The 57671-nt window shown below is 62.9% G+C and carries 52 protein-coding genes (2 of these 52 cut by a window edge); 19 read left to right on the top strand and 33 right to left on the bottom strand.

What is annotated here, in order from left to right:
* Both QCE58_RS15165 and sauS read right to left on the bottom strand, forming a co-directional pair.
* A protein-coding gene (locus tag QCE58_RS15165; RefSeq protein WP_250441596.1) for an AMP-binding protein crosses the window boundary here: on the bottom strand, nt 1-1144 show its 5' portion. It extends 470 nt beyond the left edge of the window; the window shows 1144 of its 1614 coding nt (coding positions 1-1144); it begins with the start codon at nt 1142-1144; its stop codon lies off the left edge, out of view.
* Nucleotides 1141-2604 carry an acylating sulfoacetaldehyde dehydrogenase gene (gene sauS, locus QCE58_RS15160; RefSeq protein WP_250507850.1) on the bottom strand — a complete coding sequence of 488 codons (1464 nt, stop codon included), beginning with the start codon at nt 2602-2604 and terminating at the stop codon, nt 1141-1143. Before sauS ends, QCE58_RS15165 begins: the two co-directional genes overlap by 4 nt.
* A 189-nt stretch (nt 2605-2793) precedes the next feature.
* Here sauS and QCE58_RS15155 point away from each other — a divergent pair, with 189 nt between their 5' ends.
* Nucleotides 2794-3573 (top strand): IclR family transcriptional regulator, encoded by a 780-nt coding sequence (locus QCE58_RS15155; RefSeq protein ID WP_175980328.1) that lies wholly within the window; start codon nt 2794-2796, stop codon nt 3571-3573.
* Between the two features lie 42 nt (nt 3574-3615).
* Here QCE58_RS15155 and QCE58_RS15150 read toward each other — a convergent pair whose 3' ends face one another.
* The 5 genes from QCE58_RS15150 to QCE58_RS15130 form a co-directional block, all read right to left on the bottom strand.
* Nucleotides 3616-5055 carry an amino acid permease gene (locus QCE58_RS15150; protein ID WP_008346042.1) on the bottom strand — a complete coding sequence of 480 codons (1440 nt, stop codon included), beginning with the start codon at nt 5053-5055 and terminating at the stop codon, nt 3616-3618.
* 84 nt (nt 5056-5139) lie between these two features.
* Nucleotides 5140-5529, bottom strand: a complete 390-nt coding sequence (locus QCE58_RS15145; RefSeq protein WP_250507851.1) for a nuclear transport factor 2 family protein — start codon at nt 5527-5529, stop codon at nt 5140-5142.
* Between the two features lie 43 nt (nt 5530-5572).
* Nucleotides 5573-7006, bottom strand: a complete 1434-nt coding sequence (locus QCE58_RS15140) for an FAD-binding oxidoreductase (RefSeq protein ID WP_175980327.1) — start codon at nt 7004-7006, stop codon at nt 5573-5575.
* A gap of 483 nt (nt 7007-7489) precedes the next feature.
* Nucleotides 7490-9220, bottom strand: a complete 1731-nt coding sequence (locus tag QCE58_RS15135) for a cobaltochelatase CobT-related protein (RefSeq protein WP_250522385.1) — start codon at nt 9218-9220, stop codon at nt 7490-7492.
* The gene (locus QCE58_RS15130; protein ID WP_008346051.1) at nt 9217-10203 is read right to left on the bottom strand and encodes an AAA family ATPase; all 987 of its coding nucleotides are present in this window, start codon (nt 10201-10203) and stop codon (nt 9217-9219) included. The genes QCE58_RS15135 and QCE58_RS15130 overlap by 4 nt, the downstream gene beginning before the upstream one ends.
* A gap of 152 nt (nt 10204-10355) precedes the next feature.
* Between QCE58_RS15130 and QCE58_RS15125 the strand changes: the two genes are divergently transcribed.
* The 7 genes from QCE58_RS15125 to QCE58_RS15095 all read left to right on the top strand — a co-directional run bounded on the left by QCE58_RS15125 (nt 10356) and on the right by QCE58_RS15095 (nt 19313).
* Nucleotides 10356-11108 (top strand): IclR family transcriptional regulator, encoded by a 753-nt coding sequence (locus tag QCE58_RS15125; protein WP_008346053.1) that lies wholly within the window; start codon nt 10356-10358, stop codon nt 11106-11108.
* 122 nt (nt 11109-11230) lie between these two features.
* Nucleotides 11231-12079, top strand: coding sequence for an IclR family transcriptional regulator (locus QCE58_RS15120; protein ID WP_008346055.1), 849 nt, complete (start codon nt 11231-11233; stop codon nt 12077-12079).
* Nucleotides 12080-12385: 306 nt separating this feature from the next.
* Complete coding sequence (gene xsc / locus QCE58_RS15115; RefSeq protein WP_051078970.1) at nt 12386-14152, top strand: sulfoacetaldehyde acetyltransferase; 1767 nt, start codon at nt 12386-12388, stop codon at nt 14150-14152.
* A gap of 65 nt (nt 14153-14217) precedes the next feature.
* Entirely contained in the window at nt 14218-15231 is a 1014-nt protein-coding gene (gene pta / locus QCE58_RS15110) for a phosphate acetyltransferase (protein ID WP_175980325.1), read from the top strand.
* Nucleotides 15232-15240: 9 nt separating this feature from the next.
* Nucleotides 15241-16065, top strand: coding sequence for an IclR family transcriptional regulator (locus QCE58_RS15105; RefSeq protein ID WP_250503791.1), 825 nt, complete (start codon nt 15241-15243; stop codon nt 16063-16065).
* A 218-nt stretch (nt 16066-16283) separates the two neighbouring features.
* Entirely contained in the window at nt 16284-17957 is a 1674-nt protein-coding gene (locus QCE58_RS15100) for a GMC family oxidoreductase (protein ID WP_250522386.1), read from the top strand.
* 42 nt (nt 17958-17999) lie between these two features.
* Nucleotides 18000-19313 carry an MFS transporter gene (locus QCE58_RS15095; RefSeq protein ID WP_409014130.1) on the top strand — a complete coding sequence of 438 codons (1314 nt, stop codon included), beginning with the start codon at nt 18000-18002 and terminating at the stop codon, nt 19311-19313.
* 8 nt (nt 19314-19321) lie between these two features.
* Here the strand turns inward: QCE58_RS15095 and QCE58_RS15090 are convergent, their stop codons facing one another.
* The 4 genes from QCE58_RS15090 to QCE58_RS15075 form a co-directional block, all read right to left on the bottom strand.
* A complete protein-coding gene (locus tag QCE58_RS15090; RefSeq protein WP_250522388.1) occupies nt 19322-19627 on the bottom strand; it encodes a hypothetical protein in 306 nt (101 codons plus the stop codon).
* A 90-nt stretch (nt 19628-19717) separates the two neighbouring features.
* Entirely contained in the window at nt 19718-20344 is a 627-nt protein-coding gene (locus QCE58_RS15085; RefSeq protein WP_250437514.1) for a dual specificity protein phosphatase family protein, read from the bottom strand.
* Nucleotides 20337-20840, bottom strand: a complete 504-nt coding sequence (locus tag QCE58_RS15080) for a hypothetical protein (RefSeq protein ID WP_250522389.1) — start codon at nt 20838-20840, stop codon at nt 20337-20339. Before QCE58_RS15080 ends, QCE58_RS15085 begins: the two co-directional genes overlap by 8 nt.
* Nucleotides 20837-21985, bottom strand: a complete 1149-nt coding sequence (locus QCE58_RS15075) for an MGDG synthase family glycosyltransferase (protein WP_008346069.1) — start codon at nt 21983-21985, stop codon at nt 20837-20839. The genes QCE58_RS15080 and QCE58_RS15075 overlap by 4 nt, the downstream gene beginning before the upstream one ends.
* A gap of 299 nt (nt 21986-22284) precedes the next feature.
* Between QCE58_RS15075 and QCE58_RS15070 the strand changes: the two genes are divergently transcribed.
* Nucleotides 22285-23802, top strand: a complete 1518-nt coding sequence (locus tag QCE58_RS15070; RefSeq protein WP_250441608.1) for a PLP-dependent aminotransferase family protein — start codon at nt 22285-22287, stop codon at nt 23800-23802.
* A gap of 10 nt (nt 23803-23812) precedes the next feature.
* Here the strand turns inward: QCE58_RS15070 and QCE58_RS15065 are convergent, their stop codons facing one another.
* The 8 genes from QCE58_RS15065 to QCE58_RS15030 all read right to left on the bottom strand — a co-directional run bounded on the left by QCE58_RS15065 (nt 23813) and on the right by QCE58_RS15030 (nt 31515).
* Nucleotides 23813-24346, bottom strand: coding sequence for a cytochrome b (locus QCE58_RS15065; RefSeq protein WP_008346072.1), 534 nt, complete (start codon nt 24344-24346; stop codon nt 23813-23815).
* A complete protein-coding gene (locus QCE58_RS15060; RefSeq protein ID WP_250522390.1) occupies nt 24343-25404 on the bottom strand; it encodes a catalase family peroxidase in 1062 nt (353 codons plus the stop codon). Before QCE58_RS15060 ends, QCE58_RS15065 begins: the two co-directional genes overlap by 4 nt.
* Before the next feature lie 165 nt (nt 25405-25569).
* Nucleotides 25570-26607 (bottom strand): hypothetical protein, encoded by a 1038-nt coding sequence (locus QCE58_RS15055; RefSeq protein ID WP_008346076.1) that lies wholly within the window; start codon nt 26605-26607, stop codon nt 25570-25572.
* Nucleotides 26608-26609: 2 nt separating this feature from the next.
* Entirely contained in the window at nt 26610-28166 is a 1557-nt protein-coding gene (locus tag QCE58_RS15050; protein WP_250522391.1) for an MBOAT family protein, read from the bottom strand.
* Nucleotides 28167-28361: 195 nt separating this feature from the next.
* Complete coding sequence (locus tag QCE58_RS15045) at nt 28362-28691, bottom strand: ribbon-helix-helix domain-containing protein (protein WP_033536923.1); 330 nt, start codon at nt 28689-28691, stop codon at nt 28362-28364.
* Nucleotides 28692-28781: 90 nt separating this feature from the next.
* Nucleotides 28782-30365 (bottom strand): GMC family oxidoreductase, encoded by a 1584-nt coding sequence (locus QCE58_RS15040; RefSeq protein ID WP_008346081.1) that lies wholly within the window; start codon nt 30363-30365, stop codon nt 28782-28784.
* 36 nt (nt 30366-30401) lie between these two features.
* Nucleotides 30402-31043, bottom strand: coding sequence for a twin-arginine translocation signal domain-containing protein (locus QCE58_RS15035; protein ID WP_008346083.1), 642 nt, complete (start codon nt 31041-31043; stop codon nt 30402-30404).
* Between the two features lie 73 nt (nt 31044-31116).
* Nucleotides 31117-31515, bottom strand: coding sequence for a VOC family protein (locus tag QCE58_RS15030; protein ID WP_008346085.1), 399 nt, complete (start codon nt 31513-31515; stop codon nt 31117-31119).
* A 303-nt stretch (nt 31516-31818) separates the two neighbouring features.
* Here QCE58_RS15030 and QCE58_RS15025 point away from each other — a divergent pair, with 303 nt between their 5' ends.
* The 3 genes from QCE58_RS15025 to QCE58_RS15015 are packed head-to-tail and all read left to right on the top strand — an operon-like array spanning nt 31819 to nt 36766.
* On the top strand, nt 31819-33105 hold the full coding sequence (locus tag QCE58_RS15025) for an MFS transporter (protein WP_008346087.1): 1287 nt from the start codon (nt 31819-31821) through the stop codon (nt 33103-33105).
* Between the two features lie 24 nt (nt 33106-33129).
* Nucleotides 33130-35544 carry a glycoside hydrolase family 31 protein gene (locus tag QCE58_RS15020; protein ID WP_250522392.1) on the top strand — a complete coding sequence of 805 codons (2415 nt, stop codon included), beginning with the start codon at nt 33130-33132 and terminating at the stop codon, nt 35542-35544.
* Nucleotides 35545-35575: 31 nt separating this feature from the next.
* Nucleotides 35576-36766, top strand: a complete 1191-nt coding sequence (locus QCE58_RS15015) for a porin (RefSeq protein ID WP_250520197.1) — start codon at nt 35576-35578, stop codon at nt 36764-36766.
* Nucleotides 36767-36777: 11 nt separating this feature from the next.
* Here QCE58_RS15015 and QCE58_RS15010 read toward each other — a convergent pair whose 3' ends face one another.
* Nucleotides 36778-38340: an FAD-dependent oxidoreductase gene (locus QCE58_RS15010; protein ID WP_409014123.1), complete on the bottom strand. Its 1563-nt coding sequence runs from the start codon at nt 38338-38340 to the stop codon at nt 36778-36780.
* A 1-nt stretch (nt 38341) separates the two neighbouring features.
* Nucleotides 38342-39865, bottom strand: coding sequence for a glycerol kinase GlpK (glpK, locus tag QCE58_RS15005; protein WP_175980313.1), 1524 nt, complete (start codon nt 39863-39865; stop codon nt 38342-38344).
* A gap of 224 nt (nt 39866-40089) precedes the next feature.
* Here glpK and QCE58_RS15000 point away from each other — a divergent pair, with 224 nt between their 5' ends.
* Together QCE58_RS15000 and QCE58_RS14995 are read left to right on the top strand one after the other, a co-directional pair.
* On the top strand, nt 40090-40857 hold the full coding sequence (locus QCE58_RS15000; RefSeq protein ID WP_008346095.1) for a DeoR/GlpR family DNA-binding transcription regulator: 768 nt from the start codon (nt 40090-40092) through the stop codon (nt 40855-40857).
* 99 nt (nt 40858-40956) lie between these two features.
* Nucleotides 40957-41880 carry a DMT family transporter gene (locus QCE58_RS14995; protein WP_250522393.1) on the top strand — a complete coding sequence of 308 codons (924 nt, stop codon included), beginning with the start codon at nt 40957-40959 and terminating at the stop codon, nt 41878-41880.
* A gap of 3 nt (nt 41881-41883) precedes the next feature.
* On the opposite strand, the gene QCE58_RS14990 is transcribed toward QCE58_RS14995, so the two are convergent.
* Nucleotides 41884-43626 (bottom strand): IlvD/Edd family dehydratase, encoded by a 1743-nt coding sequence (locus tag QCE58_RS14990; RefSeq protein WP_008346097.1) that lies wholly within the window; start codon nt 43624-43626, stop codon nt 41884-41886.
* A gap of 325 nt (nt 43627-43951) precedes the next feature.
* On the opposite strand from QCE58_RS14990, the gene QCE58_RS14985 reads away from it, so the two are divergent.
* From QCE58_RS14985 to QCE58_RS14970, 4 genes are read left to right on the top strand one after another with little or no spacing between them, the layout of a single operon-like run.
* Nucleotides 43952-45058, top strand: a complete 1107-nt coding sequence (locus QCE58_RS14985) for a sugar ABC transporter substrate-binding protein (RefSeq protein WP_008346098.1) — start codon at nt 43952-43954, stop codon at nt 45056-45058.
* Complete coding sequence (locus tag QCE58_RS14980) at nt 45058-46068, top strand: ABC transporter permease (protein WP_250522394.1); 1011 nt, start codon at nt 45058-45060, stop codon at nt 46066-46068. The genes QCE58_RS14985 and QCE58_RS14980 overlap by 1 nt, the downstream gene beginning before the upstream one ends.
* Nucleotides 46068-46859 (top strand): ATP-binding cassette domain-containing protein, encoded by a 792-nt coding sequence (locus tag QCE58_RS14975; protein WP_250522395.1) that lies wholly within the window; start codon nt 46068-46070, stop codon nt 46857-46859. Before QCE58_RS14980 ends, QCE58_RS14975 begins: the two co-directional genes overlap by 1 nt.
* 19 nt (nt 46860-46878) lie before the next feature.
* Nucleotides 46879-47622 carry a FadR/GntR family transcriptional regulator gene (locus QCE58_RS14970; RefSeq protein ID WP_008346102.1) on the top strand — a complete coding sequence of 248 codons (744 nt, stop codon included), beginning with the start codon at nt 46879-46881 and terminating at the stop codon, nt 47620-47622.
* A 254-nt stretch (nt 47623-47876) separates the two neighbouring features.
* On the opposite strand, the gene QCE58_RS14965 is transcribed toward QCE58_RS14970, so the two are convergent.
* Nucleotides 47877-48290 carry a hypothetical protein gene (locus QCE58_RS14965; protein ID WP_309779798.1) on the bottom strand — a complete coding sequence of 138 codons (414 nt, stop codon included), beginning with the start codon at nt 48288-48290 and terminating at the stop codon, nt 47877-47879.
* Nucleotides 48291-48330: 40 nt separating this feature from the next.
* On the opposite strand from QCE58_RS14965, the gene QCE58_RS14960 reads away from it, so the two are divergent.
* On the top strand, nt 48331-49239 hold the full coding sequence (locus QCE58_RS14960; protein ID WP_175980308.1) for a lipopolysaccharide biosynthesis protein: 909 nt from the start codon (nt 48331-48333) through the stop codon (nt 49237-49239).
* Here the strand turns inward: QCE58_RS14960 and QCE58_RS14955 are convergent.
* The 10 genes from QCE58_RS14955 to QCE58_RS14910 all read right to left on the bottom strand — a co-directional run.
* The gene (locus QCE58_RS14955) at nt 49232-49552 is read right to left on the bottom strand and encodes a Rieske 2Fe-2S domain-containing protein (protein ID WP_008346109.1); all 321 of its coding nucleotides are present in this window, start codon (nt 49550-49552) and stop codon (nt 49232-49234) included. The two genes, QCE58_RS14960 and QCE58_RS14955, sit on opposite strands and share 8 nt — an antisense overlap.
* A complete protein-coding gene (locus QCE58_RS14950) occupies nt 49549-50367 on the bottom strand; it encodes an intradiol ring-cleavage dioxygenase (RefSeq protein ID WP_250522397.1) in 819 nt (272 codons plus the stop codon). The genes QCE58_RS14955 and QCE58_RS14950 overlap by 4 nt, the downstream gene beginning before the upstream one ends.
* Nucleotides 50364-51419, bottom strand: a complete 1056-nt coding sequence (locus tag QCE58_RS14945; protein WP_250522398.1) for a maleylacetate reductase — start codon at nt 51417-51419, stop codon at nt 50364-50366. Before QCE58_RS14945 ends, QCE58_RS14950 begins: the two co-directional genes overlap by 4 nt.
* 14 nt (nt 51420-51433) lie before the next feature.
* Complete coding sequence (locus QCE58_RS14940) at nt 51434-52897, bottom strand: aldehyde dehydrogenase family protein (RefSeq protein ID WP_250522399.1); 1464 nt, start codon at nt 52895-52897, stop codon at nt 51434-51436.
* 90 nt (nt 52898-52987) lie between these two features.
* Nucleotides 52988-53983: a hydroxyquinol 1,2-dioxygenase gene (locus QCE58_RS14935; RefSeq protein ID WP_250503808.1), complete on the bottom strand. Its 996-nt coding sequence runs from the start codon at nt 53981-53983 to the stop codon at nt 52988-52990.
* Between the two features lie 38 nt (nt 53984-54021).
* Nucleotides 54022-54513 (bottom strand): hydroxyquinol 1,2-dioxygenase, encoded by a 492-nt coding sequence (locus tag QCE58_RS14930; RefSeq protein WP_250522400.1) that lies wholly within the window; start codon nt 54511-54513, stop codon nt 54022-54024.
* 137 nt (nt 54514-54650) lie between these two features.
* Nucleotides 54651-55097 carry a nuclear transport factor 2 family protein gene (locus QCE58_RS14925; RefSeq protein WP_250522401.1) on the bottom strand — a complete coding sequence of 149 codons (447 nt, stop codon included), beginning with the start codon at nt 55095-55097 and terminating at the stop codon, nt 54651-54653.
* A gap of 23 nt (nt 55098-55120) precedes the next feature.
* The gene (locus tag QCE58_RS14920; RefSeq protein ID WP_250522402.1) at nt 55121-55498 is read right to left on the bottom strand and encodes a cytochrome c family protein; all 378 of its coding nucleotides are present in this window, start codon (nt 55496-55498) and stop codon (nt 55121-55123) included.
* Entirely contained in the window at nt 55495-57219 is a 1725-nt protein-coding gene (locus QCE58_RS14915) for an FAD-dependent oxidoreductase (RefSeq protein ID WP_250437528.1), read from the bottom strand. Before QCE58_RS14915 ends, QCE58_RS14920 begins: the two co-directional genes overlap by 4 nt.
* A gap of 25 nt (nt 57220-57244) precedes the next feature.
* On the bottom strand, nt 57245-57671 hold the 3' portion of the coding sequence (locus QCE58_RS14910) for a transporter (RefSeq protein ID WP_033536889.1). It continues 446 nt past the right edge of the window; only the last 427 of its 873 coding nucleotides appear in the window; the start codon falls outside the window, past its right edge; it ends in the stop codon at nt 57245-57247.

Raw genomic sequence — 57671 nt, 5'->3', positions numbered from 1 at the left:
CACGTCCATCGATGTCGACGATCTTCGCTTCGCCGCCGGAAGGCAAGCCGATACTGCCGATTCGCCTTAACGTTTCGTCGTACGGATTACTGAATATCGGCGCGGCGGTCTCCGTCATGCCCATCGTTTCAATGACGCCGATGCGAAAGCGCTTCTCGAACGCCCGATGATGATCGGCCGGTAACGCTGCCGACGCGCTGCGGCAAAATTTCAGCGCCGACAGATCGCAGCCCTCAGCGCCCTCGCCGTTCAGCAGATAAGCGACGATGGTCGGCACCACGTTGATCCATGTGCATCCGAACTGCGATGCCTCGTTCCAGAACGTGCGCGCCGAGAAACGCGGCGTCATCACGGCCGATCCGCCGTGCCACAGTGGCGACAGCAGCGCGACGACGAGACCGTTGATGTGATAGAGCGGCAACGATACGAGCACGCGATCATCATCGGATAGCCGATGTTCGTCGCTGATGTTGCGCATGTTGGCGAGCAGGCTGCGATGACTCAGCAGCACGCCTTTGGGCGCGCCCGTCGTGCCCGACGTGTACATGAGCAGCGCCGTATCGCCGGGATTCATCGCGCCCGCATCGCTCGCGACGATATGCGTGCCGGGCGTTTCGTCGCGCACGAGTCCGATCGTGCGTGACGGAAGCGTCGGGATATCGGGTAAAGCGTTCGCATCGGGCGACGTACGCACCACAGCGACGTCACGGTCCATGCCTTCGCGACGCAACACGTCGATCGCTTCGACGATGGTGTCGTGCGTGTCATCGGCGACGAAGATCGCGCGCGTCTCCGAATGCTCGACGATATAGCGCACCTGCGAAGGCTGACACAAGAGATTCAGCGGATTCGCCACCAGGCCGCTATACATCGCCGCCAGCAGCAGCCGCGCGGTCTGAATGCCGTTGCCCATGAAGACGGACACGACATCGCCCGCACGCAGGCCCGCAGCATGAAAACGCTCTTCCAGCGCGAGACATGCTTCGCGCAACGCGCCGAAGGTCAGCATGTCGTCCCCGACCGCGGAGAGCAGGAAGGGTTTGTCCGGCGCGCGTCCGGCGCGAGCGTCGATCAATGCGCGCAACGTGGATGCAACGACCGGCGCACGATCGGAAGGAACGATTCGATCCGCTAGCGCGCTCATCGCCCGATCCTCCTGAAGTAATCGCCGAGCAACGCGTCGACTTCCGGCACGCGCTCCGCAATCCGATACGCGATGCGCGTCACGTTCAGGTATTGCCGATAGCCGAGATTCGCCGAGAAGTTGTTGCCGCCCCAGGTGCCGCATCCCATCGACAGCGAGAACGGCAGGCCGTTGTCGAAGTTGCCGCCGGTCGCGAGGCAGTGCGCCTGATCGACGATCACGCGCGCCACCGGCAATTCAGTGCCGAGCCGGACGGCGAGGGCATCGTCCGCGCCGTGCACGCCGACCGAATGTCCCGCGCCCATGTATTCGTAGATGCCGCGCACGATGCCGATTGCGGCGTCGATGTCGCGCGCGCGATAGACCGTCAGCACGGGCGAGAGCTTTTCGCCGGAGAACGGATACTCGGCGCCGTAGCCGCTCTCCTCGACCATCAAGAACTTCGGCTCGCGCGCCGCGATATCGTCGAGGCCCGCTTCGCGCGCAATGGCCGTCGCCGAGCGCGCGGTGCAGCGCGCCGAGAGCTTGCCGTCGTGCCACATCGCCGCCTGCAACCGCGCCTTCTGCGCACCGTCGAGCAGCACGCCGCCCTGCTTCGTCAACGCATCGAGCATGCGTGCATGGATCGCGTCTTCGATCACGACACTGTTCTCCGATGAACAACTCGTCGCGTTGTCGAACGTCTTGGACGCGGCAATCTTGCGCGCTGCATCATCGGGAATCGCGCTCGCCGCGACGATCGATGCGACGTTGCCCGCGCCCACGCCGAACGCGGGCGTGCCGCTCGTATAGGCCATGCGGACGTTCGCCTGCGAGCCCGTCGCGACGACGAGATCCGCGAGCTTCATCAACGCGGCGGTCGCGGCCTTGCCGATCGGATGCGGCAACATCTGCACGAGATCGCGATCGAGACCGGCCTTCGCGAACTCCGCATGAATGAACTCGATGAGCAACGCGCACGACGAATAGCCCTTCGGTGAGGGCGCGACGATGACCGCGTTGCCGCACTTGAGCGCGTTGATGATCTTGTTGGCGGGCGTCGCGGCCGGATTCGTCGATGGCGTGATCGCCGCCACGACGCCGACCGCGCGCGCAATTTCGACGATGCCGTGTTCCTCGTCGCGGGCGATCACGCCCGTCGTCGCGACGCCGTGAAGATCGCGCAGCAGGCCGAGCGTCTTGCGATGGTTCTTGCGGAATTTGTCGTCGGCGTTGCCGAGGCCCGTATCGCGCACGGCCAGGTCCGCGAGTTGCCGGTTGCGCTGCGGCTCCATGATGGCCCACGCTGCGGCCGATGCAGCTAAGTCGAGCGTCTCCTGGCCCGCTTGTTCGAAGCGTCGTTGCGCGGCGCGCGCTCGCGTCACGAGCGCGGCAACGATGCGCTCCACATCGGGTTCTGGTTGATTCGGCGCATCGTCGTGAGGACGTGCGAGCGTCGCGCCGCTTGCCATGTGATTCATGCGATAAACCTCGGCTGTTGGAAGATTGAAGGTGCTCTCCAATCTAGTCAGCCGCGTCCGTCGCGCGGTCCCGTTTTCTGGACTAACGCGTGCAGCGATAGCGCGAGCATCGGAAATTCAGCTTTTCGGGACTTTTTAGAGTCCCGAAAACCGGTGTTTTCGACGCACAATGAAATAAAACCGAAAAGTATGCGAACGGAGACAAGCGTGACTTCGAATCAATCGAATGCCGCCGCCGTGCGCGCGTTTCGCGTGCTCGAAACGCTCGCCGAGGCGAATCGCCCGCTTTCCATGACCGAGCTCGTCGATGCATTGGGTCTGCCCAAACAGACCGTGCATCGCATCCTGGTGCAGTTGATGGACGCATGGCTCGTCACGCGCGGCGCAAGCGACAAGCTTTATGAATGCTCGGCGCGCGTGCGTACGCTCGCCATCAACGTGCTGATGCACGCGGGTCCCGCTGCGGCGCGTCATGCGCTATTGGAACAGCTCGTCATGCGCGTCGGCGAAACATGCAATCTGACGATGCTCGCGGGCAACGACGTCGTCTATGTGGATCGCGTCGAAACGGGATGGCCGCTGCGCATGCATCTGCAGCCAGGTTCGCATGTGCCGTTGCATTGCTCCGCAAGCGGCAAGCTGCTGCTGAGCTTTTTGCCGAAGGATCGGCGCGAACGCATGATCGAACGCTTGCCGTTGCGTTCGTATTCGGAGCGCACGATCACCGATCGCGACGCACTGCGCAAGGAGCTCGCATTGACACGCCGCCGCATGCTCGCCATCAACAATCAGGAGCATTTGCAGGGACTCGTTGCGATCGCGGTGCCGGTGATGCTCGATCGCAATCGCGCGTGTGCGGCGATTGCGATTCAGGCGCCGGTGGGGCGCGTGGCGCTCGATCAGTTGCTTGCGTTCGAACCCGATCTGCGCCGTGCTGCGGAAGAAACCGCGAAGACGTTCAAGGATTGAAGGCCGGTTTTCGATTCGGCAAACCGGCCTTTGCTTCAGTGCTTATCGTTCGCTGGTCTGGAGATGCCGCGTCGAGTGATGTTCGTCTTCGACCTCGACTTCCTTGCGGCCGCGCTTGAACACGACATACGCGACGATCAGAATGCCGAGACTCGCGACGCCCAGCCACAGCGGCTTGCGTTGATCGGGAATGAAGGCCATCGCGACGAGAATCGCCATCATCCCGAAGATCGCGAGCCACGTGAGATAGGGAAATCCCCACATGCGTACGCGCAGGTCGCTTACTTCGAAGCTCGTCATACGGCCGCGCAAGCGCAGTTGCGAAAACGCGATCAGCAGATACACGAAGATCGCCACCGTGCCATACGAATTCACGAGGAACGCGAACACCGTATCCGGCGATACATACGACATCACCACCGACACATACCCGAACACCGTGCCGAGCAGAATGGCGCGCGTCGGCACGCCGCGCTTGTTGACCTTCGCGAGTCCGAGCGGCGCATCGCCGTGACGCGTCAACGCGAACAGCATGCGCGATGCCGCATAGAGGCCCGAGTTCAGCGCGGACAGCACGGCGGTGAGGACGATCGCGTTCATCACGTTGGCTGCGGCGGGCATGCCCATTACTTCGAGCGCGCTGACATAAGGCGTCGCCATCTGGTGCGAATTCCACGGCACCAGCGCGACGACGAGCGCCACCGATCCGACATAGAACACGAGCACTCGCGTGATGACGGAATTAGTTGCCTTCGCAACTGCCTTCGCAGGCTCCTTCGCTTCGGCCGCCGCGATCGTGACGATTTCCGCTCCGAAGTAGAAGCCGGTCGCCGCGACCGCGCCTGTCATCACGGGCCCGATGCCCTTCGGCATGAAGCCGCCATGGCCGAGGAACGTCGCGGCGACATCGGTCGTGTGCATCGATGCGGGCCAGAAGCCGCAGACGTACAGGCCGCCGAGAAACAGGAACACGATGATCGCGCCGACCTTGATCGACGAAAACCAGAACTCGAATTCGCCATAACTGCCGACCGAAATGAGATTGGTCAGCGTGAGCACGACGAGCAACACGAGGCTGATCATCCATGCAGGCACATCCGGTATCCAGAACTGCACGAGCTTCGCGCCCGCGACTGCTTCGAGCGCGATCACGATGACCCAGAAGTACCAGTACATCCAGCCCGTCAGGAACCCGGCGAGACGGCCCGGCCCGCGCTGCGTCTTGAACGCGAGCCGCGCATATTCGTAGAACGAGCCGACGGCGGGCATCGCGCAGGCCATCTCGCCGAGCATACGCATGACGAGAACCACGAGGCCGCCCGTGATGAGAAACGAGAGAATCGCCGCGGGTCCGGCCTGCTGGATCACCACGCCGCTCCCGACGAATAGTCCGGCGCCTATGACGCCGCCCAATGCGATCATCGTCATGTGGCGCTGCTTGAGGCCACACTTGAGATCGCTCTGCTCCGTACTCGATTGCATGTCGTCTCCTGATTTGCTTGTACCGATTCGGCGCTCGCCCGCGGGTTCGTTGCCGGCGGGTCGAGGCGTTCGTTCAATGACGCTTCAAAGCGCCGGACGATCCTTTCGATAGGCGTTCTTCACCGCGATCCTGCCATTGCTGAACGTGAAGACGTCCACCATGCGCGCCTCGATGCGCGAGCCGTCCGCCTTCGTGCCGCGAAACGTCGATTCCGATACGCCGCGATTGCCGCTCACGAAGTGCTCGCCGTCATTCCACGATGCATCGGGAAAGGTTTCCCACGCAAGCGTGAAGCCCTTGCGCACTTCGTCCCGGCCCTTGAACGTGCGGCCCAGCGCATCGGGTCCGGCCACGCCGTGAAAAACGCATTCGTCCGCCATGCAGTTCATCAGCGCGTCGATGTCGTGGCGGTTCCAGGCATCGTTGAACGTCTGCAAGAGGCGAATGTAATCCTGATTCGTTTGTGTGCTCATGTGTCGATGTTTTCAGTGCGTTGCGAAAGAGACCAAAATGCGTTCAGCGCTTCTCGTCCTGCGCCAGATACTTGTGATACAGAAACCGTTGGCCGACGCGGCGGAACGGCGCGAAGCCTTTCCACTTCACCATGCCCATCACGTTCGGATATTCGAGCGCGGAGTCGTAGATCGGCAGATCGTCGCGGCTGTGCTGCCACTTTCCCGCGACGCGCTCGGCCATGCGCCGCCCCGCATGCGCGGAGAACGACACGCCGTTTCCGCCATAACCGACTGCATAAAAAATGCTCTGCTGCGGATCGGGTTGCGCGACGCGCGGCATCATGTCGTGACTCACATCGACCCAGCCCCACCACGAGTAATCGATGCGAATGCCTTTGAGCGATGGAAACTTGCGATGCAAGCCCTCGATGAGCACGTCCATATGGCGAGGGTTTGCCGCATCGGCGCCGGTGATCGCGCTGCGGCTGCCGATCTGCACGCGGTTATCCGGCAACAGCCGATAGTAGAAGCGCAGCGTGCGCGTATCGGTAATGACCTGGCGCGAGAGGAAATTGGTCGATGCGAGTTCTTCCTGCGTAAGCGGCCGCGTAACGAGCGAGTTTGAGAGTATCGGCATGATCTTCGCGGATAGCGCGCGATGCATGTCGTTGCGCGTATAGCCGCCGGTCGCGAACGCGATCGCCTTCGCGCGAATCACGCCGCGCGGCGTGCGGACATGATGCACGCCGCGAATCGTCTCGACGTTGAGGACCGGCGTGCCCGGATGCACCTTCACGCCGAGCGAGCGCGCCATACGCATATAGCCGAACGCGAGCTTCAACGGATGCACGCCGATGCCATCGGGCTCCAGCAGCGCGCCGCAATTCTCGCGATCGTCGACATACGATTGCGCGACTTCCTTCGCGCTCAGCATGCGCGCGTCGTAGCCGAATACGTCGCGCATCACTTTGCATTCGTTCGCGAGAAAGTCCATCTTGCGCGCGCGATGCGCGATGTACAGATGCCCGCCCGGCTGCGGATCGCATGTGAACTCGCCGATCAATTGCTTGAAGGTGTCGAAACCTTCGCGGATCTCGGCATCGAGCCTGAGCGCCGTCTGCTTGCCCCAGCGTTCGATCCATTGCGAGCGATAGAGGCGTCCGCTCGCGTTCTGCCCTTGCCCGCCGTTGCGGCTCGTGCAGCCCCATGCCGTGCGATTCGCATCGACGATGGTCGCGCGGATGCCATGTTCGCGCGCCAGAAAGAGCGCCGTCGAAAGGCCGGTGAATCCCGCGCCGACGATCAGCACGTCGACGTCGGCATCGCCGGGCAAGGGGCCGTCGTCTTCGGGCGGCTCGCCTGCGGTCGCGACCCAGTAGGTGGGCGCGTAATCCATCGGCTGACGGCCGATGGGCGAAACGAGCGGGTCGTAGAGCGGATCGTATGGGGCGCACGCGCCACGAAAGGCCGGCGCAACGTAGTCGAGAGTAGCCACCGATGACTCCTTGGAAAGTACCCTCATACTGCACCGAACTCGACGTACCGCTTAGAGCCACGCCGAAACCATCGTTAGTGCCAGGATGCCGCCGCCGCTGGCCCCAGCGATTGGTCGCGTCTGGCACTACGACGCGCGCTTTTTGTCTGGTCATACTGGGCCGAATCCCTTCTCTCTCGCACCGAATGTCTCGGGAGGCCAATGATCATGCGGAGTGACCCATGCCGAAGCGCTTTCAGGCATCGAAGGGCAAGCATTCATGCCTTCGAGTCATCTTCCCGCCGATCTGCGCAGCGTTGCCTTTCGCTCCGATGAGCGTTTCGATCGCCTCTTGCGCGCGAAGAGCATCGCGCGGCTCGTGATGGAACGTGTGCCGAGATCCACGTCGTCGGCAAGCGCTGGCAAGTCATGCCATGCCGCGATGTCGACGAAACCGCCATCGTCTTCATCGGCCTGTTCGAAACCGACGACATACATCGCGCGTTAAGTCGTGCCTCTGCGCCGCGCACCGAGCCATGCGGCGAGCTTCGCGAATAGCGTCATGTCCGGCGCAACGCTCAGATCCACTGCGAAGTGATGCCGATAGTACGTGCTCAAATCGAGGCCGACGCCAAGGCCGAGCACTTCCACAGCGCGCGATGCTTCGTGCTTCTCGACGACCTCTCTCAAGTGCTGATCGAGATAGTTCGGATCGTTGGCTTGCGCGGTCGCGCTGTCCATCGGGCTTCCATCGGAGATGACAACGAGGATGCGGCGCGCTTCGTCACGCGCGATGAGCCGCGAGCATGCCCAATCCACCGCTTCGCCGTCGATACCTTCGCGGAACAGATCGGCCTTGAATAGCGCCGCGATATCGCGTCGCCCGGCACGCCAGCCTGCATCCCCTTCCTTGAAAATCATGTTGCAGGCTTCGTTGAGCCGGCCCGGATACTTCGGCCGGCCCTTCGCGAGCCAGTCGAGCTTCGCGCGCCCGCCATTCCATGCGCCGGTCGTGAAGCCGAGCACTTCCGTCGTGACGCCCGCCATGCCAAGCGCTCGCACGAGCACGTCGATCATCACCGTGACCGGCTCGATGCTCGCCTTCATCGAGCCCGAGCAGTCGATGAGAAAGCCCACCGCACAGTCCGCGTGCGGACGTTCGCGCTCGCGTCTGAATACGCGCCGCTCATCCGGCGATGCCACCACTTGCGCGAGCCGCCGGCCGTCGATGCGCCCGTCTTCCTCGCCGAACGACCAGCCATCGCGACGCGGCACGGTGATCGATGCCTGCAACATGCGCGCGAGACGCGGCACGTTGATATGCCGCGCGGCAATCAGAGCGTCCAGCCGCTCGCGATATTCGCGCAACAACGCGGCCCGGATCAGCGTCGATGGGCGAACGGTCTTGTCGTAACGCGTGGTGAAGATGCGATACGCCTCGCCCGTCGCCTCGCGCGCGCTGCTGTCGCCACTCGCAGCGAGCGCCAGCCGTTCGAGTTCGCCATGTTCGTCGTCGGTATCGAACCAGGTGCCGAGCATGGTGCGCGCGGCATCTTCTTCTTCGTCGTCGGATGAATCGCTCTCGACGAACGTGTGCCGCACTTCCTGCACCATTTCGCCTATCGTTCGCGCGATTTCCAGCGCATGGACCGCATACGCGCGCTGGTCGTGACGATGGCGGCGCATGCCCGCAAGCGCATTGCCGAGCGATGGCGCGAGCGCCGCACGGGTCGCTTCGATGAGCCCTTCGGTTTCTTCGAGCACGGCGCGGCCCGAAAGACGCGACTGCGCCATTTGCGCGGCCGTGTAAATCAACAAGCCGATTTCGCTGTCGAGCAAGCCCGATTCGTAGCACGCGAGCGACCACGCATCGAAGCGATGCCGCACATTGCGCTTCACGCCTTCCATGCCGGAAGGCACGCGCGTTTCGCAGCGCAACTGTTCGAGCATGTCGAAGACCATGCGCGCGACGGGTTCACCGGGAGCGAGTTCGCGATGCAGCGCGGCATCCGAATGCGCGATGCGCAACGCGGACGCATCGGCCGCGCCGCGCGTCGAATCGGCGTCATCTTCCTCTCTGTGCTCGCCGCGCAAATGTGGCGCACGCAACGGCACCGGCCGCAGATGCCGATACAACTTGCCACCGCGGTAATGCAATGCGTCGTCGCCGGTCAGGGCTCGCACGGTGGCCGCGCACAGCGCATCGCGTCGCGCGCGTTCGCGCGAGTCGTTCATCGCGCCGACTCGTCGTGCCACTGCGATGGCGTATCGAGTTCCTCGCCGAACGCGCGCTGAAAATATTCCGCGACGATCGGCCGTTCCGCTTCATCGCATTTGTTCAGGAAAGTGAGACGCAGCGCGAGCTTCGTATCGCGGAAAACTTCGCGGTTTTCCGCCCAGCTAATGACGGTGCGCGGCGACATCAGCGTCGACAAATCGCCCGCCGCGAAGCCGCGCCGCGTGAGGCCCGCCATGCTCACCATCGAATCGACGAGCGCGCGGCCCGCGTCGTCATCGAGCTGCGGCACGCGCGCGAGCACGATGCGGGCCTCTTCCTCGCGCGACAGATAGTTGAGCGTCGCGACGACGTTCCAGCGATCGATCTGCGCGTGATTCAACATCTGCGTGCCGTGATACATACCGTTCAGGTTTCCGAGGCCGATCGTGTTGGTCGTCGCGAACAGCCGAAAAAAACGATGCGGCTGGATCACGCGGTTCTGGTCGAGCAGCGTAAAACTGCCGTCGCGTTCCAGAATTCGTTGAATCACGAACATCACGTCGGGACGGCCGGCGTCGTATTCGTCGAACACGAGCGCAACCGGCCGTTGCAGCGCCCAAGGCACGATGCCTTCCTGAAACTCGGTGATCTGCACGTCGTCGCGCACGACGATCGCGTCCTTGCCGACGAGATCGAGGCGGCTCACGTGGCCATCGAGATTGACGCGCATGCAAGGCCAGTTGAGCCGTGCCGCCACCTGTTCGATGTGAGTCGACTTGCCGGTGCCGTGCAGCCCCTGCACCATCACGCGCCGGTTGAATGCGAAGCCGGCGAGAATCGCCAGCGTGACCTCGGGATTGAAGCGGTACGCCTCGTCGATTTCCGGAACGTGCGGATCGCGCGTGCTGAACGCAGGAACGTCCAGATCGGTGTCGATTCCGAAAAGCGAGCGCACGGACACCTTCCGATCCGGCTCGTCCATCCATGTGTCGCGCATCATGAGGCTTCGTCTCCCGTAGCAGAGACTTCAGCATAGCAACTATTCTTTTTCGGAACAATTCATTTCGTTTATTTTTATCCAAACGGCGTATGAGGCGGCGATCGGCACCTCATTTAAAATAATGTCGACAAATTGATATGGAAATCATGCCGATGGACAAGCCCGACACGCCCACGCTGCGCGCCTTCGCGCTGCTGGAATATCTGGTCCAGGCGGGCAACCCCGTGTCGCTGACGGACATGGCCGACGACATGGGTATGCCGAAGCCTTCGCTGCATCGCATGCTCGCGTCGCTCGAAGCGGGCGGACTCGTGATTCGCGAGCCCGGCGACCGAAACGCGTATGTCGTCGGCCCGCGTCTCGCGCAACTCGGTCTCAACGTGATGACGCACGCGGGCGCACGGCGTTTGCGTCATGCGATCCTCACCCGGCTCGTCTCCGATCTCGGCGAGACCTGCAATCTGACGATGCTGCATGAAAACGAAGTGCTGTATCTGGATCGCGTGGAAGCGCCGTGGCCGCTCAGGCTCGACCTCAAGCCCGGCTCGCATGTACCCGTCTGGTGCAGCGCGAGCGGCAAGCTGCTACTCGCGCTGCAACCGCGCGAGGAACGCAATGCGCTCGTGCGCGCGATGAAACTCGAGCGCTACACCGCAAACACGATCACCGACACGGAAATGCTGGAAGCGGAATTGGACCGCATCGCGAAGAAGGGCGTGGCGATCGACAACGAGGAGTTCGTGCAGGGCATCGTGTGCGCGGCCGCGCCCATCGCCGACGCGCACGGCACATGTATCGCGGCGATCGCCGTTCACGCGCCTGTGTCGCGCACGCCGCTCTCGCGCGCGCTGGAAATGGTGCCGCGTCTGAAGGAAGCCGCGGTGGAGTTGGGCAAGACATTCTGAAGGCCCGTTCCGGATCAGCCGTATAAAAAAACGCAACCGAGCGTTCTGAAAATCGTGGCGTCGCCGCCGCTTCCCGGCGTAAAGTAGTCGTAATCCGAAACCAACCGTTCCGTTTCCGATTCATGCGCGACGTCACACATCTCGATCCTTCCGAACACGCCGGCGATGAAGCACGGACGCTTCGCCCGCTTGCCGTGCTCGAACAACTGGCGGCCGCCGGCCACGCCTACACGCTGTCGCAACTGGCGGCGCGCGTACGCATTCCCAAGGCGACATTGCTCCGGCTGATCGATTCGCTCGAAGCGCAGGGCTATGTCACGCACATGCCCGACTCGCGCGGCACCGATCGCGGCATCGCGCTCGGGCCGCGCGCCGCCCAGCTTGCACTCGCCACGCTCGCCAACAATTCGTTCACGCGCGCATGCCGGTCGATCCTGCGCTCGCTCGTCGACGTGATCGGCGAAAGCTGCAATCTCACCGCGCTCGACGGCGATACCGTCCTTTACATCGAGCGCGTCGAAACGGCCGAGCCGCTGCGCTTGCACATGCAGGCCGGCATGCGCGTGCCGCTGCATTGCACGGCGAGCGGCAAGCTGTTTCTTTCGCAGATGCCGCTGGCCGAGCGCCGCCAGATTCTCGGACGCCTCACGCTCACCAAGAAGACGCATCGCACGCTGACTGACCGGTCGTTGCTCGAAGCCGAGCTCGACCGGCTCGCGGCGCGCGGGATCGGCATCGATAACGAGGAGTTCGTGCTCGGCATGGTCGCGGTCGCGGTGCCCATCACCGACGCCTCCACCGGGCGCGCGCTCGCGTGCCTCGCCGCGCATGCGCCGACCGCGCGCGCGAATCTCAACGATCTGCTGCAGGCGGTTCCGCAGTTGCGCGAAACCGCCGTGAAACTCGCAACGCTCATCGATACGTCCGACGGACTGACGCTCATGACGCGTCAACGCCCCGCCGCACGCTGACTCCGCATTTCGCCGAACTTCCCGCCGAACTTCCCGCCGAAGCCCGCCGCACGGGCATCGGCGGCGATTCGCCCTTCTTTTGAACGACTTCGTTCCGATTTTTTTTAGAGACGAATCATTCCATTTATTCGAAAAACAGGTTGACCGCGGAATCGGCGTGTCATACGATGTCTTCACGATACGAATTCCGGAACCGAACGTTCCGTTTTATTTCACCCGGAGACATTCATGAGCGAGCACGACCAAGCACGTCCGTCCAAGACCACCCTCGCCGCCACCGGCGCGGCGCCCAGCGGTCCGCAGGCGATGACCCCGTCCGAAGCATTCGTCGAAACGCTCGCCGCCAATGGCGTGACCGAGATGTTCGGCATCATGGGTTCGGCATTCATGGACGCGATGGACATCTTCGCGCCCGCCGGCATCCGTCTCATTCCGGTCGTGCACGAGCAGGGCGCGGGTCATATGGCCGACGGCTATTCGCGCGTGTCCGGTCGTCACGGCGTCGTCATTGGTCAGAATGGTCCGGGCATCAGCAATGCGGTGACGGCCATCGCTGCGGCGTACTGGGCGCACAGCCCGGTCGTGATCGTCACGCCGGAAGCCGGCACGATGGGCATCGGCCTCGGCGGTTTCCAGGAAGCGAAGCAACTGCCGATGTTCCAGGAATTCACGAAGTATCAGGGCCACGTCACGCATCCGGCGCGGATGGCCGAATTCACCGCGCGCTGCTTCGATCGCGCGATGTCCGAAATGGGACCGACGCAGCTCAATATTCCGCGCGACTATTTTTACGGCCAGGTGAAGGTCGAGATTCCGAAGCCGCAGCGTCTCGATCGCGGCCCCGGTGGCGACCAGAGCCTGAACGAAGCGGCCGATCTGCTCGCGCAAGCGAAATTTCCCGTCATCATCTCGGGCGGCGGCGTGGTGATGTCCGATGCCATCGAAGAGTGCAAGGCGCTCGCGGAACGTCTGGGCGCGCCGGTCGTCAACAGCTATCTGCATAACGACTCGTTCCCGGCGAATCATCCGTTGTGGTGCGGCCCGCTCGGTTATCAAGGCTCGAAGGCGGCGATGAAGCTGCTCAGTCAGGCCGATGTCGTCATCGCGCTCGGTTCGCGCCTCGGACCGTTCGGCACGCTGCCGCAGCACGGTCTCGACTACTGGCCGAAGGAAGCGAAGGTCATCCAGATCGATGCGGATCACAAGATGCTCGGCCTCGTGAAGAAGATTTCCGTCGGCATTTGCGGCGATGCGAAGGCGACTGCCATCGCGCTCACGCAACGTCTCGCGGACCGCAAGCTCGATTGCGATGCGACGAAGGATGCCCGCGCGAAAACCATCGCTTCTGAAAAAGCCGCGTGGGAGAAGGAGCTCGACGAGTGGACGCACGAGCGCGATCCGTACAGCCTCGACATGATCGAAGAGCAGAAGGGCGAGAAGCCCTTCAGCGGCGGCCAATATCTGCATCCGCGTCAGGTGTTGCGCGAACTCGAAAAGGCGATGCCGGAAGACGTGATGGTCTCGACGGACATCGGCAACATCAACTCGGTCGCGAACAGCTATCTGCGCTTCAACAAACCGCGCAGCTTCTTCGCGGCGATGAGCTGGGGTAATTGCGGCTATGCGTTCCCGACGATCATCGGCGCGAAGGTCGCGGCGCCGCATCGTCCGGCCGTGTCGTATGCGGGCGATGGCGCCTGGGGCATGAGCCTGATGGAGACCATGACATGCGTGCGCCACAACATTCCGGTGACGGCCGTGGTCTTCCATAACCGTCAATGGGGCGCGGAGAAGAAGAATCAGGTGGACTTCTATAACCGCCGCTTCGTCGCGGGCGAGCTCGACAATCAAAGCTTCGCCGAGATCGCGAAGGCGATGGGCGCGGAAGGCATCGTCGTCGACAAGCTGGAGGATGTGGGCCCGGCGCTGAAGAAGGCCATCGATCTGCAGATGAATCATGGCAAGACGACGATCATCGAAATCATGTGCACGCGTGAGCTCGGCGATCCGTTCCGCCGCGATGCGCTCTCGAAGCCGGTACGCATGCTGGACAAGTACAAGGACTACGTCTAAGTCCTGCCTCACGCCGCTGGGCGCCCGCGCAGCGGCGCTTTCCGACCGACCATCGAGAGCCCGCCATGAAAGCCATGCATCGCATCATCGATCAGGCTCGCGACCTGCCGATGCGCGTCGTCCTCTCCGAAGCCGAAGACACGCGCGTCCTTCAGGCGGCGCAACGCGCGCACAGGGAAGGTATCGCGCGCATCGTGCTCGCGGGTGCGAAAGCGCGCGCGTATCAGGTCGCGGATGGCGCGGGCATCGATCTCGAAGGCATCGAGGTGATCGATCCTTCTCAATCATCGCTTGGCGAACGCTTTGCGGAAGAGCTTTTCGCGTTGCGCGAGAAAAAGGGCATGACGCCCGATCAGGCGCGCGCCGCCGTGCGCGATCCGCTGTGCTTCGCGAACCTCATGGTGCGTATGGGCGAGGCCGACGGATCGGTCTCCGGCGCGGTCAACACGACGGCGGATGTCGTGCGTAACGCGATTCAGATCATCGGCGTTCGGCCTTCATTCAAGCTCGTTTCCAGCTTCTTTCTGATGATGCTCTGCGAGCCCTTTCATACGATGAAAGGCGGCCTCGTCTTTTCCGATTGCGCGCTCGTCGTCGAGCCGAATGCGGAGCAACTCGCCGAAATCGCGATGGCCGCGGCCGACAGCGCACGCAGTCTTCTGATGGAAGACCCGCGCGTCGCGATGCTGTCGTTTTCGACGAGCGGCAGCGCGCATCATGCGGCCGTCGACAAGGTCATCGAAGCGACGCGGCGCGTGAAGGAAGCGCGCCCCGGCCTCGCCATCGATGGCGACGTGCAGCTCGACGCCGCGATCGTCGCCGAAATCGCGATGCGCAAGGTGCATCACTCGCAGATCGAAGGACACGCCAACACGCTGATCTTCCCGAGTCTGGAAGCGGGCAACATCGGCTACAAGCTCGCGGAGCGCATCGGCGGTGCGAAGGCTATCGGCCCGTTGTTGCAAGGGCTGGCGAAGCCCGCCAACGATCTGTCGCGCGGCTGCAGCGCGGACGATATCTTTCACGTAATCGCCGTGACTTGCGTGCAGGCGCAGGCAGCGCGGCATCACCCGGCGTGAGCGCGCAACATGGACACGCGAGCCGATACGGAAGCCTTCGCTCACCCTGGATCGACGGACAGCGCGCCGCTCGCCGAAAGCGCCGCGCGCAACGAAACGCCTACGCTGCGCGCATTCAGCGTGCTCGAACATCTGGTCGCGGCGAAGGGCGCGCTGTCGCTCGCGGAGCTGGCGAACATCATCGAGCAACCGAAGGCATCGCTGCATCGCATGTTGCAATCGCTCGAAGCGGGCGGCTTCGTCGCGCGAGAACCGGGCCAGAAGAACGCTTACGTGATCGGCCCGCGCCTCGAACGGCTCGGCGTCGACGTGATGATGCACAGCGGCGCGCGGCGCCAGCGTCATGCGATTCTGGAGCGTCTCGTCGCCGATCTCGGCGAAACGTGCAACCTGAGCACGCTGCACGACACGCAAGTGCTTTATCTCGACCGCTGCGAATCGCCGTGGGCGCTGCGACTGGAGCTCAAGCCCGGATCGCATGTTCCCGCGCATTGCAGCGCGAGCGGCAAGCTGCTTCTTTCGATGATGCCGCGCGACGAACGCAGCGCGCTCGTTCGCGCGATGCGGCTCGAACGCTTCACGCCCAACACGCTCGACGATCCGAACCTGCTCGAAGCGGAACTGGATCGCATCGCGAACAAGGGCATCGCCGTCGATAACGAAGAGTTCGTGTTGGGCATCGCCTGCGTCGCCGTGCCGGTTTTCGACTCGCGCGGCAAGTGCATCGCGGCTATCGCCGTGCATGGGCCGGTCTCGCGCATGGCGCTGTCCCGTGCGCTGACGTTCGTGCCGCGCCTGCAGGAAGCCGCCGCCGAGCTCACGGGCACTTTCTGACGCGCCGCAGCATCGTTACTTCGGATGGCGAATCAATAAATCGCGGCTCAGGGACAACCCCAATCCCCCTTCCGCTTCTGAATCGGAATTCGCACTTTCCGTTTCACTTTCGCGAGCTTCCGCGCTTTTCTCTTGGCTTCCTTGCCCGCTTCTTCCACATTGAACGAAACGCAAGCGAAACGATTCGTTCCAAAAGAAGACCTCAGGAGACAGGTGTCATGCAGCAGGAAGTCGATTACGTCATCGTCGGTGCGGGCTCGGCAGGTTGCGTGCTCGCCAACCGTCTGAGCGCCGATCCGTCCAACACCGTGCTGCTGCTCGAAGCGGGCGGGCCCGATGCGAGCCCGTGGATTCATATCCCCGTCGGCTACTTCAAGACCATGCACGATCCCGAGCTCGACTGGTGCTATCGCACGGAACCGGACGATGCCGTCGCAGGACGCAGCATCGACTGGCCGCGCGGCAAGGTGCTGGGCGGCTGCAGTTCGCTCAACGGGCTGCTCTATGTGCGCGGTCAGCGCGAGGACTACGATCGCTGGGCCGAACTCGGCAACGCGGGATGGAGTTACAAGGACGTGCTGCCCTACTTCAGGAAATCGGAAGATCAGGAGCACGGCGCGAGCGAATATCACGGCGCCGGCGGGCCGTTGAAAGTATCGGATTTGCGCTTGCGCCGTCCGATCGCCGATCACTTCATCGCGGCGGCGCAGGAAATCGGCATCCCGTTCAACGAGGATTACAACGGCGCGACGCAAGAAGGCGTCGGCTATTTTCAGCAGACGGCCTACAAGGGCTTTCGCTGGAGCACCGCGAAGGGCTTTCTCAAGCCGGTGCGCGACCGGCGCAATCTTATCGTCGAGACGCGGGCGCAAACGCGCAGGGTGCTGTTCAACGGCAAGGAAGCGGTCGGCATCGAGTACATGCATGAAGGCGTCGTGAAGAAAGTACGCGCGCGTGTCGAAGTGATTCTCGCGGCTGGCGCGATCGGGTCGCCGCAGATTCTGCAGAACTCGGGCGTCGGGCCTTCGAGCGTGTTGAACGGCGCAGGCGTGCAAGTGAGGCACGACCTGCCGGGCGTGGGCCGGAATCTGCAGGATCATCTGCAAGTGCGGCTTGTGTTCAAGACGCGCGAGCGGACGTTGAACGACGAGGTCAACAATCCGCTGAAGAAAGCGCTCATCGGCTTGCAATACGTTATCTCGCGCACCGGGCCGCTGACGCTCGCGGCGAGCCAGGTTGCGATCTTCACGCGTTCGTCGCCGGATGTCGCGCGTCCCGACATCCAGTTTCACATGCAACCACTTTCCGCCGACAAGCCCGGACAAGGCGCGCATCCGTTCTCGGCGTTCACGTCTTCGGTGTGTCAGTTGCGGCCGTACAGCCGCGGCAGCGTCGAGATTCGCTCGAACGATCCGCTGCAATATCCCGCGATTCATGCGAATTATCTTTCCGACGAACGCGATCATCCCGTCGTGATCGGCGGCATCAAGGTGGCGCGACGCATCGCGGCGGCGCCTTCGCTCGCGAAGCACATCGTGTCGGAGTTCATTCCTGGTTCGGAGTATCGAACCGATGCCGATCTGCTCGACGTCGCGCGCAAGTTCAGTCAGTCGATCTATCACCCGGCGGGCACCTGCAAGATGGGCAACGATGCATCCGCGGTCGTCGATGAGCGCCTGAAGGTGCGCGGCATCGGACGACTGCGTGTGGTCGATGCGTCGATCATGCCGGAGCTCGTATCGGGCAACACGAATGCGCCTGTCATCATGATCGCGGAGAAGGCGGCCGACATGATTCTCGAAGACCAGCGCTATCAGCACGTCACGCATGTGGAAGACGTAACCCCGGTCGTTGCGGAAAAGCCCATGGCCCATGCAGGCCAAAGAGACTGAGCACAAGTCTCGAACCCATCACGGAGACAAACCATGAACGCACTGCCCCGAACCGATGGCAAACAGATGAGAAAGGTCGTCGTCGCAAGTCTGATCGGCGCGACGATCGAGTGGTACGACTTCTTTCTATACGGCGTGGTCGCCGGCATCGTCTTCAACAAGCTCTATTTTCCAGGCAGCGATCCGCTCATCTCGACGATGCTCGCTTACGGCACCTTCGCCGTCGGCTTTCTCAGCCGGCCGCTGGGCGGCGTGATCTTCGGGCACTTTGGCGACCGCGTCGGCAGAAAGAGCATGCTCGTGATGACGCTGACGATCATGGGCGTCGCGACGGTGTTGATCGGCATGGTGCCGACGTATGCGCAGATCGGCATATGGGCGCCATCGCTGCTGCTGTTTCTGCGCGTGCTGCAAGGCATCGGTCTCGGCGGCGAATGGGGCGGCGCCGTGCTGATGGCGTTCGAATACGCACCCGAGAACAAGCGCGGCTTCTATGCGAGCATTCCGCAGATCGGCCTCGCGCTCGGCTTGTGTCTGTCGTCGGGCGTCGTCGCGGGGCTCTCGCTCATGCTGACCGACGCGCAGTTCCTCGCATGGGGCTGGCGTATCGCGTTCTTCCTGTCGTTCGCGCTTGTGCTCATCGGCATGTATATCCGCCTGAACGTGATGGAAACGCCGGAGTTCGCGCGCATCCAGAAGACGGGCAGCGAAGCGCGCATGCCGATCGTCGATGTCATCACGAAGTATCCCGGCAATACGCTTGCGGGCATGGGCGCACGCTTCATCGATGGCGTGTTCTTCAACGTGTTCGGCGTGTTTTCGATTTCTTATCTCACCGGCACGCTGCATCTGCAACGCACGGACGCGCTGCTCGGCGTAATGATCGCCGCGTTCGTGATGATCTTCACGATTCCGTTCTTCGGACGGCTGTCGGATCGCGTTGGGCGTGCGCGCATTTACTTCTGGGGATCGCTTGCGACCGGGCTTTCCGCGTTCCTCGGCTTCTGGCTCATGAAGAATAGCGGCGGCAATACGATGCTCGCGTGGCTCGCGGTCGTGATTCCGCTCGGCGTGGTTTATGCATCGATCTATGGTCCGGAAGCCGCGCTCTTCTCCGAACTCTTCGACGCGAAAGTGCGCTACTCGGGCATCTCGTTCGTGTATCAGTTCTCGGGGATCTTCGCGAGCGGCATCAGCCCGATCATCGCGACGTGGCTCTTGCAACGCAACGGCGGCGATCCGTGGATGATCGCGGGATACTGCCTCGCAGCGGGAATCGTCAGTGCGATGTCCGCGGCGTGGGTCGGGTTGCGGCAGAGAAGGGAGATGGCGTTTTCGGTGCGGGGCGCGAGTTGACTTGCAGCTCAGAAGAAGAGACTCATCAAAAACTTCACCGGCCTGAACGACACCGGCTCGGCGTGCTCGTCGAGCGAGAGCCGGGCGAAATAGACGGCGTATGCGGGCACTTCGCGCCAAATCGAATACGCGTCCATCGCCCTGACTTCACGCGGAAACGCACCCGGCAAGACCGTTGCGCCAAGGCTCTCGAACGCGAGCTGCGCTCGTGGAAGGTGGAAATAGCGAGCAAAGACCCGCACGATGACACTTAAACGCGGTCTCGAGCCGCGCCGCAAGAATGGGCTTTGGCGTGCCGTCACCTTGGAGCGCATATCGGAAGAGCACGGCGACGTCGGCGCGTTCGAAAGGCACGGTGATACGTCGCAGGCAGATCAGCACCATGCGAATCATGGAGGCGCGCATCACGCGGGACTCCCCGCAACGCCAACCTGCCGCCTCAACCATTCGACATCGACGTGCTGCAGATAGCTTCTGATGTTTCCCCACACCGGATGAAATCCATAGCCGCCATGCAGCAACTCATCTTCGGCCTGTTGCCTGGTCCACCCTTGATACACCACGCGATACAGCGCCGATACCAGCCCCGTGCGATCCGCGCCATGCTGACAGTGAATGAGAATCGGACCATCGCGGTCGACATCGCGCAGCGCCTTGAGCGCGGCGATCATGTCCTCGTCCTTGATGTTCCATGTGTTGATACGGATGCGCTGCAGCGCGATGCCGCTGCCTTCGAGAACATCCTCATCGGAATGAAACGAACGGAAGCTGACGATCTTGCGGATACCCAGTGCGCGCAGTTGCACGATATCGGCCGCCGATATCTGCGCGCTCCGATAAAGCGAAGGCGTGATGCGATGAAGATTGTCGACGCCTGCGTACACGATCGGTTCGGCCCAGTTCAGCGGGCGTTCGACCGTCATGGATGCAGACGTGGCCGGAGCGGGCGCTGCCGCCATCTTCGACTGCAGGACGTATGCCGCAGCGATGAAGCCCGCGCCGTAAAACAAAATGCGGAAGACTTTATTCATGCGACGACCGCCCCGTGCCAGGCTCACGCGACAGATGAAACAACACGAGCGCTGCAATGCTCATGGTCCAGTAATCGGTGGGTGCGAACCCGATCCAGTGCTTGTGCCAGGGCACATGAAGCGCATCGAAGCGATCGATGCCGAACGCGGGATTGAGAACGAACCAGAGAAAGTCTTCGATCAGCCAGAACGTCATGACGCATGCGACGATGCGCGCCTCGATGCGCCATGACCATCGACCGAAAAAGATCACGGGCAGATGAAAGAACAACGCGACGAATGGAAAGACCCACGCGTGATACCCCGTCATCGGTCTGCCGCCCCAGAAGATGTCGAGCAACCAGTGATGTTCGATGCGCCATGTCGGCAAGCTCGCGGCCCAACCTGCGTTGCCTTCGATCTGCATTTCGACGTTGGCGAACAAGAAGCCCAGCAGCGCGACCCAGCCGACGAGCGCGAGCGTGCGCCCGCCAGGCACGAGGACACGTGCGTTCATGCCGCCACCTTTGTATCCGGATTGCCGAGCGCATCGCACACCGTATCCAGAACGAAACGTGCTGCATACGGACGCGAGAGCGGCGCGATTCGCTCGCGCATCGCATCGAGCCGGGCCGGATCGTCGAGCAGCGCGCGAACGCGATACTCCAGCGCCACTGCATCGACGGCTTTCAGCGCGACGCCGTGTTCGAGCAGGTAATCCGCATTGCGCTCTTCCTGCCCCGGGATCGGCGAGGTGACGATCATCGGCAGTTTCATTGCGAGGCACTCGGACGTGGTCAGCCCGCCAGGCTTCGTGATGACGAGATCGGAACACGCCATCAGGCGCTCGACGTTGGGCGTGAAGCCGGAAACGTGCAAACGTGCTGGATGGAACGCGCACAGTTTTCGCAACGCGGCGCGCATCGCTTCGTTGCGACCCGCCAAAGCGATCAACTGAAAATCGCCGTCCATGTTCAGCAGACGTTCGGCGAGTGCGTCGAGCGCGCCAAGACCTTCGCCGCCGGACATCATCAACAGAGTCATGCGCGCAGGGTCCAGGCCGCATTGCGCCGCGCACGCCGCGCGGTCGAGAGGCTCGCTGAAGGCGGGCATGACAGGTATCCCGCCGATGTGAACCGATGCCGATGAAACGCCGCGGTTCGTCATGCGCCAGGCGACTTCGTCGTTTGCGGCGAAATATCCCTGCATGCCCGGCACGACCCACATGCGATGAAGATCGAAGTCCGTGACTTGCACCCACACCGGCGTATGAATGTTGCCGAGACGACGTTCACGCGAAAGCAACTCGGCAGGCAGGAAATGCGTGCAAATGATCGCATCGGCGCGATGCCGCTCGATCTCCGTTATCAGCGCGCGGCAGTTGAGCCGCTCGACCGCGCGTCGAAGACGTTCGCCGAATGATCGTGGCGAAGCGCTGTCCGTCTTCTGATAGAGATAACTCCAGAGGGCCGGCTGGCGAGCGACCAGTTTGATGTAGAACTCCGCGTAAAGCGCCTTGAAACTTGCGGGAACGAAGTCCATGACATCGAGATGCACGGCTTCGACACTTGCGGGATGAGTCTTTGCATACGCGCACAGCGCCTCTGCTGCGCGAACGTGGCCGGCGCCCGCGCTCACGCTTAGAACAAGAACCTTGGGCATACTTATCGGAAAGCTCGATGGGGTGACTGTTCGATTCGGCTTGGAGATCACGCCAGCGCGCCGCCGATATCGTCAATAGAACCAACTTACGAAGTCGTCATCCGTGAGAAAACGCAGGCGATTCTATTCAATCGTCGCGCCGCATCCGCTATCCGGGATCATTTTTTACTTCAGCGTCATCGCGCGAACGGATTCGCGGCTAACAGCTCGTCTGCCTTCGGGCTATTTTTCAACTGGCGCGACAGGCAAGCCCCACGTAATATCGACACATCCAATAAACGTTCCACAAGGAGACATGCATGCCCATCCGTCCTACCGCGATGCTTTGGGCGCAGCTCTTCGAGCGCTCGCGGGTCTCGGGGATGAGCCTGCAAAACCAGATCCGCCAGATGATCGTCAATGCGATCCTGAGCGGTCATATCGCGCCCGATTCCGCCTTGCCTTCGAGCCGCGAACTCGCCGATCAGCTCAACGTGTCGCGCAACACCGTCGTGCTCGCGTATCAGCAACTCGTCGAGGAAGGCTACCTCGTCTCGCGCGAACGCAGCGGCCATTTCGTGAATCCGGCAACCGACGAGTTGCAACGCGGCTTCACCGCAGCGGGCGTCGCGGAAACATCGAGCATCGAGACGCAGCAAGGTCATCCCGACTGGAGCGCGCGCATCCGGCACGCCCCGTCGCATCAACGCAATATCGTCAAGCCGTCGAACTGGCAGAGTTACGAATATCCCTTTATTTACGGGCAATTCGACACCGAACTCTTCCCGACGAGCGACTGGCGCGAGAGCTGCATGCACGGCTTGTCGGTGATGGAAATCCGCAACTGGGCGCCCGATCTCATCGAACGCGACGACGAAACGCTCGTCGAACAAATACGCACGCGCGTGCTGCCGCGTCGCGGTGTCTTCGCGATGCCCGAAGAGATCGTCGTCACGAACGGCTGCCAGCAGGCGCTCTATCTCATCGGCGCGTTGTTGTGCGGCACGCAGACGAAAGTCGGCATGGAGAACCCCGGCTATCCCGATGCGCGCAACATCTTCCAGCATCACAACGCGCAAATCGTGCCGCTCGAAGTGGACGAAGACGGCGCCGTCATCGACGATGAAAGCGTGATCGCGCCTTGCGATTACGTGTATGTCACGCCGAGCCATCAATGTCCGACGACCGTCACGATGCCCATCGAGCGGCGACGCAAGTTGCTCGACCTGTCGGTGAAGCATGATTTCATCGTCGTGGAGGATGACTACGAGAGCGAGAACACGTTCTCGGGCACGCCGCATCCCGCGTTGAAGAGCCTCGATACGGCAGAGCGCGTCGTCTATATCGGTTCGCTGTCGAAGACGCTCGCGCCAGGACTGCGGCTCGGTTATATCGTCGCGCCGCGCGAGCTGATACGCGAGCTGCGCGCGCTGCGCCGTCTGATGATTCGTCATCCGGCCGCGTACATCCAGCGCGCATTCGCGACCTTTCTCGCGCTCGGTCATCACGACACGCTATTGCGCAAGCTCGGGCGCGTCTACAAGGAACGCGCCGAAGTGCTGATGGATGCGCTCGCCACGCATCTGCCGGAATTGCGCGCATCGAACGTGACGGGCGGCGCTTCGTGCTGGGTCGAAGGTCCGCCGTGGCTCGACGCGACGCGTCTCGCGAAAGACGCGCAAGCGCTCGGCGTGCTCATCGAACCGGGCAGCGTGTTCTTCGCCGATCCCGCCGATGGCCAGCGATGCTTCCGCATGGGTTTTTCAGCGATACGCGCGGAGCTGATCGAGCCGGGCGTGCGGGCGCTCGCCCAAGTCGTGCAGCAGCGGCGCCCCTGAACGTGCGCGTCTATTTCCACGGCGCCATCGCGTGAAAGACGCCATCGCGACGCACGAGCGCATGAAACAGCGCCGCCGCGAGATGCACGACGATCAGCGCGAAGAAGCACAACGCGAGGAACCGATGCGCGTTCCAGAGCAGCGTGTGCAACGAATTGCTATGCGGCAAAAGTGACGGCAGGCGATAGCCGCCTATCACGACCGGATAATCCGCCGCCGACAACATGCCATAGCCGAGCAATGGCAACGCGATCATCAACGCATAGAACGCATAGTGCGATAGATGCGCGGCGAGCTTCATCGGCTCGGGCATGTTCGCGGGCAGCGGCGGCGCACCGCGCGCGATTCGCACGGCGAGACGGATCAGCGCGAGCACGAGTATCGCGATGCCGAGCGGCTTGTGTATCGACACGAGCGTCAGATAGTCCGGCCTCACCGTCGACACCATGCCGACGCCGATGAACAGCATCGACAGAATGCAGATCGCCATGATCCAGTGCAGGGCGCGTTGCAGCGGCGAGAACCGCTCGTTGATCGCGTTCATTGCTGCGCTCCTTGCGAAGGCGTGTGCGGATAGGCCTTGTCCTCGGCGGTGCGTCGATTGAACGATACGGAATAGGCAGCCGAGCGCGCGGCAGGAAACGGATCGTCCGATACGCGCATGCCCGAGGGCAGCACGGTCGGATCGAAGTTGAGATCGCGGCAAGGACCGTCCGGCTCCGGTTCGATGGCTTTCACGACGAGCGTGCCCACTTCGACCGTATGCCGGTCTTCCGGCCACGCCTTGCTCGGGTCCGCGGTCGGATCGCCGGGATTCGCGACGGTGACGACCATCGCCCAGCGTTGCGGCGCGCTTTGCACGCGCTGCGTGATCTCCGCATCGAGAAAATTCGCGCCCTTCTGCTTCAATTCGTCCGGCGTCAGCGTCTCGGGCTTCGCGGCGGGAACGAAGGACCAGCGCACCGTCTGATCCTGTCCCTCCGCGTTCGTGAAGACGAAGCTGTTGAGGCTGTTGTAACGCTCGTCCGCATACGATGCCGTCCACGGCGCACTGCCGGCCCACGCGCCGAACGCAGCGATCTCCGGGTGCGCGGCGGCGAACTTCTGCATCGACTCGGGATCGCTCTTGTTCGCGAGCGCGCGTTGCAGGTCGAAAAAGGCCTGCGGTGTCGCAACGGGGAAGAACGGCGCATCGATCATCGCGGAGCGCCACTCGCTGCCGTCGGGCATCACGATGCGCAGGCTCAGGCCGCGCACGCGCGCCATCGCATCCGATGCTTTCGGGTCCGGCGTCGCGAGATTGAAGCGCCCCGTGACGGGATACGTACCCGGCATGAACATCCTGGCTTTGGAGATTGCCGCGCCCGAGCCGTTGGATTCGAAATCGCCGCTGAAGCAGATGCCCTTCGCATGATTGCGTCTGAAGCCCGGCACCGCGCCGCCCGGTGGCGCGAGGCTGCCCACGATCTTCGCCGGTGTGAGGCGATTCGGCGTGAGCCAGCCCGCCGTGTAGGCGAAGGCCGCGACCAGCACGGCGACGATGGCCGCGATGAGGATCAGCGCGGGAAGAGGCGAACGCGGGGAAGCGGATTTGTCAGGCATCGTAGTCTCTCGATCAACGATTCTGTTGCACGGTAATCTAGCAGCGTGACGGAAATCGTGCCAGCAACGCGCAAAATTCGCAGATACCCCCGCTTCGCATTGTCTCCTGGTTCGAAATGGAAGGAAGTTATGGCCTGCCGATAGCCGCTCGCGACAACTTCGCGTTCATCGCAAGTCGAGCCATTGCTTCAATGCGGGATGGCTTTTGATCGAGTCTTCGAGCAATCCGGTTCTCAATGTCCTGCCTTCGGTGTTCATGTGGAGGTCGGTGTTCAGAAACAGTTTGCGGTTGAAGAGAAGCTGGTTCCGGTCGTCGAGCACGGTTCCGAGCGGAGAAATGGCGCTGGCGAATTGCTTCGATGCCTCTTCGACCCGATCCGCGCGCGTCGTGCTCGTCTGCACATAGGGCGTATTGGCGAAGTAGACCGACACGCCCTTGTCGTGCATCGCATGGACGAATCGCTTCAGCACGAGAAAGCTATCCGGACAGATTTCCGTTTCCTGTTCCGCCGATTCCGGACGTCCCGTGTAATTCGAGCCATCGATCTGCTGCATGTTGCCCAGGCCGTCGAGGTGATACGCGGAATAGGCGAATGATGTCGGCGGCGGCGCATCGATGAATCTCGTCACGATTTCCTGATCGTGAAATGCGCGAAGCCTGTCTTCGATGGATTTCGGAAACCATGTCTCGCGAATTCGAGCCTGCGCGAGTTCGAAGATGAGTCCGGGACCCATCGATGTAATTGCGTCCAGCCGCCGGAATATCGACCACGTCCGCCAGCGGTCGTGATCCCAGGCGATGGCGTTTCGCGCTCTCCAGGTGGCATTCTCCTTGTTGGCATCGTCGCAATAGTATTCGCGCTCCAGTGCGAGAATCACGGTGTCGTCGTTCTCGGCGACGGACGTCACTTCGCCAAGGATTTCATCGAGCGCGAGTCCCGCGTGAAATCCGTAATTCAAAACCGGAATGCCGAGATCCTTGCTCAGTTGCGTCGTGTCCACGCTGAAAAGCACGTTCGATCCGGCCGCTACGATCAGTTTTCGCTGTCCCTTGTAATGCTGCGCGATGCTCCGCTTCACGACCGTCATTTCCCGTACCCAATACTCGCCGGCAATTGGCGCGGGCGCGAGCATCAATGCCGCCGAGAACCAGGCGATCGCGATAATGGCCAGCGACGTCGCGAAGATTTTCAGATACGTCATGGTCAGAACTCGAAATAGAGAAACTCCGATGGACCCGCTGATCCAATAGCCAGAACCACGACGAAAAAGAGCAACGCCGAAAGACTTGCGGCCAATAACGTGGCGTCGACCCGGCGCGGCAATATCCGGTTCCGGACGCGCGTGAATGAAAGTTCAGCCGACCTGTAGCGCTCCAGCAAACGCTGCAGGTTCGGGAATCCCCACACGAGAACGAAGCCGAACAGCAGCGTGACGAACACCATCGACGGAATGCCGACGGATGGCAGAAAGCCGTCGAAACGCAGCTTCGAACGGAGAACGGGAACGATATGCCGTTCCAAAGACGCGGGTAGCGAAACACCGTGAAAACCCGCCATGCCCGCGAGCATGTTCCAGGCGGTCTGAAAGTTCTCGGCCCTGAAGAAAACCCATCCCACGACGACGGCTAAAAAGGTCAGCGCTACGCCTGCGATTCGCGCGAACCGGCTCGAACCATCTATTCCCAGACGCGGAGACACGGCGCGCCAGCCGTGATTCACGATCAGATACGCGCCATGCAATCCGCCCCACGCGATGAACGTCCATCCGGCGCCGTGCCACAAGCCGCCCAATAGCATCGTTATCATCAGATTGACGTAGCGGCGCAGCGGGCCGCCGTGTTTCCTTCCGCCGAGCGGTATATACAGGTAATCCCGCAGAAACGCGGATAGCGTCATGTGCCAGCGCCGCCAGAAGTCGATGATGCTGGCCGCCTTATAGGGCGAATCGAAATTGATCGGAAGTTTGACGTTGAAGAGCAGTGAGATGCCCACGGCCATATCGCAATAGCCGGAAAAGTCGAAATACAACTGGAGCGTGTACGCGAGCGCGCCCGTCCAGGCTTCGAAGAAAGTCAGCGGCACGCCCGCACTCGCCGCGCTGAAAAGCGGCACGGCGCCTTTGGCTAGCGTGTCTGCAATCAGAACTTTCTTCGCGAGCCCCAGCACGAAAACCGTCAATCCGGCGGATATGTTCTCCGGATTCATCCGGAAGGTTTTCGGATTGCCGAACTGCGGCATCATCTGACTGTGATGCAGCACCGGTCCTGCGATCAGATGCGGGAAATACGTGACGAACAGTAAGTAGTTGACGAAGTTGTATTCGCGCGCGATGCCGCGATAGACATCGACGAGAAAGGCGATCTGCGTGAACGTAAAGAACGAGATTCCCAACGGCAGAATGATGTCGAGCGCCGCAAGATTCATCCCCAGCAGATGATTCGATGAATCGATGAGAAAGTTGGCGTATTTATAGTAGCCGAGCAGACCCAGATCGATTGTTATGGCGCCGATAAGAATCAGCTTCGGATGGCCGCTTTTCCTTTCGCTTTCCCTGCCGATCCACCACGCGGCGGCATAGTTGAACAGGATGGAACCGAGCAAGAGCACGACAAAGCGTGGCGTCCATATTGCATAAAACCAAAGCGACGCCAGCCCGAGCCAGAGCGCAGCGAGCCGATGGCTATAACGCCCGAGCAGAAACGCGCCGACGAAAACCACGGGAAGAAACGCGAAGATGAACGAATAGGAATTGAAAAGCATGCTCGAGACTCCGCGGCAAACGGCGTCCGGGCGTGCATCACCGCGGATGCGTCGTCGTTCGTTGTCGGTCGAACAGGATGCTAGATGCTGAATGGGACGGCGGGCGGCGCTTGGCCGATGTCACCATCGCTTTGGCTGACGGAAAGGGGCACGCCGAAGCCCGGCGCGCTCGCGTTCAATGAGGAATGCGTCGAACTAGCCCGCTTTCAGCACACGCAGGGCCACCGCGCCCGCCGCCTCGCCTTCGGCCGCCTGCTTCGCCTCGCGCATCGACAGATAGCGCAAACAGCACACGCGCAGAAACGACGCGAAGTTGGTCGGCGCTTCGCCGCGCAGCGCGATCAGTTCGTCGTAGAGCTTGACGGCGAACTGGCTCGTCGTGAGATTTTCGCGCCCGGCGATTTCGTGCAGCACGTCCCAGAAGAGATTTTCGAGCCGGACGGTAGTGATCACACCATGAATGCGCAGCGAACGCGTGCGCGATTCATAAAGGATCGGATCGGCGTTGATGTACACCCGACACATGACGTTGATCTCCAGGAAACGGGCCGCCATGCTCGTCGCACGACGGCCGACCGAACAAACTACTCCGCTACGCGATCATCGGCAATCACGTCAAACCCTGCGCTGCTTCATCTGGCCGGCGATGTAGTCGGCCTGACGGATCGCCAGCGTGACGATCGTGAGCGTCGGGTTTTCCGCCGCGCCCGTCGTGAACTGGCTGCCATCGGAGATGAACAGGTTCGCCACTTCGTGCGTCTGGCCATGCGAATTGCAGACGCCGTCGGCGGCTTTCGCGCTCATGCGCGCGGTGCCGAGATTGTGCGTCGACGGATACGGCGGCACGAGATACGTCGCCTTCGCGCCCGCCGCTTCGTACACCGCGCTGCCCTGCTTGTACGCGTGCTGGCGCATCGCTTCGTCATTCGGATGATCGTCGAAGTGGACGTTCGGCACCGGCAAGCCGTACTGATCCTTCACGTCGGTGTTGAGCGTGATGCGGTTCTGTTCGCGCGGCATGTCCTCGCCGACGATCCACATGCCCGCCGTGTACTGATACTGATCCATCGCCGCCGCGAAGTTCGGCCCCCACGAGCCGGGGTCGAGAAACGCCGCATAGAAGGGCAGCCCGAGCGAAAGCGTCTCCATGTGATAGCCGCCCGCGAAGCCGCGCTTCGGATCGAACACGGATTCATCCTCGATGATGCCGGCCATCGTCGTGCCCTTGAACATCTCGACCTTGTCGTTGAACACGCCGTAGACCGAGCCTGTCGTGTGCCGCATGTAGTTGCGGCCGACCTGGCCCGAGCCGTTCGCGAGGCCATCTGGGAACTTGCTCGACTGCGAGTTGAGCAGGAGCCGCGGCGTCTCGATCGCATTGCCCGCCACCGCGACGACGCGCGCCCTCTGCCGTTGCAGCTTGCCGTCCTTGTCGTAATAGACGACGCCCGTCGCCTTGCCGCGCGCATCGTGCTCGATCTTCACGACATGCGATTGCGGGCGCAATTCCATGCGGCCCGTCGCCTGCGCGCGCGGCAGTTCGGTATAGAGCGTCGACCACTTCGCGCCCATGCGGCAGCCCTGAAAGCAGAAGCCGCGCTGAAAGCAGTGCGTGCGATCGTCGCGGACCGTGCTGTTGATCGCCATATGGCCGGTGTTGCACTCCTTGTAGCCGAGCTTCGCCGCGCCCGCCGACATCACTTTGAAGTTGTTGTTGCCCGGCAGGCCCGGATTGCCGTTCGTGCGCGTGACGCCCATCTTCTTTTCGGCGCGGTCGTAGTAGGGATCGAGCTCCGCGCGCGTCACCGGCCAGTCGAGCAGATTGGCGCCCTGCACGTCGCCGTAAGTCGTCTTGGCCTTGAACTCGTGCGGCTGAATGCGCAGGCTCGCGCCCGCCCAGTGGACCGTCGTGCCGCCCACGGTCTTGCAGATCCACGCGGGCAGGTTGGGGAAATCTTTCGCGACGCGCCAGTTGCCCGATGTCGTGCGATTGTCGAGCCATGAAAGCTGCTTGAACGCGCTCCACTCTTCCGTCGCGAAATCGCCTTGCGTGTGCATCGCGCCTGCTTCGAGCACGACCACGTCGACGCCCTTCTGCGCGAGTTCGTTGGCGAGCGTCCCGCCGCCCGCGCCCGATCCGATGATCACCACGACGTGATCGTCGTTGTGCCTGAACTGCACCTTGTTGTCCGTGTACATGTCTGTCTCCGTTTTCCGTCGGATCGCTCGAATGGGTTAGCTGTCTTTCGGAATCGGACCGCTGTTCGCGAGAGGCGGATCGGGCAGCCATGACAGGTTGTTGAAACCCTGATAGAGATAGCCGCCATCGCCCTTCGATGCGCCATAGCCGAAGTGCTGATACGCCAGCGCGTTGCTGTACAGGGACACGACGGCCGTGCTGCGTACGGTGTTGAAGAACGGCGTGCCCGCGAGCGCGGCGACGTCCTGCGCCTTGTCGTTCGCGCCGCGCCTCGTCCAGTCGGAGCCGGCTTTGGCGTCGAGCTGCGCGACGCCGTCGGCGAGTTGCTGGCGCACGGCGGGATCGGCTTTCGCCTTGGCGTCGAGATCCTTGACGACGAGCGCGTAGACGGCGTCATCGAGTGTTGCGTGCGGATAGATCTGTCGCGTGACTTGCAGCAGCACTTCGCCCTGATGCGTGTCGAGCCCCTGCATTTCGAGCGCCCAGACGCGGCTCGGCGCGAGGCTCGCGAAGATCGAGGTCGCCGCGATGGTGCCGACCAGCACGCCGGTGCCGCGCAGAAATTCGCGTCGCGTCAGTGCGATGTTCGGTGGCGCGGCGATGTCGTCGTGGTCGTGATGCTCTTCACCGTCGTGCGCGCGCCGCTGCGCGACGATCGGGATGATCGTGTCTCGCATGTCTCTCTCCTTGTGGGGCACTGCAACAGCTTATTTATGTGTGTGGTCCCGCGTGATGCCGCTGACTATCTGACTATTCGTAATGTCCATGCCGTTCGAGAACCTCGATCTTGTAGCCGTCCGGATCCTGAATGAAGAAGTAACGCGCGATGAGCGAGCCGTCGTCGTTCTTGAATTCGCGCACGTCGTTGGGTGAGAGACCGAGGCCGATCAGACGCTCGCGCTCCGCCTTCGCATCCGGCACGCTCACGGCGACGTGGCCGTAGCCGTCGCCATGTGTGTATGGCTCGGCGCGTCCCTTGTTCCAGGTGAGTTCGAGCTCGGCGTTGGTTTCGTCGTTGCGCAGATAGGCGAGCGTGAAGTCCGGAAAGTCCAGCCGGTGCGCGACGCCGAGATCGAAAGCCTTCTCGTAGAAATCGAGCGAGCGTTGCAGGTCCTGCACGCGAATCATCGTGTGAATGAGCTTTGACATGAGCGCCTCCCCTTTTTAGTGAAGTTTAGGAAGCCGCGCGCGCAAAGGGTAATGGCCGGTTAAATCGGGCGTAGGCGTTTGCCCGGGGCTTGCGCATTGGCTCGACGCCACATGATCGAAAACGAACATCCGAACGCTGAAACGAAACTATTTGTCGCAATTGAGATAAATTTCGGTCGCCGAGAGTAGGATTGAACCGGCTTTTCGATGCCGAACGTTCGAATTCGATCATCGCGATAGCCGAACAGAAAGGGCACTGCGCGCCGCCGCTCATCGCCCGTCGAGAACAACGGAGACTCAATCTTGAAAACAGTCATCGGCTTGCGCTGGTGGATCATCGCGCTCGTCTGCGCGGGCACGATCGTCAACTATCTTTCGCGCAACGCGCTCGGCGTCATGGCCGCCGAGCTGAAAACGCTCATGAACATGAGCACGCAGCAGTATTCCTATGTCGTCGCCGCGTTTCAGGTCGGCTATACGATCATGCAGCCGGTGTGCGGACTCATCATCGATGTAATCGGGCTGCGGCTCGGCTTCGCGCTGTTCGCGTGCCTCTGGTCCGCGACCGGCATGGCGCACGCGCTCGCCGGCGGCTGGGTGTCGCTCGCGGCGCTGCGCGGACTCATGGGCCTCTCGGAAGCCGTCGCGATTCCGGCGGGGATGAAGGTCGTCGCCGAATGGTTTCCGAATCGCGAGAAGTCGGTCGCGGTCGGCTACTTCAACGCCGGCACGTCGCTCGGCTCGCTGTTCGCGCCTCCGCTCGTCGTCTTTCTTTCGCTGCGCTACGGATGGCAAAGCGCGTTCGTCGTGACCGGCGCGATGGGCTTCGTCTGGGCCGCGTTCTGGTACTGGCTGTATCGCGGGCCGCGCGAGCATCCGAAGATCGGCGAGCAGGAGAAGAACGCGATCATCGAAGGGCAAACGCCCGTGACGAACCGCCCGGGCGAGCAACGCCGCATCCGCGAAGTGCTCGGCACGCGCCGCTTCTGGGCCATCGCGCAGGCGCGCTTTTTCGCCGAACCCGCGTGGCAAACCTTCAGCTTCTGGATTCCGCTCTATCTCGCGACCGAGCGTCACATGGACCTCAAGCAGATCGCCATGTTCGCGTGGCTGCCGTTTCTCGCCGCCGATCTCGGCGGGCTGTTCGGCGGCTATCTTTCGCCGTTTCTGATGAAGCGTTTCCGCGTGCCGCTCATCGCGTCGCGCATCGCGGGCGTCGTGCTCGGCGCGTTCATGATGATCGGGCCCGCGTGCATCGGGCTCGTCGCGTCGCCGTATGAAGCCATCGCGCTGTTCTGCGTCGGCGGCTTCGCGCATCAGATGATCTCGGCGCTCGTCAACACGCTCGCCGCCGATGTCTTCGAGCCCGGCGAAGTCGGCACCGCCGCGGGCTTCGCGGGCATGGCGGCGTGGATCGGCGGACTGGGCTTTTCGCTCGTCGTCGGCGCGCTCGCGGATTCGGTGGGCTTCACGCCGCTCTTCGCCGCGCTCGGCGCGTTCGACCTGATCGGCGCGGCGCTGCTCGTCGTGCTGATGCGCGGCGTGACGAGCGACGCGAATCCGCCCGGCGCGGCGCATCGGGCCGCCTGAGATCGAATGAACGGGAGACACATCATGGCCAACTTGAAGAATCGTCCGCGTTTCGCGATTTCGGAGCGAACGGACAACCGCGTCGCGCTGAGTTCCGCCGATGGCGCGGGCATCGAACTGTTCGTCCTCGCCGATGACATCATCCGCGTGCTGGTCTTGCCGCACGGCGAGCTGCGCGGGCCGCGCACCTGGGCGATCGCGCCCGGACAGGACGACGTGCCGCTCGAAGGACGCGACCGCTACGATACGAGCGGCTTCGCGAGCGCACCGTTCACGATGTCGGACGATGACCAACACGTCGTCATCGAGACAGCGATGATCCGCTTGACGATTGCGCTCGACGGCGGCTTCTGCTCGTGGCAAATCGTGCGCGACCGCCAGTGGCATCACGTCATGAACGATCGCAAGACGCAGGCGTACAACTTCGGCTGGTGGGACGAGCGCGTGTATCACTACATCGCGCGCAAGCCGGGCGAAATGTACGTGGGACTCGGCGAACGCGCGGGTTCGCTCGACCGCGCGAATCAAAGCTACGAGATGCGCAACGTCGATGCGATGGGCTACAACGCCCGCACGACCGATCCGCTCTACAAGCACATTCCGTTCTACGTGACGTGGCAGCCGGAGACATCGACGGGCTTCGGTCTCTTCTACGACACGCTCGCCGATTGCCGCTTCGACATGGGCCGCGAGCTCGACAACTATCACGGGCACTATCGGCACTTCATCGCGGAGCACGGCGATCTCGACTATTACTTCATCGCGTCGCCCGACACGCCGCTTCACGCCGTGCGCCGCTTTACATGGCTGACGGGTCGTCCCGCGTGGATGCCGAAGTGGGGCCTCGGCTACTCCGGCTCGACGATGAGCTATACCGACGCCCCCGACGCGCAAAAGCGCATGGCCGAATTCATCGACCGATGCCGCGAGCACGACATCCTGTGCGATTCGTTCCATCTTTCGTCGGGCTATACGTCGATTGGCGGCAAGCGCTACGTGTTCAACTGGAATCGCGACAAGTTTCCCGATATCGACGGTTTCGTGACGAGCTATCTGCGCGAAGGCGTGCGGCTGTGTCCGAACATCAAGCCGTGTCTGCTGCGGGATCACCCGCTGTTCGATTCCGTCGCCGATGCCGGTCTCCTGATCGAAACGCGCGACGGCGAACCGGCGTGGGTGCAGTTCTGGGACGAAGTCGGCGCGTATCTCGACTTCACGAATCCGCGGACCATCGACTGGTGGAAAGCGCGCGTGAAGGAAAGCCTGCTCGCGCACGGCATCGCCGCGACGTGGAACGACAACAACGAGTTCGAAATCTGGAGCGCGGATGCAATCGCGCGCGGCTTCGGCGAGCCGTTTCCGGCGCGCGAGGCCAAGGTCCTGCAGACGCAACTGATGATGCGCGCCTCGCGCGACGCGCAGCGCGAACGTGCGCCCGGCGTGCGGCCGTTTCTCGTATCGCGCTCGGGCGGCGTCGGCATGCATCGATATGTGCAGACGTGGTCGGGCGACAACTACACGTCGTGGGACACGCTGCGCTTCAATCTCAAGATGGGCCTCGGTCTCGCGATGTCGGGCGTGTCGAACAGCGGACATGACATCGGCGGCTTCGCGGGGCCCGCGCCGGATCCCGAACTGCTGTCGCGCTGGGTCGCGTTCGGCATCTTTCTGCCGCGCTTTTCCATCCACTCATGGAACGACGACGGCACCGTCAACGAGCCTTGGATGTATCCGCAAACTACCAATCTCATCGCCGGTCTCATCAAGCTGCGTTACCGGCTGATTCCGTACCTGTACCAACTGCTGTGGCGATCGCATCGCGCGTACGAACCGGTGCTCCGTCCGATGTTCGCCGAATTCCCCGACGATCCGCTCTGCCTCGAAGACGGCGACGACATGATGCTCGGCTCGTCGCTGCTCGTCGCGCCGGTCGTCGAGGCGGCGCAAAGCGAGCGACGCATCCATCTGCCGAAGGGCGCGCGCTGGTCGTCCTACTGGAGCGGCGAAGTCTTCGACGGCGGCCAAACGGTCACGCTGCCCGCGCCGCACGATCGCCCCGTCATGCTGATCCGCGAAGGGCATGTGATTCCGCTGAACATCGCGGAGCAGCACTTCGCGCGTCCCGCCGATGAACGCGCGTTCATCGCGTTGCCTTGCGCGGGCGCCGGCGTCGCGCGCGGCGATTGCATCGAAGACGACGGCGAATCCGAAGCGTGGCGCGACGGCGTGCACGGGCGCTGGCGCGTCGTCATCGAAAGCGATGCGCGAAGCCTGTGCATCGCGATAGAACGCCACGGCGCGATGCCGCGCGTGCAGAACGAAGTCCGCGTGAGCGTGCCCGCATCGGATACGCGCGTCGCGACCTGCGCGACGGGCGAGCTGGCCGGCGAGCGCATCGCGGACGGCTGGCGTCATATCACGCTGCGTCTTGCAGACTGAGCCTCAACACTTCACGGGAAAGTAATCAGCAATGAAGTCCTTGAATCGCGCACGGACGCGCGCAGGCGTCCTCACGTCCATTTCTCTCGCCGTCGCCCTGTTCAGCGGCACGGCGACGGCCCAAAGCAGCGTCACGCTCTACGGCGTCGTCGATAACGCGTTCGCGTATGTCAGCAACCAGCGCGGGCAGTCCAACGTCTACATGAGCCAGGGCAATCTGCAGGCGAGCAAGTTCGGGCTTCTCGGCGCGGAAGATCTCGGCGGCGGCACGAAGGCGATCTTCCGGCTCGAAAGCGGCTTCAATTCGCTGACGGGCGCGCAAGCCAGCGCAAACGCGATGTTCAATCGTCAAGCCTATGCGGGCTTGAGCCACGAGCGTTACGGCACGCTGACGCTCGGCCGCCAGTACACGCCTTACTTCAGCATGGTCGGCGCGCTCGGACCGACGGGCGTGCTGACCGGCGCGACCGGCGCGCATCCCGGCGACGTCGATGCCCTCGACACCACGCTGCGCTTCAACAACGCGGTCACGTATGCGTCGCCGGTGATCGCGGGTCTCGCGTTCAGCGTTCAATACGCGCTCGGCGGCGCGCCGGGCAGCATCGCGAGCGGCAGCAACTTCAGTGCCGCGCTTCGCTACGACTACAAGCCTTTCGCGATCGCGGCGGGCTACGTGAAGCTGAAAGACATCGCGACCAGCCCGGCGCTCGGGAGCTTCGCGATCAACTCGCCGGTGAACAACGGCTACGCGAGCGCACAAAGCGCGCAACTGATCGCGGCGGCGGCGCGCTACACGTACAACGATCTGATGCTCGGCCTCAACTATTCCAACGTGCACTATGCGCCGGGCTCGCGCTCGCTTTTCGCCGATGAAGCCGTGTTCAACAGCTACGGCGCCATCGCCACTTACCGGTTCACGCCCGCGGTGAATGTCGCGGCGGGCTACAGCTACACGCGCGCGAGCAGGGCCAACGGCATCGGCGATGCGGCGCAGTATCACCAGATTTCGTTCGAGGAAACGTACAGCCTGTCGGCGCGCACTACGTTCTATGCGCTGCAGGCGTATCAGCACGCGCGGGGTCAGTCGCTCATCGCGTCGGGCGGAACGGGCGGCGTGGCGATTGCGAATGCCGTGGCGGTCGTCGGCGATTCGCAGAACGCGTCGCCTTCGTCGGGACCGTCGCAGTTCGTCGCGATGGTCGGCATCCGGCACGCGTTCTGATCGACGCGCCGCTACGACAGCATCCAGGTTCGCGCGAACGCATCGAAACGCGCGATTTCCTCCGCTTGCCATTGCGCGCCGTGCCCGAGTTCTTCGGCCATGATTCTGGCGACTTCGGGCGCGGCATCGCGGGCGGCGGCGGCATCGAGAAACAACGCGCGATTGCGCCGCGCGAGCACATCCTCGACACAGCGCGCGAGTTCGGCCCGCGCCGCGAAGCGCGTCTGCGCCTCGGTCAGGCCGCTCGCCTTCACCAGAACGTTTTGCGCGCCCGGCAGACGATCGATGATTGCCCCATCGGAACCGTAGTAGCCGTGTTGCTCCGCCGTCGATCCATGCAGCGGCAACGACGCCGTTCGGCACGGCGCAGCGCTCAGCAGGTGCTTCGAGACGGCGAGATCGATCACCTGCTGCGCCATCAGACGGTACGTGGTCCACTTGCCGCCCGTCACGGTGATCATGCCGGTCGCGTTCATTTCGATGGTATGTTCGCGCGACAACGACGCGGTCGATGCCGCGCCGTCACTCTTCACGAGCGGACGCAGCCCCGCCCATACGCTCAGGACATCGTCGCGCGTCGGCTTGACGGACAGATAATCGGCAGCCGTCGCGAGAATGAAATCGATGTCCTCGTCGCTCGCGCGCGGATCGAGCGGCAAGTCGTGACGCGGCGTGTCGGTCGTACCGACTATCGCGTGACCGTGCCACGGCACGATGAACAGCACGCGCCCGTCCTGCGTCTTGGGCACGAGGATCGCGCTATCGCTGCGCAGGAAGCGGCCGGGCAAGGTCAGATGCACGCCCTGGCTCGGCGCGACGATCGGGCGCGCGCCGGGCTCGGCCATCGCGCGGATCGAATCGACCCAGACGCCCGTCGCATTGACGACGCAGCGCGCGTTCACCGCGAACCGGTCGCCGCTTTCGACGTCCTCCACCTCCAGCCGATGACGCCCCGCCGCGCGATCGAACTGCACGCCGCGCACCGCCGCATTGTTCAGCGCGACGCCACCGAGATCGAAGAGCGTGCGCATCAGCGTGATGGCGAGACGCGCGTCGTCGAACTGGCCGTCGAAATAAAGCGTGCCGCCGCGCAGCGCGTGACCGTGCAGCGATTCGGCGAGCATCGGCGATTTCGCGCGGGTTTCGGCGAGATCGAGGCTGCGGCTCGCACGCAGGTTGAGCGAGCCCGCGAGCCAGTCGTAGATCTTGAGGCCCGCGCCGTACGTCAGCTTGTCGCCGAGCCGGTACGCGGGAACGATGAAACCGAGCGCGTGCACGAGATGCGACGCATTGCGCGCGAGCAGTCCGCGCTCTCGCAACGCTTCGCGAACGAGCGGGATGTTGCCCTGCGCGAGATAGCGCACGCCGCCGTGCACGAGCTTGGTGGCCTTGCTCGATGTGCCCTTCGCGAAGTCGCGCGCTTCGAGCAGCAAGGTCCGATAACCGCGCGACGCCGCATCGACGGCCGTGCCGAGACCGCTCGCGCCGCCGCCGATCACGACGACATCGAAGAACGGCGTCTGATCTGTTTCGCGCAAGAGCGCCGCGCGTCCGGATGGCATGTTCGTTTTCATGTCAGACCGTGGAAAGCGGTTCTTCGGCGGGATGTTCCCAGGCGCGGGCGCGATCGATCGCGCGATGCCAGCGCTCGATGTGCATCGCGCGTTCCGCCGACGCCATCGCGGGTTCGAACCGGCGCGCGGGCGGCCACGCGCTCGCGATTTCGTCGCGGCTCGACCAGAAGCCCGATCCGAGTCCGGCGAGGCAGGCCGCGCCGAGCGCGGTCGATTCCGTGACGCTCGGGCGCACGACGGGACGGCCGAGCAGATCGGCCTGAATCTGCATCAGCAGGTCGCTCTGCGACGCGCCGCCGTCCGCGCGCAGCTCGCTCACGGCGATGCCGGCATCGGCTTCCATCGCGTCGAGCACATCGACCGTCTGGAACGCGATGGCTTCGAGCGCGGCCCGCGCGATATGCGCGCGATTCGTCCCGCGCGTCATGCCGAGCAGCGTGCCGCGCGCGTAGGGATCCCAATACGGCGCGCCCAGACCCGCGAATGCGGGCGCGAGCACGACGCCTTCGCTCGACGAACATTGCGCGGCGAGCGCGCTGATTTCCGCCGCGCTTTCGATGAACCCGAGGCCGTCGCGCAGCCACTGGACGATCGCGCCGCCCATGAAAACCGCGCCTTCCAGCGCGTAGGTGCGCTGCCCGCCGAATTCCCAGCCGATCGTGGTCAACAGCCGATGCCGCGATGCGACCGGCTGCGCGCCTGTGTTCATCAGCATGAAAAGGCCGGTGCCGTAGGTATTCTTGACGAGGCCCGGCTCGACGCAGCCCTGCCCGAAGGTCGCGGCCTGCTGGTCGCCGGCGACGCCTGTGATCGGAATCGGCGCGCCGAACAACGCGGCGTCGGTATGGGCGATCGCTCCGCTCGATGCCACGACTTCGGGAAGCACGGCGCGCGGGATATCGAAGAGCGCCAGCAGCCCGTCGTCCCATGCGCCTGCGCGGATGTCGAAGAGCGCGGTGCGCGCGGCATTCGATACATCGGTTACGTGGCGGCGGCCTGCGCTCAGTTGCCAGAGGAGCCAGCTATCGACGGTGCCGAACGCCAATTCGCCGCGGCACGCGCGCGCGCGCAGGCCGGGCGCGCTGTCGAGCAGCCACGCGAGCTTGGTCGCGGAAAAGTATGGATCGATGCGCAAGCCCGTCTTTTCTTCGATGAGCGATTCCGCGCCGGATTCGATCAGACGGGCGCAATGCGCGGCGGTGCGGCGGTCCTGCCAGACGATCGCGGGTCCGACGGGCGCGCCCGTTTGCCGGTCCCAGAGCAGCGTGGTTTCGCGCTGATTGGCGATGCCGATGGCGGCGATATCCGAAGCCCGCGCGCCGGCCTTCTGCATCGCTTCGTGCGCGACGGCGAGTTGCGACTGCCAGATGTCGGCGGGATCGTGCTCGACCCGCCCCGGCTGCGGATAATGCTGCGCGAACTCCCGCTGCGCGCTCGCTATCACGCTGCCCGAATGGGCGAACAGCATCGCGCGGGAACTGGTCGTGCCCTGGTCGAGGGCAAGGATAAAACGTCGCTGGCTCATGCGGCCACTCCAGACAGCCGGTTCGGAGAATGTTCGAATACGAATCTGAATATTCGTTTTCAACCATCGTAGCATCGCGTGGCGTCGACGGAAAGATGGCGGACGCACTGTTCGAGCGCATGTGAACCGGCAATTTCAGAGCCGGCGTTGGTCGGCGGCGGCTTTCGTCGTACACTGCGCGCATCCGATAATTTTCATTTTTTTGCGATTCCGAGCAGCTTTCGATGACATCCGACCAAGCACTGAACGGCAGGCAGCGCGCGCTGCTGGATCGCGTCGCCCGAGACGGCTTCGCGACCATCGAAGACCTCGCGGCGCAATTCGACGTCACACCGCAGACGATCCGGCGCGACGTCAACTGGCTGTCCGATCGGAACCTGCTGCGCCGATATCACGGCGGCGCGAGCGCGCTGACGAGCTCCGAGAACGCCGCGTACACGGCGCGTCAGCAGATGTTTCTCGACGAGAAGCGTCGCATCGCGAGGCGGGTCGCGGCGGAGATTCCGAATCACGCGACGCTCTTCATCAATCTCGGCACGACGACCGAGGAAGTGGCGCGCGCGCTGCGCCAGCATACGGGCCTGCGCGTCATCACGAATAACCTGAACGTGGCGAACATTCTCGCGGACGAGTCCGACGCGGACCTGATGGTCGCGGGCGGCAAAGTGCGCGCGCGCGACAAGGGCGTCGTGGGCGAGCAGGCCGTCGACTTCATCCGGATGTTCAAGGTGGACTTCGGGATCATCGGCATTTCGAGCATCGAGGAAGACGGCACGCTTCGGGACTTCGACATCGCGGAAGTGCGCGTGGCGCAGGCGATCATCGAGCAGTCGCGCACGGTGTTTCTCGTTGCGGATCATTCGAAGTTCGGCCGCGCCGCGCTCGTGAAACTCGGGCATCTCAGCCAGATCGACGCGCTCTTCACCGACGCCCCGCCGCCCGAATGGATCGCGGAAAGTCTCGCCGATGTTGCCGTGCATGTCGCGGATTAAGGCGACGCGATCGGCGAACGGTCCTTGTCGCCCGCAGCGTCGCGGACACTACAATCGGGTACTTTGACAGCATCCGCTTACAAGCACGGGGACGCGAACATGGCGCAAGCGCCGCACATCGGCCGGAAGGAAGACCGCAGCACGCACAACGAACGCCGCTGGCTCGCGACCGGCGGTCCGATTCTCTTTCTGCTGCTCTGGTCCGCGGGCTTTCCGATTGCGAAAACCGGCCTGCATTACGCGTCGCCGCTGACGTTTCTCGCAATACGTTTCGCATTGAGCGTCGGCGTGCTGCTCGCGGTATGCGCCGTGAAGCGTCCGCAATGGCCGCGCAACGCGCGCGCGTGGCTGCATCTCGGCGTCGTCGGCTTTCTCGTGCAGGTGATGTACTTCGGACTGAGTTATCTGTCGATGACCGCGGGCATCGCGACGTCCGTGCTCGCGCTGATCGTGTCGTTGCAGCCGATTCTCGTCGGCGTGCTCGCGCCGAAGTTCGTCGGCGAACGCATCGGCGTGCGCAGATGGATCGGCTTGCTGCTCGGGCTCGCGGGCGCGGCCGGCGTGATCGTCGCGCGCGGGCCGCTGCATGCGGAATCGCTCGGTCCGGTGCTGATGGCGATCGGCGCGCTCGTCGGCATCACGGCCGCGATGCTCTATGAAAAGCGCCTGGGGACCGCGCAAGATCCGGTGACATCGAATCTCGTGCAATACAGCGTCGGCTTCGTGTTTTGCGCGCCGATGGCCTTGCTCTTCGAGCACACGCAAGTGCAATGGACGCCGGCATTCATCGCGACGCTCGCGTATCTCGTCGTCGGCAATTCGCTGATCGCGATCACGCTGCTGCTCGCGATGACGCGTGCGGGCAAGGTCTCGCAAGTCGCGTCGCTGTTCTTCTTCGTGCCGCCGGCAGCCGCCGTGCTGTCGTACTTCTTTCTCGACGAAGTGCTGCCGAGGACCGCATGGTATGCGATGGGCGTCGCCGTGCTCGGCGTCGCCATCGCCACATGGAAGCCGCGCAGATAGCGGCTAGTGCGAATGCTTCGGCACTTCCGCGCCACGGCATCCGACGAGAAAGTCGAAGTCGCAACCTTCATCGGCCTGAAGAACGTGCTCGACGTACAGCTTGCGATAACCCGTTTTATCCTCGGGAATCTCGCTCTTCGCCGCGTTCCACGCATCGAGGCGCGCGCGGATTTCATCGTCGCCGATGTCGATGCGTAGCACGCCGTTGTCGCAATCGAGCTCGATCCAGTCGCCATCGCGCACGATCGCAAGCGGCCCGCCCGCGCGTGCCTCGGGCGCGACGTGCAGCACGACGGTGCCATACGCCGTGCCGCTCATGCGCGCATCCGACACGCGCACCATGTCCGTCACGCCTTGCGCGAGCAGCTTCGGCGGCAAGCCCATGTTGCCGACTTCCGCCATGCCCGGATAACCCTTCGGCCCGCAATTCTTCATGACGAGCACGGAGTCCGCCGTGACATCGAGATCGGGATCGGCGATACGGTGCTTGTAGTCGTCGAAGTTCTCGAACACGACCGCGCGCCCGCGATGCTTCAGCAACGCAGCCGTCGCCGCCGACGGCTTCAGCACCGCGCCATTCGGCGCGAGATTGCCGCGCAGCACGCACAATCCGCCATCGGCGACGAGCGGCTTGTCGAGCGGCCGAATCACTTCGTCGTTGTAGAGCGGCGCTTCCTTCACGTTCTCCCACAGCGTGTGGCCGTTCGCGGTGAGCGCATCCGGATGCGGAATCAGGTTCGCTTCGCCGAGACGCCGCAAGACGGCGGGCAAGCCCCCGGCGTAGTAGAACTCTTCCATCAGGAAGCGGCCCGAAGGCTGCAAATCGACGAGCGTCGGCGTGCCGCGACCGATGCGCGTCCAGTCATCGAGTTCGAGCTTCACGCCGATGCGCCCCGCGATCGCCTTCAAATGAATCGCCGCATTCGTCGATCCGCCGATCGCCGCGTTCGCACGAATTGCGTTTTCGAAGGCCTCGCGCGTGAGCAGCTTGGACAGACGCAAATCCTCGAGCGCCATTTCGACGATACGCATGCCCGACAGATGCGCGAGCACATAGCGACGCGAATCGACCGCCGGAATCGCGGCGTTGTGCGGCAGCGTGACGCCGAGCGCTTCGGCCATGCACGCCATCGTCGATGCAGTGCCCATCGTGTTGCAGGTGCCCGTCGAGCGCGACATGCCCGCTTCCGCCGACATGAACTCGTGAATCGAAATCTTGCCCGCCTTCACCTGCTCGCTGAGTTGCCATACGACCGTGCCCGAGCCGATGTCGCGTCCTTCGTGCTTGCCGTTCAACATCGGTCCGCCCGAGACGACGATCGCGGGCACGTCGCAGCTCGCCGCGCCCATCAGCAACGCGGGCGTCGTCTTGTCACAGCCGACGAGCAGCACGACCGCATCGACGGGATTGCCGCGTATCGCTTCCTCGACGTCCATGCTCGCGAGATTGCGCGTGAACATCGCGGTGGGACGCAAATTCGATTCGCCGTTGGAGAACACCGGAAACTCGACGGGGAACCCGCCCGCTTCGAACACGCCGCGCTTCACGTGCTCGGCGAGCTTGCGGAAGTGCGAATTGCACGGCGTTAGTTCGGACCACGTATTACATATGCCGATGATTGGCTTGCCCGCGAACTCGTGGTCCGGAATGCCCTGGTTTTTCATCCAGCTCCGGTACATGAACCCGTTCTTGTCGGCGGTGCCGAACCACGCGGCCGAACGGAGCTTGGCTTTTGGGGCGCTCATGGCTTTGATCACTTGATGGGAAAGACCTATAAATAGCATGACTATATCGATGGGGCGTACCGGGAAAACGCTAATCGCCACGTCAAAACACTCTGCATATAGTTTGTCTATTGAAGTCAGCGCGCGGGCTTCGTCGTCCCAATTACTAGTTCAAAACGCCGCGCTCTCGAATCGCCCTCTCGCACTGTTCGCATGGTCATCCGCAACGCTTCGTTCTTTCATCCATGAAAGCCGCGTGTGTATGACGTGCCGTGAAACCCAGTATCTGACAGCGATCGACGATGAGTCGACCCATCGACCAACGAAGAAGAGACCGGAGGAACACATGGCGCAGAATCGGGATGACGACGCAAACGACAGCAAGCTCATCAGCGCGGGCCGGCGCGGCATCATGCAGGGCGCGGGACTCGGCGCGGCGCTGTCGCTCCTGGGCGGCGTGACCGGTGGCGGCGGTTTGATCTCGTCCGCGCAGGCGGCCGAAGCGGCGTTTCCGCAGCACAAGAAATGGAAGATCGTGTTCGTCAATCATGTGACGACGAACCCGTTCTTCGTGCCGACGCAATACGGCATTCAGGATGCGTGCTCCATGTTCGGCATGGACTATCAGTGGACCGGCTCGGCCACGTCCGACGCGGGCGAAATGGTGCGCGCGGTGAATTCTGCGATCGCTGCGAAAGCCGATGCGATCGCCGTGCCGATCGTCGATCCGAACGCATTCGACAAGCCCATTCAGGCCGCGCTCGACGCCGGCATTCCCGTATTCGCTTACAACGCCGATGCGCCGCGCGGCAAGACGAATCCGCGGCTCGCTTACATCGGACAGGATCTGTATCTGTCGGGTTATCAGATGGGCGAGCGAATCGCCAGCATGATCGACAGCGGCATGGTCGCGCTTTTCATCGCCACGCCGGGACAGTTGAACATTCAGCCGCGTCTCGACGGCGCGAGCGATGCGATCAAGAAATCCGGCAAGAAGATCGACATTCAGACGGTTGCGACGGGCGCGACCGTCAACGAAGAACTGTCGAAGATCAAGTCGTTCTATCTCGGCCATCAGGACCTGAAAGGCATGTTCGCAGTCGATGCCGGCAGCACGCAAGGCGTCGCGCAAGTGATGAAGGAATCGAACCTGCCTTCGAAGGGCGTGCATGGCGGCGGCTTCGATCTGTTGCCGCAGACGATCCAGCTCATCCACGAAGGCTTCCTCGATTTCACCATCGACCAGCAGCCGTATGTGCAGGGCTTCTACACGGTGATGGAAGCGTTCGTGTTCCTCGCGTCGGGCGGGCTCGTCGGGCCGGCGAACATCAATACCGGTCTCAAGTTCGTGACGAAGGATACGGTCGAGCCGTATCTCAACACGTCGACGCGTTATGAAGGCAAGACCACCAAGCCGCAAATCGTGCCGATGAAAGGGGCCATCAAGTCCTGATGAACACAGTGAACGAACCCCGTAAAGCAACGACGCCCGCGCGGATCGCCAGTCCGCGCGGTGCGTGGGCGTCGCATTGGGCGCCGGAGTTGCGCATCCTCCTCGTGGCCGTGCTGCTCGCGGCTTACTTCCAGTTCATCAACCACGACTTCCTGTTCAGCAACGCGAGCCTCGTCAACCTTTCGCAGTATGTCGCGCCGGTCGCGATCATCGCGTTCGGCGAGATCATGCTGATGATCGGCGGCGACATCGATCTGTCGGCGGGCATGGTCTTCGCATTCGCGCCGTTCATGATGGTGTTCGCGAACGAAGCGGGCGCGCCGATGTGGCTCGCGGTGATCGCGGGGCTCATCGCCGCGGCGATCATCGGCTTCGTGAACGGCGCGGTGACGGTCTTTCTGCGCCTGCCTTCGTTCGTGACGACGCTCGGCACGCTCTTTCTCATCAACGGCATCACGCTGACCGTCTCGCGGGGCACGCCCGCCGCGACGCCGGGCTCGCCGGAATTCGCCGCCGTGATGGGCGCGTGGGGCTATAGCGAGATCATCTGGACCGTTGCGATCGCGTTCGTCATGCATGTGCTGTTGCGGCATACGCGCTGGGGTCTGCACACGCAGGCGGCGGGCGCGAATCCGCTCGGCGCGAGCGAAGCGGGCATTCATGTGAACCGGCTGCGGCTCGGCAATTTCGTGCTCGCGGCGGTGCTCGCCGGATTCACGGGCATTCTCGAAAGCTTTCGCATCACGTCGATCGATCCGCAAGCGGGCGGCAATCAGATCATGTTCCTCGCCGTGGCCGCTGCCGTGATCGGCGGGACGCCTTTGACGGGCGGCTCGGGCACGATTGTCGGCGGACTGCTCGGCGCGGCGGTGCTCGGCATTCTGAGCGATGGCTTCACGCTCATCGGCATCAACGCGTTCACGTTCAACATCATTCTCGGCGCCGCGATTCTCGCCGCGATGATCTTCAATATCCACGTCGGCCGCATTCGCCGCAAGGGAGCACGGTGATGGCAGACCCGCAAGCAGTAGCCGCCACCGATCTCGCGCTGCGCGGCGACAAGCTCGTCAAACGCTTCGGCGCGGTGACGGCGCTCGACGGCGTGTCGCTTACGCTCGGCCGCGGCGAGATTCTCGGCATTCTCGGCGACAACGGCGCGGGCAAGTCGACGCTCGTGAAGATTCTCACGGGCTTTCATCAGCAGACGAGCGGCACGCTGCATGTGCACGGCGAGGAAACGCTGCTGAAGTCCGTCGATCATGCGCGCGCGCTCGGCATCGAATGCGTGTATCAGGACCTTGCGCTCGCGAATTCGCTGTCGATTTATCACAACATGTTCCTCAATCGCGAGATCGTGCGGCGCGGTCCGTTCAGGCTCGTCGATCACAAGCAGATGCGCGAGCGCGCGGCGCAATGTCTCGAGGATATCGGCGTACATGTGCCTTCGGTCGATCTGCCGGTCGAGCGTCTGTCGGGCGGTCAGCGTCAGGCGATCGCGGTCGCGCGCGCGGTGCATTCGAACGCGAAAATCCTGTTGCTCGACGAGCCGCTCGCCGCGATGGGCGCCCGCGAGGCCGCGCTCATCATCGATCTCGTGATGCGTTTGAAGGAAAAGGGCGGCCTCTCGATCATCATGATCATGCACAACTATGCGCAGACGCTGGACATCGCGGATCGCATCATGTTGATGCAGCGCGGCCGCGTGACTTACGAGCAGCGCAGCGCGAACACATCGGTCGCGGAACTGATGAATATCGTGAGACGGGAATATCGGGCGATGCGCGCGACGACCGCTCAATAGCCGTTTCGAGCTGCGCGTCATGGATTACCGCAACCCCAAGCAACGCAAGAGCATGCACGGACGCATCGTGCAGGAGCTCGGCATGCAGATCGTCAGCGGGCGCATTGCGCCGGGCGAGCGTCTGCCCGCCGAGCCCACGCTCTGCGAAAGCTACGGCGTGAGCCGTCCCGTGCTGCGCGAAGCGACGCGCGTGCTCGTCGCGAAGGGGCTCGTCGTATCGAAGCCGCGCGTGGGCAGCGTCGTGCGCGCGCGCGACGAATGGCACATGCTCGACCCCGACGTGCTCGTCTGGACCATCAGCCATCTTCCCGAAGGCGAGTTCTTCCGCTCGCTGATGACAGTCCGCCAGATCATCGAACCGGCCGCTGCCGCGCTCGCGGCCATCTCCGCGACGGATGACGACATCGCGCGCATCGGCGCTGCGTATGAGCGCATGGAAGGTGCGCAGACCGCCGCCGATCTGCTCGTTCCGGACCTCGAGTTTCATCGCTCGATCATGGCGGCCACGCACAACGACATGCTCGCGTATATCGGCAACATGCTGTCGCTCGCGCTCAGCGAGTCGATCAAGCTCACGAGCCGCCACCCGAATACGCACGCGCTGTCACTACCGCGTCACAAGGCGATCTTCACCGCGATCGCGAACCGCGATGCGCTCGCGGCGCGTCAGGCGAGCGTCGTGCAGCTCGACAACGCACGCGCCGACGCCACGTCCATCCTCGGCGGCGCGGCGCTCGAACCGGACCGTCCCCTCTCCGGGTAAGTTTTCCCGATCTTTCGCGTCGTAACGTTTGCATCGGACGAAATTCGTTCAAGTCCCGTTCATCCCTGCCGTAAACCCTATTGAGACCGGCTTCGACGCCGTCTCCTCTTCGCCCCACGTGTCCGGCAGCGCCCTCTTCCGGACGGCTCACCGGGGTTAATCGACAAGCATTCCACCGTTCCTGCGTCTGACGCGGGACGAAGGTCCGTTACCGGTCCGTCCGCGTTCGTCCGGACGACTCGCGCAACGTACGCCTACTTCGTGGAGATGGATGTCAGCCACTTAGTAATCCGTATTGAAATGACGAACTTCGCTCCGGCCTTCCGCTTCATCCGATTCAAGTCTATCGCGCTCGTTGCAGCGGTGAGCGTGTTGGTCGCCGCATGCGGCGGCGGCGGTGGCGGCGGCAGCGACAACGCATCATCGAGTAGCGCCGCGCAGAGCGGCAGCGCGTCGGCTTCTTCCGCGAGCGTGACGGGATCGGATACATCGCCATCGGGCACGGGGACGACCAAGCTCACGACGAGCCCGCCCGCCACCGCTAGCGACACCTCCGACGACACCGCGTCGAGCGGCACATCTTCGCCCACGGCCAGCGCGCCCGCTCCCGCGTCGAGCACGGATAGCACGAGCACCGATAACGCGAGCACCGGCAACACAGGCACCACGACGCCGACGCCGACGCCGTCCGCGCGACTCTTCTACGGCGTGAACGGTCACAACAATGAAGGCGGCGCCTACGATATCTCCAGCCCCGCGCTGCAGCTTTCGCAATTGCAGGATCTCGGCGCGAAGCTGTATCGCAACGAGGTCTATAGCCAGGGCACCGCGAACAAGCTCGCGGGCATCGCCGACATCATGGCGGCAGGCGGCGTCACCGTGTATCCGGTGATCCTGATGGACATCGCCACGTTCATCAACGAAACCGACGGCTACAACGCCGGTTTCGCGCTCGGCCAACAGACGGCGAGTTCGCGCCGCTATGCGTATTACGAGGTCACGAACGAGATGGAATCGGCGCTGCTGCTCGGCAATGTCGATGGCGTGCTTCCGTCGCAATACGATGCCGTCAAGTTCAGGATCCTGCGCGGCGTCATTCGCGGGATGATCGCGGGCATCAAGTCGGTCGATACGTCGGGGAAGATCATTCTGGGCGGCGGCACCTGGCTGCACTACGGCTTCGCGCAAATGCTCGCGGCCGGCACGGAGCCGGATGGCAGCACGGGGCATGAGGTCGTGAATTGGGACATCACCGCGTGGCACTGGTACTCGGACATGAACGACATCACCAACGCGTGCGGCGGCACGGGCTGTCACAACGTGCTCGCGGCGCTTCAGGCGCTCGGCAAGCCGATCTGGATCAACGAGGCCGGTGTGCGCCCGAACTTCGGCACCGATCAGCAGATCGCGGCATATCTCGTCGGCAACAAGATGTTGGCGCAGTTCGTCGCGCTCGCATCGACCTACGGCATCGAATCGGTTCAGACGTACCAACTCTATGACGATCCGGCGGGTCTTCCGGGCGGCGGCGCATACGGCTTGCTCGAGAACGACGGCCACACGCAGAAGGACGCCTATGCCGCGTACAAGAACTTCGTCGCGGCGCATCCTATGTGATGCTTTCGCCTTCGATCAGCACGCGGCCATTGTCGATGCGGATGGGTATGTGCCTGAGACTCGCGCCAAGGCATGGACCATCGACGCACACGCCGTCTTCGAAGCGAAACATCGCGCTGTGATGCGCGCACATCAGCAGCGCGCCTTCATAGGTCCAGAACGCGTCGGGCTCGTAGTTGAGCGGTATCGAGAAATGCGGGCAAACGTTGCGATACGCCCACGCATCGCCGCCGCGTCGCAGAACGAGAACCGATGGCGCGGCTTCGAAGCCGCCGCCATCGGGAATGTCGTCGAGCGCGCAAAGAACGTTCACGCGGGCTCCTTCACGAGCAGCGTGAAATCGCGCGCCACCTCGTAACCGCCCTCCTTCGCCACATACTCGATGACGAGCGAGCGCTTCACGCCGAACACTGCATCGGAGTTCACATACGGATCGTCGGACGAGTAGAGCGCGGTTGTCAGCGGCTCGTAGCCGGGTGCGTCGATACGAAAGTGGATGTGCGCGGGACGCATCGGATGACGTCCCGTAGCGACGAGCATCTGGCCGACGGGACCATCGGTCGGAATCGGATAGCTCGTCGGCTTGATCGAATGGAACGCGTACGCGCCGTCGGCATTCGTGCGAAAGCGCCCGCGCAGATTGCCTTCCGGCTGATCCGGGTCTTGGCCTTCGTACATGCCGTTCGGCGCGGTTTGCCAGACTTCGATCAGCGCATCGGCGACGGGCTTGCCGTTCACGTCGCCGACCGTGCCATGAAAGAACACCGGCTCGCCATCGCTTTGCGCGATGTTCGCGCCGAACGCCGATTCCTTCACGCCATCGCGATAGAACGGGCCGAGCAGACTGCTTTCGGTCGCGGCTTCATCGAGATGCTGATTGATGTCGTCGAGCACGATGGAAAGCCCCAGCGTATCCGACAGCAGAATGAACTCCTGCCGGATGCCGTCGCACTTCTTGCCCGTCGCCGTGAGGAACTCGATGCCGCGTCGCCATTCGTCGTGCGTGAGATTCACTTCGCGCGCGAACGCATGCAGATGACGCACCAGCGCGACGACGATCTCCTTCGTGCGCGTATCGGCGCATTGGCCGAAGGCGTCAGTGACGGATTGCGTGAGGTGTTCGTTCATGGTCGTCGTCCTTCGTAGGCCGCTTCGATCAGCGCACGCAGCGGCGCGCGTTCGACCGGACGCGGATTCCAGTACGGGCTTTTCAACGCGATATCGACGGCGATGTCGATATCGCTCTCCTTCATGCCGATGTCCTTGAGCGCGGTCGGCGCGCCGTTCGCCCGTGCGAGTTCGAATGTGCCTTGCGCGGCATCGTCGGCGTTCAATGCGCGAGCGATGCGCTTCATCGCGCCGGGCGCGGCATCGCGGTTATAGGCGAGCGCGTGCGGCAGCACGATGGTATGCGTTTCCGCGTGCGGCAGATTGAACGTACCGCCGAGCGTATGACACAGCTTGTGATGCAACGACATGCCTACGCTTCCGAGCACCGCGCCGCACAGCCACGCGCCGTAGAGACAATCGCTGCGCGCATTCATATCTTCAGGATTCCGGGCGACCTTGCCGATGCCTTGCGCGAGCGCGCGAATGCCTTCTTCGGCCATCAGGCTCACGATGGGATTCGCGTCCTGCGCGTACAGTCCTTCGGCAGCGTGCGCGATCGCGTTGATGCCGCTCGTCACTGAAAGCGACGCAGGCAGCGAGACCGTGAGTTGCGGATCGTAGATCACGGTTTTCGGCAGCACGCGCATGTCGCGGCCGGTCTTCTTCAAGCCGGCTTCGGTGAGGCCGTAGATCGGCGTCATTTCCGAGCCTGCGTAAGTGGTCGGCACGGCGAGTATCGGCAATGACGATGTCAACGCGATCGCCTTGCCGAGACCGGTCGTCGAGCCGCCACCGATGGCGATCGCGCAATCCGCGCCGATGCGCTCCGCATACTCCCGCGCCGCGCGCGCCGTTTCGACGGGAACGTGCATCACCGCTTCGGCGAACACGCCCGCCGCGCGATGTCCGATGCGTTCGGCGAGCGCTTCGGCCTGATCGCGTTGCGGCGGCGTCGAGAGAATGAGCGCGCGCCTTGCGCCCAGACGTTCGATCTCGCGTTCGACGTGTTCGATGCTTCCCGCACCGAACACGACGCGCGACGGCATGCCCTGATAAACGAACGATTGCATGATTTCGGGTGCGCTCAACGTGGATAGTAAGGCGGAATATTGGCGTCGACATTCACCCACACCGACTTTGCCTGAGTATATTCGCGCATCACTTCGAAGCCCATCTCGCGTCCGTATCCGCTCGCGCCGACGCCACCGAAAGGCGATCCCGGACTCACGCGCTTGTAGCAGTTGATCCACACCATGCCGCTCTTCAGTTGCCGCGCGAAGAGATGCGCGCGTTGCAGATCGCGCGTCCAGAGTCCCGCGCCCAGGCCGTATTCGGTGCCGTTGGCAATCGCCAGTCCTTCTTCATCCGATCTGAACGTGCTGACGGTGACGAACGGGCCGAACACTTCCTCCTGCGCGACGCGATCGGTCGGCTTCGCCTGCACGATGGTCGGTTCGACATAGCAGCCTTTCGCGAGCCCCGCGGCGTCCGGCGACTTGCCGCCCGCGAGCACGCGACCGCCCTGCTCCCGCGCGACATCGACATACGAAAGCACGCGATCGCGATGCATCTGCGATGTGAGCGGACCCATTTCCGTAGACGGATCGAGCGGATCGCCGATGCGGATCGAGCGCGCGAGCGACGTGAAGCGTTCGAGCAAGTCATCGGCGATGGATTCGTGCACGATCAGCCGCGACGCCGCAATGCACGCCTGCCCTTGATTATGAAAGATGCCGAACGCGGAACCTTGCACGACAGCATCGAGATTCGCGTCGCCGAACACGACGTTCGCCCCTTTGCCGCCGAGTTCGAGCTGCACTTTCTTCAGATTGCCGCTCGATGCCTGCACGATCTTGCGGCCCACCGCCGTCGATCCGGTGAACGCCACCTTGCCGATCTCCGGGTGCTCCGCGATGTATTGACCCGCGACGTGACCGAGACCCGGCAGCACGTTCACGACGCCCGCCGGAAAGCCGACCTCGGCCATCAACTGCGCGATCGCGAGGCTCGACAAGGGCGTGAGTTCGGCGGGCTTCATCACGACGCAATTGCCCGCCGCGAGCGCGGGCGCCATCTTCCAGCTCGTGAACATCAGCGGAAAATTCCACGGCACCACTTGTCCGACGATGCCGACCGGTTCGCGCGTCAGATAGTTGAGAAAGCCGGCTTCGACAGGAATCACCGAGCCTTCGAACTTGTCGGCCATGCCGCCGAAATAGCGGAACGTCGCGGCCGTGCGCGGCACGTCGAGATTGCGCGTATCGCGAATCGGATGGCCGGTGTCCATCGATTCGAGGCGCGCGAGTTCATCGGCGTTCGCTTCGATCGCGTCGGCGAGTTTCAGGAGCAGGCGTCCGCGATCCGCCGCCGCCATCGCGCTCCACGCCGGGAATGCCTTTTTTGCGGCTTGAACCGCGCGATCGACATCCTCGCGGCCGGCCATCGAGACTTGCGCGATCTCGCTGTTGTCGTGCGGATTCAGTGTCGCGAGCGTTTCGCCGGACAGGGCGGCCACGAAGCGGCCGTCGATGAAGAGTTGCGTTTGCATGTCTTGCTCGTGTCGAAGATTGAAGACGAAGCGTTCCCCGCGACGCCTTTTTCAAGGCATCGTTCTTGTCGAAGGGAAACCGTAGGCGGCTTAGAACGCGACCGGATACGGCGGCAGTTCGCCGCTTTCGTAGCGCCTCGGCAGATCGGGCGTCGCGTTCTCCCAGACGAGAAGCATCGAGCGTTTCTGCGAATAACCCTTGTGGCGGATGTCGGCGGGCATCGCGGCGATATCGCCGGCGTTCATCGTGATACGCGCGCGCGGCTCGCCGGTGTCCTTGTCGGCCACATCCCAGATGATCTGATCCGACAGTTGCAGGAACCACTCGACGCGATCGTTGCCGTGAAAAACCGGCAGCACGAATTCCTCGGTCGTCGGGCAAAAGAGGCTTTGCTTGCACACGGACGTGACCGAAGGATTCCACGTCACGTCCGAACGCGACAGATACTTGAAGAGGCTGAACGCGTGCAATTGCCCTTCGAATCCAGGCTCCGCGTGAATCTCCGGCTCGTCTTGCGATACGTCCGCGAACTGGCGATTCACCGGGAAGTCGTCGCGCAACGGCGAATCGCCTTCGAGGCCCGGCATGCGCTTCGTCGCGATGCGCGTGCGGTCGATCGCCGCGATGTTGTCGCCGTGCTTGGCGCCGAATGCCGAGCCGGTTTCCTCGGGAGCCGCGAACGGATCGAAGCCTTCGTTCACCCAGTCCTTCAGGATTGCCTTGAACGTCGCCATGATGATCGGCGTTTCGAATTGCTGCGTGTAATCGACGCCCGCTTCGCGGAAGCTCGCGTTGTACGCGCCGGCATACATGTCGACCTTGCCGTAGTGATTGCGCGTGCCGATCACTTCATCGAAATTGACCCAGCCGTAGAAGAAACCCCACGCGACGTCGCGCATCATCGCGCGCAGGAAGTCGTCGGCGTGCATCTGATGCGAGCGCGTCTGTCCTTCTGCCGGCCACTTCACGGTGACGAAATACGCGTCGCGGCTGAACTCGAACTCGCCGAGCTTGAACGTGCGATAGCCGGTGGACGCATCGGGGTCGGTGGCGACGACGCTTTGCAGAAAAATGGCTTGATCCATGATGTTTTTGCTCCGAAAGATGAGAGTTCGCGGCGGCGTTACTGGATGCAGATGTCGGCCCATTTCTCGACCGATTCCGCGCCGGCAATCGTCTGCACGAGCAGCACGCCGGTCTTTCTCGCTTCGAAGCGATACGCCGCGCCCGCAGGCAGCAGCGCCTGATGTCCGCGACGCAAGCGCACGAAGCCCATCTTCTGGCCGAAGGGTTCGCCTTCGAGTTTCACCGAGCCTTCGATATCGGCGCTTACGAGCGCGCCATCTGAAGGCTTGATGAAGTGCACGTCGATCTCGCCATCGAGCGCGACGACGAATTCATCGTGCGATGCCGTGAACCACGCCGACACGCCTTCCGCGCGCAGCGTTTCGATCACGTACTTGAGGTTCTTGCCGACGACCACTTTTTCGTACGGCGCGGATTGGCTCGCCACGTCGAACACGTTGGACATCACGTAATGCGATGCCTGTCCCTTGATGATTTCGATATTGCCTTTGCGATAGTTATCGAGGCTGCCGAGTCGGGTCTGTTGCATGTCTGTCTCCATGTCCGCGGTCACGTTCGCGGTGTCGCGCTGGAATCAAGATTAGGGCGGCGAGCGCTGCGAGGCAATGAATCGAGGTTCGCGTTTGCCGAACGATGCGTGCTCGATCGCAGCCCTAGGGAAAGTACTTACTTTTGCGCGTTTTTATCCGCGAGCCACGGATAGCGCTGCGTGTCCGCGCTTTCGTAATCCGGGTCGAGATAGATGAAGCAGCGCTGGATCTTGAAGTCGCGGATCTCGAAGACATCGATCCAGCGGCCCGCGTGCGTGACGCCCGCGCGCCAGTCGACGCCGCTTTGCGTCGTGCCGTAACTCGTGCCTTCGATGACCACCGTATCGCCCTGCTGGATCACGTTCAGATACGCGAGATCGTGCTTGAACTTCGCGACGATCGAGCCGAGGTCCGCGAAGAGTTGTTCAAAGGCCGCGCGGCCTGTCGCGATGCCCCATTTGGGGAAATAGACTTCGGCGTGATCGTCGAAGAGATCGAAGAATCCTGCGCCGCGATCGAGCCTGCGCAGATATTCGAGCGCGATGGTCTTGCGCTGTTCGTCGCTCATGGTGATGGGGTTCATGCTTTAGTCTCCTGATGTCGGATTCAATGCAGCGTGCGCAGATACGCGATGATTTTTTGCCGCCGTGCTTCGTCGCCTTCGAAATAGGTCATCGCGTTGCCGGGCGCGACGGCTTGCGTGTCGGTGAGCCACGCGTCGAGCAGCTTGTCGTCCCAGACCTTGCCCGACGCGGCCGCCTTCATGCCCGCCGAATACTTGAATCCGGGCTCCGATGCCATCGGCTTGCCGACGATGCCGAAGAGATTCGGCCCTTGTCCGTTGGGTTCGCCCTTGCCGAAGGTGTGGCACACGGCGCAGTTGTTCGTCGTGAGTTTCTTGCCGATCGCGACGCTGTCCTGCTGCGCATGTGCCGCAGAACTGGCGAGCGCGAATATCGTAATTAAGTTAGCCATCCGAATCATGATTGACCTCCATTGGCTGATTGCGCCGCGCGATACGCGAACGCGATGATCGGTCCGAGCGTGCCGCCGCCCGCCCAGTAAGCACGCGCGGACGCCGACGCCACGCAATTGCCCACGCCGTACAAACCCTTGATCGGCTCGCCGCGCGTATCGAGCACTTGCCCATGCGAATTGGTCTTCGGACCGCCTTTGGTATCGAGATTGCCTGCGACGATGAGCGCCGCGTAATACGGTCCTTTGGCCGAGAGCGGATACATCGTCTCGTTCTTCTGATCGGCTTTCTTCGATACGGGTCCGTTGAAGAGCTTCTCGACGATGCGCTCGCCGCGATGGAAGTCCTGATCCACGCCCGTCTTCGCGAAGCCGTTGAAACGCTTGATCGTCGCGTCGAGACTGCGCACGAAGTCGTCGCTCAACGTGGCGCTACCGAGCGCGCTCTGGTACTTCGCCATGCGTTCGCGAATCGCGCCCGCCAGTTCCGCAAGCGTGTTGCCGCGCAGTACGTGCCGGTCGTTCGATCCCTTGGGAACGATGAGGCTGCCGTAGTCATCGCTTGCGCAATGCTCCTGCGCCTGCTGATCCCAGATGGAAACGAGCGTGAGATTCGGATACTCGCCCTTCGCGCCGTCCCATTCGGAGAACGCCGCACAGACCTCGTTGTATGCGAGCTTCTCGTTCACGACGCGCTTGCCGTACTTGTTCACGTAGAGCATCGAATCGCCCGTCGGCGTGAAGATGCCGGACAGCGAGCCATCCTTCGCGATGGCCTTGTCGAGCGAGATCGGCGCCATCCACGAGTAGTTCATGTTGCGCAACTGCACGTCGAGCGCGCTGGAAATCCGCACGAAATCGCCTTCGTTGGTTGGCGCTGCACAACCACCATACACCGCGCCGTGCAGGAAGTTCTTGCGCAACTCGGGATCGTGCGTGAAGCCGCCGGTCGCGAAGATCACCGCCTTCTTTGCGCGCACGCGAAAGAGCGTGCCCTCTTCCGTCAGCGATTCGACGCCGATCACCGCGCCCGTTTCATCGACGAGCACTTTCTGCACGCGATAACCCGTCTTGATGTCGATGCCGTCTCGGCGTGCTGCCGCGCTCATCGTGCGGATCGCGACGCGGCCGCCGTCCGACATGCTCGGCAAGCCGTCTTTAGGAAACAGCACGCGGCCGCGCGGCGCCTTGTCTTCGGGCAACTCGGCCCAGTAATCCGGCACCGCGCCTTCATGCCGATACGGCAGCGCGCCCTTGCTCGCGAGCAACTCCGCCGCCGGCGATGCGCTGTCGTAGATCGCCTCGCACATCTCGTACTCCCAGTCGGACAGACCGAGCTTCGGCAACGACGGATCGTATTGCTCGGGCCGCGACAGACGCGCGACATAGCGCATGTAATCAGGCTTCGGATCGGCGATGCCCGCGCGGCGCATCGGCTGGTTGTTCGGCACCCAGTACCAGAACGCGGCCTTCGCGGCCGTGCCGCCGACGCTGCCTGCCTTCTCGAGAATCACGACGCGGTTTCCCAGCCAGCGCGAGAACAGCGCGCACGGCAATCCGCCGCCACCGCCGCCGCACACGACCACGTCATACTCCGCGTCGAACTTGACATCGCTCGCCGCGCGCGCCGTGAGCGACACCGCGCCGAACGCCGCCGCCGCCGTTCCTGCGCCAGCGGCCTTGATGAAGCTGCGCCGCGATGCGGCAGAAAGCTTGTTCGTCTCACTCATGTTTGTCTCCATCGTTTGAATGTGCTCACCAGTAGTGCCACGCCTGCACGAGAATTCCGTTGGTGAGCGTGGTGTTGCGGCCCGAAACCGAGTGTTGGTATTGGATCGAAAGCTGGTCGTACATCTTCTGGTGCAGGAACGGCAGGCTATTCGGTTTGAACTGGAACAGCACGCCGAGTCCCACGGTCGTTTCGCGGCTCGCGCTGTTGGAAAGCGGCATCCCCGCCGTCTGATTGAAGGTGCCCCCGCTCGTCTGATAGTCGAGGCCGACGAAAGGAATCGCGAAGGGGTTGTCGGGCGGCGAGATGCTGTAGCCGACACGCAAATTCAGATGGAACGTGTTGCCCGGGCTCAGATCGTCCTGACCCGAGCGCAGCGTGCGTCCGCGCAGAATGCCGCCGAGCAGGAGGTCTACGTTCAGGTGTCCGTACCAGTCGTCATAGAAGACTGAC

Origin of the sequence: Caballeronia sp. LZ028, from assembly GCF_031451415.1 — a bacterium.
Taxonomy (GTDB): domain Bacteria; phylum Pseudomonadota; class Gammaproteobacteria; order Burkholderiales; family Burkholderiaceae; genus Caballeronia; species Caballeronia zhejiangensis.
The sequence above is the reverse complement of the archived record's forward strand: the minus strand, read 5'-3'. Positions and strand labels throughout refer to the sequence as shown.

Excerpts from the sequence above, each read along its gene's own strand:
- QCE58_RS15075 (WP_008346069.1), bottom strand. The coding sequence starts at position 21,985 with ATGCCCAAGGTTCTTGTTCTAAGCGTGAGCGCGGGCGCCGGCCACGTT.
- QCE58_RS14990 (WP_008346097.1), bottom strand. The coding sequence starts at position 43,626 with ATGAGCGCCCCAAAAGCCAAGCTCCGTTCGGCCGCGTGGTTCGGCACC.
- QCE58_RS15020 (WP_250522392.1), top strand. The coding sequence starts at position 33,130 with ATGGCCAACTTGAAGAATCGTCCGCGTTTCGCGATTTCGGAGCGAACG.
- QCE58_RS14995 (WP_250522393.1), top strand. The coding sequence starts at position 40,957 with ATGGCGCAAGCGCCGCACATCGGCCGGAAGGAAGACCGCAGCACGCAC.
- QCE58_RS15070 (WP_250441608.1), top strand. The coding sequence starts at position 22,285 with ATGCCCATCCGTCCTACCGCGATGCTTTGGGCGCAGCTCTTCGAGCGC.
- QCE58_RS15050 (WP_250522391.1), bottom strand. The coding sequence starts at position 28,166 with ATGCTTTTCAATTCCTATTCGTTCATCTTCGCGTTTCTTCCCGTGGTT.
- QCE58_RS15105 (WP_250503791.1), top strand. The coding sequence starts at position 15,241 with ATGGACACGCGAGCCGATACGGAAGCCTTCGCTCACCCTGGATCGACG.
- QCE58_RS15085 (WP_250437514.1), bottom strand. The coding sequence starts at position 20,344 with ATGAATAAAGTCTTCCGCATTTTGTTTTACGGCGCGGGCTTCATCGCT.
- QCE58_RS15035 (WP_008346083.1), bottom strand. The coding sequence starts at position 31,043 with ATGCGAGACACGATCATCCCGATCGTCGCGCAGCGGCGCGCGCACGAC.
- QCE58_RS14945 (WP_250522398.1), bottom strand. The coding sequence starts at position 51,419 with ATGCAATCGTTCGTTTATCAGGGCATGCCGTCGCGCGTCGTGTTCGGT.
- QCE58_RS15155 (WP_175980328.1), top strand. The coding sequence starts at position 2,794 with ATGCGAACGGAGACAAGCGTGACTTCGAATCAATCGAATGCCGCCGCC.
- QCE58_RS14980 (WP_250522394.1), top strand. The coding sequence starts at position 45,058 with ATGAACACAGTGAACGAACCCCGTAAAGCAACGACGCCCGCGCGGATC.
- QCE58_RS15120 (WP_008346055.1), top strand. The coding sequence starts at position 11,231 with ATGCGCGACGTCACACATCTCGATCCTTCCGAACACGCCGGCGATGAA.
- QCE58_RS15045 (WP_033536923.1), bottom strand. The coding sequence starts at position 28,691 with ATGTGTCGGGTGTACATCAACGCCGATCCGATCCTTTATGAATCGCGC.
- QCE58_RS14925 (WP_250522401.1), bottom strand. The coding sequence starts at position 55,097 with ATGAACCCCATCACCATGAGCGACGAACAGCGCAAGACCATCGCGCTC.
- QCE58_RS14920 (WP_250522402.1), bottom strand. The coding sequence starts at position 55,498 with ATGATTCGGATGGCTAACTTAATTACGATATTCGCGCTCGCCAGTTCT.
- QCE58_RS15125 (WP_008346053.1), top strand. The coding sequence starts at position 10,356 with ATGGACAAGCCCGACACGCCCACGCTGCGCGCCTTCGCGCTGCTGGAA.
- glpK (WP_175980313.1), bottom strand. The coding sequence starts at position 39,865 with ATGAGCCAGCGACGTTTTATCCTTGCCCTCGACCAGGGCACGACCAGT.
- QCE58_RS14935 (WP_250503808.1), bottom strand. The coding sequence starts at position 53,983 with ATGGATCAAGCCATTTTTCTGCAAAGCGTCGTCGCCACCGACCCCGAT.
- QCE58_RS15130 (WP_008346051.1), bottom strand. The coding sequence starts at position 10,203 with ATGATGCGCGACACATGGATGGACGAGCCGGATCGGAAGGTGTCCGTG.
- QCE58_RS15015 (WP_250520197.1), top strand. The coding sequence starts at position 35,576 with ATGAAGTCCTTGAATCGCGCACGGACGCGCGCAGGCGTCCTCACGTCC.
- QCE58_RS15060 (WP_250522390.1), bottom strand. The coding sequence starts at position 25,404 with ATGCCTGACAAATCCGCTTCCCCGCGTTCGCCTCTTCCCGCGCTGATC.
- QCE58_RS15000 (WP_008346095.1), top strand. The coding sequence starts at position 40,090 with ATGACATCCGACCAAGCACTGAACGGCAGGCAGCGCGCGCTGCTGGAT.
- sauS (WP_250507850.1), bottom strand. The coding sequence starts at position 2,604 with ATGAATCACATGGCAAGCGGCGCGACGCTCGCACGTCCTCACGACGAT.
- QCE58_RS15065 (WP_008346072.1), bottom strand. The coding sequence starts at position 24,346 with ATGAACGCGATCAACGAGCGGTTCTCGCCGCTGCAACGCGCCCTGCAC.
- pta (WP_175980325.1), top strand. The coding sequence starts at position 14,218 with ATGAAAGCCATGCATCGCATCATCGATCAGGCTCGCGACCTGCCGATG.
- QCE58_RS15150 (WP_008346042.1), bottom strand. The coding sequence starts at position 5,055 with ATGCAATCGAGTACGGAGCAGAGCGATCTCAAGTGTGGCCTCAAGCAG.
- QCE58_RS15100 (WP_250522386.1), top strand. The coding sequence starts at position 16,284 with ATGCAGCAGGAAGTCGATTACGTCATCGTCGGTGCGGGCTCGGCAGGT.
- xsc (WP_051078970.1), top strand. The coding sequence starts at position 12,386 with ATGACCCCGTCCGAAGCATTCGTCGAAACGCTCGCCGCCAATGGCGTG.
- QCE58_RS15135 (WP_250522385.1), bottom strand. The coding sequence starts at position 9,220 with ATGAACGACTCGCGCGAACGCGCGCGACGCGATGCGCTGTGCGCGGCC.
- QCE58_RS14970 (WP_008346102.1), top strand. The coding sequence starts at position 46,879 with ATGGATTACCGCAACCCCAAGCAACGCAAGAGCATGCACGGACGCATC.
- QCE58_RS15040 (WP_008346081.1), bottom strand. The coding sequence starts at position 30,365 with ATGTACACGGACAACAAGGTGCAGTTCAGGCACAACGACGATCACGTC.
- QCE58_RS15030 (WP_008346085.1), bottom strand. The coding sequence starts at position 31,515 with ATGTCAAAGCTCATTCACACGATGATTCGCGTGCAGGACCTGCAACGC.
- QCE58_RS15080 (WP_250522389.1), bottom strand. The coding sequence starts at position 20,840 with ATGAACGCACGTGTCCTCGTGCCTGGCGGGCGCACGCTCGCGCTCGTC.
- QCE58_RS14930 (WP_250522400.1), bottom strand. The coding sequence starts at position 54,513 with ATGCAACAGACCCGACTCGGCAGCCTCGATAACTATCGCAAAGGCAAT.
- QCE58_RS14975 (WP_250522395.1), top strand. The coding sequence starts at position 46,068 with ATGGCAGACCCGCAAGCAGTAGCCGCCACCGATCTCGCGCTGCGCGGC.
- QCE58_RS14940 (WP_250522399.1), bottom strand. The coding sequence starts at position 52,897 with ATGCAAACGCAACTCTTCATCGACGGCCGCTTCGTGGCCGCCCTGTCC.
- QCE58_RS15010 (WP_409014123.1), bottom strand. The coding sequence starts at position 38,340 with ATGAAAACGAACATGCCATCCGGACGCGCGGCGCTCTTGCGCGAAACA.
- QCE58_RS14985 (WP_008346098.1), top strand. The coding sequence starts at position 43,952 with ATGGCGCAGAATCGGGATGACGACGCAAACGACAGCAAGCTCATCAGC.
- QCE58_RS15090 (WP_250522388.1), bottom strand. The coding sequence starts at position 19,627 with ATGCGCTCCAAGGTGACGGCACGCCAAAGCCCATTCTTGCGGCGCGGC.
- QCE58_RS15055 (WP_008346076.1), bottom strand. The coding sequence starts at position 26,607 with ATGACGTATCTGAAAATCTTCGCGACGTCGCTGGCCATTATCGCGATC.
- QCE58_RS14915 (WP_250437528.1), bottom strand. The coding sequence starts at position 57,219 with ATGAGTGAGACGAACAAGCTTTCTGCCGCATCGCGGCGCAGCTTCATC.
- QCE58_RS14950 (WP_250522397.1), bottom strand. The coding sequence starts at position 50,367 with ATGAACGAACACCTCACGCAATCCGTCACTGACGCCTTCGGCCAATGC.
- QCE58_RS15145 (WP_250507851.1), bottom strand. The coding sequence starts at position 5,529 with ATGAGCACACAAACGAATCAGGATTACATTCGCCTCTTGCAGACGTTC.